Raw genomic sequence first — 56,594 nt, 5'->3', positions numbered from 1 at the left:
TCAGCTCGCCGAGGTGTTCTCCTCGCGTCCCGAGGTGCTCGCGCACAATGTCGAAACGGTGCCGCGCATCTTCAAGCGGATCCGCCCCGCGTTCCGCTACGAGCGTTCCCTGTCGGTGATCACGCAGGCCCGCGAAGCCGGTCTGGTGACGAAGTCGAACCTCATCCTCGGGATGGGTGAGACGAACGACGAGATCATCTCCGCGCTTAAGGACCTGCACGATGCCGGATGCGACCTCATCACGATCACGCAGTACCTGCGTCCCTCCCCGCGCCACCACCCCGTCACCCGGTGGGTCAAGCCCGCCGACTTCGTGATGCTGCGCGATGCGGCCGAGGAGATCGGCTTCCTCGGTGTCATGTCGGGTCCGCTCGTGCGTTCGTCCTACCGTGCCGGTCGCCTGTGGGCCACCGCCATGCGTCGCCGCGGCGAGGAGATCCCGTCGCATCTGGCGCACCTGGACAAGCACACGCCTGCCAAACAGGAGGCGCAGGCGGTTGTGGATACCTTCGGCCCCGGCGAAGAGGTAGACTTGACTGCTGAGCAATGAGCGTCGGCCTCCGCCTGATTTCCGGAGGCGACGCCGCAACGCCCCTCAAGAGCAAGTGAGAGAATGAGCGAAGAACCGCGTAAGGGACTCTTCCGGCGCAAGCCCAAAGATCCGAACAAGAAGCCCGGCCGTCTGGCGCAGATGCGTCAGGTCTACGAGCTGTCCGCCAAACACAACAAAGCGACCCCGTGGCTGTTGGCTGCGGCGATCCTCGGGTGCACGCTCATCGGTCTCATGATCGGTCTGCTCATCGGCGGCACCACCGCGATCTTCACGACGATCCTCGGCTTCATGGTCGGTCTGCTGTTGGGCATGTTCATGCTCGGGCGCTTCGCCGAGACCGCCGCATTCGCTCAGATGGACGGACAGCCGGGAGCCTTCGGGGCCGTCCTCAACACCGCTCGTCGCGGCTACCTCATGGACGAGAAGCCCATCGCCGTCGACCCGAAGAGCCGCGATCTCGTGTTCCGCTCGACCGGCCGTGCCGGCGTCGTGCTGCTGAGCGAAGGGCCGAAGGGTCGCAGTGCGAAGCTGCTGGCCAAGGAGAAGAAGCGTCACGAGCGCATCCTCCCCAACGTCCCGGTCCACACCTTCCAGGGTGGCAAGGAAGACGGCCAGCTGACGATGAAGCAGGTCGTTCCGGCCGTCCAGAAGCTGCCGCGCAAACTCAACCGCGCCGAGGTCCTGGCCGTGCGCAACCGTCTTGCCGCGCTCGGCACTCAGGGTTCGCGTCCGCCGATCCCGAAGGGAATCGACCCGAACAAGGCCCGCCCGAACCACAAGGCCATGCGCGGACGCTGATCCGCAGACACCCAGCAAAGACGAAGTAGCGGCGCCGACTCGATCCGAGTCGGCGCCGCTCTCATCCCACCACCCCTTATTGCTACCTGACGGGGGCCCAGCAACCTCGCGCGAGGTTGCTGGGCCCCCGTCAGGTAGCAACAAGGAGGTCAGCGGCGGAGGATGACGGTTCCGGCAGCGAGGTCGTGGACTCCCCGGTTGTCCCGGTTGAAGATGAGGGCGGGGATGACGAGGACGACGAGGAGGGCGCGGATGAGCGACTTGAGCAGTCCCGGCACATGGCCGTCGAGGCGGCGGACCTCGATGCCGAAGAGGCGATGCCCCACCGAGTAGCCGAGAGTTCCCACGAGCACGAAATTCTCGAGTGCGAAGATGGCTGGAGCCAGGACCGGATTCGCCGGATCGATGAGATTGGCGATCGCCAGACACATCAGCCAGTCGACGAGCAGGGCGAGGATGCGCTTCCACGCCGGGGCCAGAGAATGCGAGCCGTTGACAGGCAGACCGAGCCGCTTTCCGGGCCAGTCGTCGTCTTCCCTGTCGAACCGGGGTCCTTCGAGCCAGGAACCGAGGTCGTCACGATTGATCACTCCCCCAGCCTACGGAATCCGAGCTGAATGAATCCTCAGGAAACATGCCCGAAACATGACCGACATCACCACTTCATTCTTCGGCGACTAGAATCGACTGCGGTCAGGACAAACGGCCACCGTACACGAACTAGGAGACCTAAGTGTTCTCGTCTGCTGAAGAACTCGTCAATTTCATTTCGGACAACGACGTCAAATTCGTCGATGTCCGGTTCTGCGACCTGCCCGGTGTGGTCCAGCACTTCAACCTCCCCGCCGCCTCATACGGCACGGAGGAGATCACCGAAGGTCTGCTCTTCGACGGGTCCTCCATCACAGGCTTCCAGGGCATCCACGAGTCCGACATGAAGCTGCTCGCCGATGTCACCTCCGCCTACATCGATCCGTTCCGTGAGGCGAAGACTCTGGTCGTCACGCATTCGATCGTCGACCCCTTCACCGACGAGCCGTACTCCCGCGATCCGCGGCAGGTCGCGGCCAAAGCCGAGGCCTACCTGCAGAGCACCGGCATCGCCGACACCGCTTTCTACGGCGCTGAGGCGGAGTTCTACCTCTTCGACTCCATCCAGTACGAGAACACTCCCGGCAACAGCTTCTACCGCATCGACTCCGAGGAAGCAGCGTGGAACACCGGCGCCGATGAGGCCGGCGGCAATCTCGGCTACAAGACCCCGCACAAGAGCGGGTACTTCCCCGTCTCTCCACAGGACCACTTCGCCGATATTCGTGACGAGATGTCACTGACGCTCGAACAGATCGGCTTCGAGATGGAGCGGGCCCACCACGAGGTCGGCACCGCGGGTCAGCAGGAGATCAACTACAAGTTCAACACCCTCCAGCACGCCGCCGACCAGCTGCTCGACTTCAAGTACGTCATCAAGAACACTGCGTTCGCCAACGGCAAGTCCGCGACCTTCATGCCCAAACCGATGTTCGACGACAACGGTTCGGGAATGCACTGCCACCAGTCGCTGTGGAAGAACGGCGAGCCCCTGTTCTATGACGAGAACGGCTACGGCGGGCTCTCCGACCTCGCCCGCTGGTACATCGGCGGCCTCATCGAGCATGCCGGCGCCGTGCTCGCCTTCACGAACCCGACGATCAACTCCTACCGTCGGCTCGTGCCCGGCTACGAAGCTCCGGTCAACCTCGTCTACTCGGCACGCAACCGTTCGGCCGCGATCCGCATTCCTGTCACCGGTTCCTCGCCGAAGGCCAAGCGCCTCGAGTTCCGTGTGCCCGACCCCTCGTCGAACCCCTACCTCGCGTTCTCGGCGCAGCTCATGGCCGGACTCGACGGCATCCGCAACCGCATCGAGCCCCCGGAGCCCATCGACAAGGACCTCTACGAGCTCCCGCCGGAGGAGGCCAAGGACATCAAGCTCGTCCCCGGCACCCTCGACGAGGCTCTCATCGAGCTGGAGAAGGACCACGACTTCCTCACCGCCGGGGACGTGTTCACCCCCGACCTCATCGAGACATGGATCCGCATCAAGCGTGAGAACGAACTCGATGTCGCTCGCCTGCGTCCGACACCGACGGAGTTCGAGCTCTACTACGCACTCTGATCTCGGCCGGTCGCCGACCTCAGCCGAGCTGAGATCCCGCAGCCGAGTGGAATAGAGTGAGGGCGTCACGGGTTTTCACCCGTGGCGCCCTTTCGGCTCTGCGGCCGCCCACGCGGCCGATCGGATCACGCACCATCGGAGGGATGGACTTTGACGCATTATGACCTGCTGCTCATCGGCACCGGTTCGGGAAATATGTTCCTCGACAAGCGATTCGCGGGCCTGAAGACCGCCATCGCCGAGGAATGGCACTTCGGCGGCACCTGCCTCAACGTCGGGTGCATCCCGACGAAGATGTTCGTCTACCCCGCCACTCTGGCCGAGCAGGCCGCCCAAGCCGACCGCTACAACCTGACCTCCACCCACCCCGAAGTCGATTGGGCAGGCCTCCAGGAACGCATCTTCTCCCGCATCGACGCCATCGAGTCCGGAGGACGCGAATACCGCAGCAGCGACCGCCAACCCAACGTCACAGTCGTGCCCGAACACGTTCATTTCACCGGGGCGAAGACCGTGCGCACTGCTTCCGGCGAGGAGATCACCGCCGATCGCATCGTCATCGCCGCCGGCGCCCACCCGTTCATCCCCGACATCGCCGGGATCGACATCGCCCGCATCGACACCGACGACTACCCGGTGTTCACCTCGAACACGGTGATGCGCCGCGCCGAACAGCCGCGTCGCCTGGTCATCATCGGCTCCGGGATCGTGGCCATGGAGTTCGCCCACGTCTTCGCCGCTCTCGGCACCGAGGTGACCGTCCTGGCCCGCGGCCCCCGCCTCCTGAGCAATATCGACGAGGAGGCTGCCGACGAGTTCACCCGGATCTTCGACTCCTCCCACACCGTCCTCCACGGGGCCCAGGCGAAGCAGATCGACATCGCCGACGGCGAGGTCACGCTGACCCTCGAACCCAGCGGGCGCCTCGCCGAGGCGGACCTGCCCGAGACGATCACCGCCGACGGCGTGCTCGTGGCCACGGGACGGGTCCCCAACACCGCCGAGCTCGACGTCGAGACCGCCGGATTCGACGTCACCGACGGCAAGCGCCTCTCCGTCGATGAGTTCCAGCGAGTCCTCTCCTCAGGTCAGCCGGTACCCGGAGTGTTCGCGCTCGGCGACATCTCCTCGCCTCACCAGCTCAAACACGTCGCCAACCACGAGGCGAAGATCGTCGGACGCAACCTGGATGCAGATGTCGCGGCAGGAGCGCCGGGCAGTGCACCGACCGCTGATCTCACTGCCGTCAACCATCATGCCGTGCCCGGCGCCGTCTTCTCCTCCCCTCAGGTCGCCTTTGTGGGCATGACCGAGGACCAGGCGACGGAGGACGGGCACGAGGTCACGATCAAGGTGCAGAAGTTCTCCGACGTCGCCTACGGCTGGGCGATGGCCGATGATCCGGGAATCGTGAAGATCATCGCCGATCGCCGCACCCGGCACATCCTCGGCGCGCATATCGTCGGGCATGAAGCCTCGATTCTCATCCAACCGCTCATCCAGGCGATGGCCTTCGGTCAGAAGGCCGACGAGGTGGCCACCGGGCAGTACTGGATCCACCCGGCCCTGCCCGAGGTGGTCGAGAACGCCCTGCTCGGGCTCGAATTCGCCGACTGACCCGGCGACCGGCCTCTGACCCGTCGATCCGAAGTCTGATTCGGCGGTCTCATGCGGGGAACCCGATGGCGGCAGCCTGCCGCACGAGTCTCAGAAGTCGTAGAAGCGGTGCTCCATGACGGACCGGGCGTGCCGGGTCGTACGCAGAAAGTCGTCTTCGAGATCATGGCCCGCCCCTGCCGGATAGCCGAGCAGGCGGGCCGTGGCCTCGAGCTCGGTGTGATCGGCAGGCAGCGATTCCGCCGTGCGACCGCGGAAGAGCATGACGGCGGAACGCACATCGGTGGCCAGCTGCCAGGCCGCGGCCAGCTGTTCGGCGTCGTCGGCCGGAAGCAGACCTTCCTCAGTGGCCACGTCGAGAGCCGACAGGGTCGAGGTCGTACGCATCCCGTCCACCCGATGCCCATGCCGAAGCTGCAGGAGCTGAACGGTCCACTCGACATCGGAGAGACTGCCGCGGCCGAGCTTGAGGTGCCGGCGCTTATCGGCATTGCGCGGCAGTCGTTCGTCCTCCATCCGCGCCTTGAGCGTGCGCACCTGGGTCAATGCCTTCTGCGGCATCTCCCCCGGGTAGCGCAGGGGATCGATGAGTGCCCGGAAATCGGCGATGAGACCGTCGTCGCCGGCGATCGGACGTGCCCGCAGCAGCGCCTGCGCCTCCCACGGCTGTGACCACTTCGCGTAGTAGGCCTGGTAGGACGCGAAGCTGCGTACCAACGGCCCGTTCTTGCCTTCCGGTCGCAGGTCCGCATCGAGGTCGACCCCCTGGGCGCCTTCGCTGGCCTTGAGCCGGGAGGTGAGCTGGAGGGCCACTTTCGTCACATGCTTGCTCAGCTTTCCCCGGGCCTCGGCGTCGAGATCGTCGCTCAAGGGCCGGTAGACGAACATCGCATCGGCATCGGAGAAGTACCCGATCTCGCGTCCACCCCACCGGCCCATGGCGATGATCCCGAAATCGTAGTCCGGGGTCTCAGGACCGTCCAGATCGGTTCGGACCGCCTGCAGGGCGCCTCGCACAGCCAGGTCCATGAGGTCGGAGAGATCACCGGGTATCTCCGCCCGGTCTCCGACGTCGAGGACGTCGCGCAGGGCGATGCGCAGCAGTTCTCGACTGTAGGTCTCACGGATCGCAGTCACCGCATCTGCCCCGTGGCGTTTGAGCAGTCCGTCGACTTCGGCGTTGAGGATCGCAGGGTCACGGGCGTCGAGGTTCTCGTAGCGGTCCAGCCAGGCGACAGCAGCAGGCTGGCGTTGCAGAAGTTCCGTCGCATATCCGGACAGGGAAAGCACCTCGGCCACCGATTTGGCGGCGAGGCCGGAGTCACGAAGCATCTTGAGGAACCACCCCGACGATGCCAGCGACTCGCTCAGCCGTCGGAAGGCCAGCAGAGCTCGGTCGGGTTCGACCCCATCGGAGAACCAGTCGAGCAGGGCAGGAAGCACCTGTTTGATGACCAATGCCGTGCGCGACATGCCTGTGGTCAGGGCCTTGATGTGGCCCAATGCTCCCTGCGGGTCAACATAGCCGAACGCCTGGAGACGATCGGCGGCCGCCTGCAGACTCGTTCCTCGCTTCTGAGCGTCCACGACGGCACCGTGGACTCCCACGGCCGCCTCGAGGATGGGTCGATAGAAGATCTGCTCGTGGAGCCGGGTGACCTGTTTCGCATAGTCGCGGCGGACCTCTTCGAGGCGGTCCCCGGTCCGTGACCCGGAGCGGAAGACGGAGCGGGCCAGCATCCGCAGCTTGGTCTCGTCGTCGGGGATGAGTGCGTTGCGCATCATCCTCGGGATCTGGACTCGGTGTTCGACGACCCGCATGAATCGGTACGCGGTCGAGAAGACCGATGCGTCCTGTTGGCCGATGTATCCGTGCTCTCCGAGCTCTTCGAGGGCGACGAGGGTGTTCGGGGTGCGGATGTCCTCATCATTGCGTCCGTGGACGAGCTGGAGCATCTGTGCGGAGAATTCGACGTCTCGCAGTCCCCCGCGTCCCAGTTTGATCTGGCGTGGGGCTTCGACTGCCGGGATGAGGTCGACGACGCGCCGACGCATCGCGCGGATCCCATCGATGAAGCCTGGACGGCTGGCCGCCTGCCACACCAGGGGCAGAAGCGATGCGGAGAACGCCTCCCCCACCTCCACGTCGCCGGCCACGGGTCGGGCCTTGAGCAGGGCCTGGAATTCCCAGTTCTCGGCGATCTCGGCGTAATAGTGTTCGAACTCCGACAGCGTCCGCACGAGTGCTCCGGCTTTGCCTTCGGGGCGCAGCGCCGTGTCGACCTCCCACAGGGCAGGCTCTCCTCCGGCGTCCGAGAGGATGCTGCGCATGCGTTGGGCGAGATCGGTGGCCAGGTTCCTGGCCCCCTCGGTCTCAGCGGAATCGAGGACGAAGACGACGTCGACATCGGAGACGTAGTTGAGTTCTCGGGCCCCGGTCTTGCCCAGGGCGATGACGGCAAGACGGATGTGGGCCGCCTCATCGAGCTCGGCACGCGCAATGGCCAGGGCCGCGTCGAGTGCGGCCGCCGCCAGATCCGACAGGACGGCCATGACCTGGTCGACGATCTCGCCCGGGGACTCCGCCGACAGGTCGTCGGCGACGAGGCGAAGCACAGCATCACGGTAGTTTCGTCGCAGTGCCTTGATTCCTTCGTCTCCGGTCACCTTCGCACGCGGAGCCGGATCGTCGGGGTCAGCGCCGAGGGCCGAGAGCATCTCGGCGCGCAGGGACACCGCCGAGGCGGCAGGTGTGGAGATCAGCAGGAACGGGTCCGGGGCGAGCAGCAGCGGCAGGGAGTCGGGATGTCGGACGAGGTGATCGACCATCGCCTCCGACGTGCCGACGACCGCGAGCAGTCGAGCCAGGAGCGGACGATTGAGTTCATCCTCGGCCAGTTCCCTCGTCGTCCCCGACCTCACCGCGTCCAGCAGCGCCCCGGAATCCTCTCCTGCGGCCTCGACCACGCGCAGCAGACCGAGCGCCGCCCCGTGCGGATCCGGTGCGGCCATGAGCAGATCGACGAACCTCGAGTCAGTGGCCAGGGGCTGACCGAGCAGCTCATCGAGCTCGCGGAGGAAGCGGGCTGTGGCATCCGGGATGCTGGTGGTGCGAGATGTGACTGCGGCCATCACATCGAGGTGAAGTGCTTGGCGATTTCGTACGGAGTCACCTGCGCACGGTAGTCGGTCCATTCCTGCCGTTTGTTGCGCAGGAAGAAGTCGAACACTTCCTCGCCCAGCGTCTCTGCGACGAGGTCCGAGCCTTCCATCAGCTCCAGGGCGTGGGAGAGGCTGCGCGGCAGCGCTTCGATGCCCATCGCTCGACGTTCGGTGGACGAGAGCAGCCAGACGTTGTCCTCGGCCTCGTCAGGCAGTTCGTACCCTTCCTCGATTCCCTTGAGCCCCGCTGCGAGCATAAGCGCATAGGACAGGTATGGGTTGGCCGAGGAGTCGAGAGCACGGTATTCGACCCGTGCGGATGAGGACTTCCCTGAGTTGTACTGCGGGACTCGCACGAGCGCCGAACGGTTGCGATGGCCCCACGAGATGTAGGACGGGGCTTCGTGCCCGGTCCACAGGCGTTTGTAGGAGTTCACGTGCTGGTTGGTCACCGCGGAGATCTCAGCGGCGTGGGTGAGCAGTCCGGCGATGAACTGTCGACCGGTCTTCGACAGCTGGTACTCAGCACCCGGTTCGAAGAAGGCATTGTTCTCGCCCTCGAACAGGGAGACATGCGTGTGCATCCCGTTGCCCGGGTGCTCGGCCATCGGCTTGGGCATGAATGAGGCGTAGACACCCTGAGAGATCGCGACCTCTTTGATCACAGACCGGAACGTCATGACGTTGTCGGCCATCGTCAGCGCGTCGGCATAGCGCAGATCGATCTCGTTCTGACCGGGTCCGGCCTCATGGTGGGAGAATTCCACCGACAGGCCCATGGCTTCGAGCATGGTGACGGCTTCCCGCCGGAAGTCGTTGGCCGTTCCGCCGTTGACATGGTCGAAGTAGCCTGCCGTGTCCACGGGCTTCGGCGCGGTGCCATCGCTGATCCCGGAGACGGGATCGAGGTTGTCGGTCTTGAACAGATAGAACTCGATCTCCGGATGCACGTAGAAGGTGAAGCCGCGTTCGGCGGCTTTGGCCAAGGTGCGCTTGAGGACGTTGCGCGGGTCAGCCGGCGCCGGTTCTCCCCCGGGGACGTGGACGTCGCAGAACATCCTCCCGGTCGGCTCGATCTCCCCGCGCCAGGGCAGCAGAGAGAACGTCGAAGGATCGGGCTTGAGGACCATATCGGCTTCGAAGACCCGTGACAGTCCCTCGACTGCCGAACCGTCGAACCCGATGCCTTCGGAGAAGGCGCCTTCGAGTTCGGCGGGAACGATGGCCACGGACTTCAGCTGTCCGAGGACATCGGTGAACCAGAGTCGGATGAATCGGACTTCACGATCCTCGACTGTCCTGAGAACGAATTCCTCCTGACGCGACATCGGTTCAGCCGTTCCACTTCTCGTCGTCTTCGTCCCACTTCTGATTGCGCTCACGTGCCTTCTCCAGCGCGGCGCGGGCGACCTCCTCGGTCTCGTATGGTCCCATGCGGTGGGTCCAATCGCTGACCAGGCCCTTTTCGACGGTGTTCGTCTCGAGGTTGAAGTAGTACTTCGAGTTCGGGTCGTCGATATCTTCGTAGAGTCCCATGGCGAGCCCTCTCTCCTCGGCGGGGTTCTGCATTGACACTTTCAGCTTACCGTTTCACGAGGCGAACTGGCGGCACCTGCCGCTCAATGCCAGGAACTGCGGCTCCTGATACCTCCGGTGCACTCCATCACCGTCTGGAACCATGGTTTCCGCGGCATCTGGCACTCACACACACTGATTTCGCAATTGGGAAGACGGAAACAGACTTAAAGGTTTGCTCTCCAAACCTTCAAAGGAATAGAGTTGGCACCATCGACGGTCGACGGAGTGGTCGGCCGCCTCCGCCGTTGCGGCTCATCACCAGGAGAGAAGGACACACAATGCGCATTTCAGTGCCCACCGAGGTCAAGAACAACGAGTTCCGAGTCGCCATCACCGCTGCCGGCGTCAACGAACTCGTCGCCCACGGCCATGAGGTCACCGTCCAAGCGGGAGCCGGAGAAGGCTCCTTCATCATCGACGCCGAATACGAGGCAGCAGGAGCGACGATCGCCCCCGACGCGGCCTCCACCTGGGCCGCCGGCGATCTCGTGCTCAAGGTCAAAGAGCCGATCGCCCAGGAATACGGGTTCCTGCGCAAGGATCTCATCCTCTTCACCTACCTCCACCTCGCCGCCGATGAGGCACTCACGAAAGCTCTGATGGAGGCCGGGACCACGGCCATCGCCTACGAGACCGTCCAGCCCGACGGCGGCGGTCTTCCGCTGCTGGCGCCGATGAGTGAGATCGCCGGACGCCTGTCGACTCAGGTCGGCGCGCACAGCCTGCTCAAAGCCAATGGTGGTCGCGGCATCCTGCTCTCCGGGGTCCCCGGCGTCGAGCGGGCGAATGTCGTCGTCATCGGTGCCGGTGTGGCCGGGACGAACGCCGCCCGCATGGCCCTCGGTCTCGGAGCGAGAGTTGAAGTCATCGACATCAACATTCCGCGTCTGCGGCAGATCGATGAGACCTTCGCCGGTGCCATCGGCACGAAGGTGTCGAACAAGTACGAGATCACGAAGTCTCTGGCCTCGGCCGATCTCGTGATCGGTTCGGTGCTCATCCCGGGCAAGAAGGCGCCCAAGCTCGTCACCGATGACATGGTCTCCGGGATGAAGCCGGGCTCGGTGCTCGTCGACATCGCCATCGATCAGGGCGGCTGCTTCGAGAACTCACGACCGACGACGCACGATGATCCGACCTTCACCGTGCACAACTCGGTCTACTACTGCGTGGCGAACATGCCCGGTGCCGTGCCGAACACGGCCACGGCGGCACTGACGAATGCGACTCTGCCGTTTGCCGTGAAGATCGCCGATCAGGGGTGGCATAAGGCGCTGTCGAACGATTCGGCCTTGGCCCGCGGCCTCAACATCCACAACGGGCATGTCACCAACGACAACGTCGCCGAGGCGTTCGGCTACGAAGCCGTGTCCGTGGCCCACGCCCTGGCCAACTGATCCCCTCCCCTATTACTACCTGACGGCGGCTCAGCAACCTCGCGCGAGGTTGCTGAGCCGCCGTCAGGTAGTAAGTGGGTCAGGGGCGGGGGACGATGGTCGTGTATCTGAAGTGCTCCTCGCACAGTCGTCCGGCCTCTGCTGCGTCTCCCGCGGCGATCGCCTCGACGATCGCGGCGTGATCGTCCACGGCGTGGTCGAAGAGCTCGGCGGAGAACGGGTCGTGACGGAAACCGGCGTTGATCTTCGTATCGAGGTCGATGGCCATGCGCACGAGTTCCGGGTTGTGCCCGGCACGGGCGATGGCGAAATGGAACTGCGCGTCCGCCGTGCGGGCGGCGGCCGCCTCGGCGCGTTGGGAATAGACCTCGGCCAACTCCCGGAGTTCGCTCAGCTCGTCCTCGGTGCGCCTGCGCGCTGCGGTCGCGGCCAGGGAATTCTGGAAGACGGCGCGGGCGTCGAGGAGATTGCGACGTTCGGCATGGAATTCGTCGATCCTGTCGGCCATGGGGGCCAGCGCCTCGGGGCGGGCGGTCTTGACGAACGTCCCTCCCCCGCGGCCGCGGCGACGTTCGACGACACCGAGACGCTCTAACCGCAGCAGAGCCGCGCGCACGCTCGAGCGGGAGACCTGCAGATCCGCAGCCAAGGCCCGCTCTCCCGGCAGCAGTGTCCCTTCCGGCAGCGCTCCCACGGCGATGCCGGAGAGGATGTGGTCGGCGATCTGCTGCGGTGCGCTCGTCAGGCTCACCACTTCGCCCAGGCCCGCGAACTCGTGGCCCGCCGATGTCGTGTCGTCGCTCAATCTGCCTCCCGTCTCCTTGGCACGGCTGCTTCCGATTCTAGACTCCGCGCGCCCCTCGCACCCGCATCGACAGGCGGGCGGTCGGCGGGACAAAGCCGCGTTTCCAGCATAGGATCGACACCATCATGACTGTTCACACTCGCCTGCTCACACCCGGCACCATGTCGCCCGAACGCGGTGTGCCGAAGAACATCCCCCGCCCGGAGTACGTCGGTCGCGCCGACGCCGACGAAGGCCGGGGAAACAATTTCTACAGCCCCGAGGAGGTCGAGGTGGTCCGGGCGGCAGGTCGGATCGCGGCCAACGCCCTGGCCGCCGTCGGCGAGATGATCGCCCCCGGCATCACCACCGATGACATCGACCGGGTCGCGCACGAGTTCATGTGCGATCACGGAGCGTACCCATCGACTCTGGGCTATCGCGGGTTCCCGAAGTCCGTGTGCACCTCCGTCAACGAGGTGATCTGCCACGGCATCCCCGATTCGACCGTCATCGAAGACGGCGACATCGTCAACGTCGATATCACCGCCTACTACCGGGGCATGCACGGGGATACGAACTACACATTCACCGCCGGAGACGTCCACGAGGAGTCCCGACTGCTCATCGAACGCACCTACGAGTCGATGATGCGTGGAATCAAAGCGGTCAGACCGGGTCGGCAGATCAACGTCATCGGACGGGTGATCGAGAAGTACGCGAAGCGCTTCGACTACGGAGTCGTGCGCGACTACAGCGGTCACGGAGTCGGACGCGAATTCCACTCGGGGCTCATCATCCCGCACTACGATGCCGCACCCGCCCACGCCGAGACGATGGAACCGGGAATGATCTTCACGATCGAGCCGATGCTCAACCTCGGCACCATCGACTGGGACGTCTGGGACGATTCCTGGACCGTGGTGACGAAGGATCGCAGACGCTCCGCCCAGTTCGAGCACACGCTGGTGGTGACCGAGTCCGGCGCCGATATCCTGACCCTGCCCGACGCCGACACCGCGATTGCCGCGGGACCGGCACACGAGGAGAGATGAGATGAGCACAGAGGCCTCCCCCCGCTTTGCAATCGGCATCGACATCGGCGGGACCGGGATCAAAGCGGCCCTCGTCGACACGGTGACCGGCAAGCTGCCGTTCAAACGACTGCGCGAACTCACCCCGAAGCCGAGCACTCCGGAGGCCGTGGCGGCCACGATCACCACGCTTCTCCATGCGCTCAGTGAACGTGCCGTCGAACTCGAACTCGTCGCCGACCGTGCCGCGCTCGATTCCCTGCCGGTCGGCTGCGGATTCCCCGGCGTCATCCGCGAAGGACGTGTCGAATACACGGCGAACCTCGACCAGAGCTGGATCGGTTCGCCCATCGCCGAGATCATCGGGCAGAGCACGGGCCGCACCGTGTACTTCCTCAATGACGCCGATGCCGCCGGCCTGGCCGAGATGATCTTCGGCGCCGGACGCAAGCACCGGAAGAAGACGGTGCTGCTGACGACACTGGGCACCGGAATCGGAACGGCCCTATTCACTCAGGGCCGGATGGTTCCCTACACCGAACTCGGTCATATCGAGATGAACGGGGCCGACGCCGAAACGCAGGCCGCCGAATCAGTCCGGACCCGGCTGGGATTGACCTATCCGGAATGGGCGGCTCGACTGCAGCAGTACTATTCGATGATCGAGCTGCTGGTCGCCCCGGACGTCATCATCGTCGGCGGCGGGGTCTCGAAGTCCCATGACCAGTTCCTGCCGCTCATCACGACGCGAGCGAAGCTCAAACCGGCGAAGCTGTACAACAACGCCGGAATCGTGGGGGCTGCGATGATCGCGGTCAACGACGGTAAGGCGAAGGTCCGTCGCAGCACGTCGTGAATCGGGTGCCGCAGCTGACGATGAGGACAGGCCACCGATAAGCCGGGTTCTGTCGACGAGTCGGTCGCCCTTCTCGCCTGACGGTCATCTATCTGGGACCGATGTTGCCACCGGCCTCAAGCAATCCACCCGACGACTCGGCGAGCAGCCTCGAACGTCGTCTGTCTGATCTTGCTCCGGATGGGGTTTACCCAGCAGCGACGGTCACCCGCCGCCCTGGTGGTCTCTTACACCACCGTTTCACCCTTACCCAGTCGGAACTGGGCGGTCTGCTTTCTGTTGCACTGGCCCGCGGGTCGCCCCGGGTGGGTGTTACCCACCATCCCTGCTCTGTGGAGCCCGGACGTTCCTCAGCCCTCGTGAAGAGAGCCGCGACCGTCTGGTGACCTGTCCTCAAGCACCCCAGTGTAGTCGCTCAGCGAGGCCGCTGCGCACACAGCACCCACACGCAGCGGAGGTCGGACATCGAACGTGATCAATGTCATCGACACCCGGCCCCGACTGCGTCAGTGCGTGATCATACGATGGGGTGGTGAAGATCCTGCTGCCGCCCTCCGAGGGCAAGACACCGTCGTCAACCGGTCCCACGCTCGATCTCGACGGTCTCTCGGCTCCGGAACTCACCCCGAAACGCAAGCGTGTGCTCGCTGCGCTGAAGAAGGTGTCGAAACGTCGAGATGCCCTCGAGAAGCTCGGCGTCGGCGCGTCACTGACCGAGGACGTCGAACGCAACACAATTCTCGATGAGATACCCTGTGCCCCCGCGCTGCTCACCTATTCCGGAGTGCTCTACGAGGCGATGGGCGCGACCGAGCTGGTTGCGCAGTCGGATGACGACGAGACGCTGCGAGACCGCCTCCACGACGTCCACGTCTTCTCCGCTCTGTTCGGCCGGGTGCACGGACTCGATGAGATCCCCGCCTACCGTTTGGCGATGAAGACCGATCTGGGGACCCTGGGAAAGCTGACCTCATACTGGAAGCCGGTTCTGGCGAAGTCCTGTTCCCTCGATCCCGCCGAGGTGGCCCTTGACTGCCGCTCGAGCGACTACCGGTCCGTGTGGCCGGGTCCCACCGATCAGGTCGTCACCATGGGTGCCGTGTCCGTCAGCGGCGGGAAACGTCGAGTCGTCTCCCATTGGGCGAAGTTCTACCGAGGTGAGTTCGCCGGTCGACTACTCTCCGATGGTCGCCCCCTGCCGGAGACAGCGGACGAGCTCGTCGCTCGGGCCGAAGAGTTCTACGAAGTCGAGTACGTCCCACCGACGGCATCGAAGGCGGGGAACCTCATGATCGTCCTCCGGGGCTGACGCGTCGTTCGCAGCGAAAAGTGCGGCAGATCCGCGGTCAGCTGCGGCGCAGCAGCACCGCTTCGCACTCCTCACATTCATAGGTTTCGTTGACGTCGGTGCCGAGCATCTCATGCCAGGCTGCGCCGCCGATCTCCTGACCGCACGCCTGACAGTTGGGCCCATTCAGCAGTGCGGCTCCGGGACCGCCTTGCCGGACATTGGCATCGAACGCCGACAGCAGCTGCTGCGGCATTTCGCTTCTCGGACCGGACTCGGCGGATTCGCTCTCGGCGATGAGTTCCCGCAGCTCGGTCTTCCGGTCCTTCACCGCGGTCTGCACCTCTTTGCCGGAGGCCGTGACATCGGCGATTCGGTCATCGAGTGCCGCCAGCTCGTCTTCTGCGGCTTCGAGCTTCTCCATCTCCTCCAGCTGCGATTCTTCGAGTTCGGAGACCCGAGATTCGTGACCGGCAATCTCTTCTTGCAGATGCACCATGTCTCTGCTGGTCAGACCGGTGCCGTCGTTGAGCTCGGCGGTCTTCTTCTCGATTGTCGAGCGCTGCACCTCGATGAGACGGGTGGCTTCGGCGATGGTCTGCTGGTGACCGTCGACGACCGCGGCGGCCTCGGTCCGCTTCTCTCCGAGCTCCTTGTGGCGAGAGATAAGCTCCTGGAGTTCCTCGGCCCGTTTCGGATTGTCATATTCGAAACGCAGGGCGCGCCCGTGGGCAGTGAGTTCGATGAGGGTCTGCAGCGCTGTTCTCTGGCTGTCGGTGATGAGCATCGTCGGTCTCCTTGTCAGTACCGTTCGACCCAGGGGTCGGTGTTGACCGCTGAGTGCTGCAGCGAAACACTGAATCCGCGACGGGCGAATTCGGTCTGGAGTGCCTCGGCTGCCGCAGTCAGCCAGACCGTCTCCGAAGCCCAATGAGAAACGTCGATGAGCGAAAGTCCGTCCTCCCGACGGTTCGCCGTGTCGAGAGCCTCGGTGGCCGGATGATGGCGGAGGTCTGCGGTTACGTAGACGTCGGCGCCGCTGGCCCGGACCTCATCGAACAGCGAGTCGCCGGCGCCGCCGCAGACCGCGACGCGGGTCACCTGCGCCGCCGGGTCGCCGGCGATGCGCACACCGGTCGTGGTGCGCGGCAGCCGAGACGCGAGTCGTCTGGCAAGGTCGCGGACCGGAGTGGGTTCGTCGAGGTCCCCGACGCGGCCGATCCCCGTCGGCGATGAGTCAGCATCCGATCCGCCAGCGGTGTCGTGTGCGGCCAGGGGCTGCGCATCCTCGATGCCCATGAGTGAGATGAGCACATCGGAGACTCCGCCACGGGCCGAATCGGCATTCGTGTGCGCATTGAACAGAGCAATATCGTTGCTGATGAGGGTGTGCACCGCTCCGCCCTTGAGCGTGGCGGCATTCACCGACTTCACGGGCTTGAGCATGAGCGGATGATGGTTGAACACCAGATCCGTACCGAGGACGACGGCCTCGGCGATGACTGCGTCCATCGGATCAAGAGCCAGCAGGATCGACCGGACCTCGGAATCCGGGTCGCCGACGGCCAGTCCTACGGAGTCCCAGGGCTCGGCCAGGGCCGGCGGCCACAGCGAGTCGAAGACCTCAACGCAGTCACTCACCTTCGGATGTCTCATGCCCCCACACTATTACATCGGGGGCGGTGATCATGGCCCGGAAGGCGGCGATTGGGAACACCCCGAGGACGGCGAAGAGATCAGCGGATAAATTTCCGAGAACGTGATTCAGATCATATATTAGGGCCATGACAACTACAGGCACCACCTCCGAATCACCCGTCATCAGAAACTCGTCCACGGTCTCGGACCTCATCCGACGCAGCGCTGGTCGCTTCCCCACCGACACCGCCATCGAGTTCGGCGACCGAACCTGGACCTATGCTGAGCTCGACGCCGCCGTGACCGCGGTGGCCCGCGAACTCGTCCGTCTCGGTGCGACGAAGGGCGACCGGGTCGCCGCCTATGGGAAGAACTCCGATCTCTTCGTCCTCCTCTATCTCGGCTGCGCCCGTGCCGGGTTCATCCATGTGCCGGTCAACTATCAGCTGAAGAACGACGAACTCGACTACATCCTCAGCAATTCCGGTGCCGAGATCGTCTTCGCCGACGCCGATCTCATGTCCGCTGTCACCGCAACGCCGACCGGGGCCGAGGCGCAGGTGATCGACTTCGCCGATCTCGTTCCGGTCGCCACCGCGGAGGAGATCGCTCCTGCCGACAGTGCCGAGTTCACCGTCGACGACGCTGACGTGGCTCAGCTGCTCTACACCTCCGGTACCACCTCGGCGCCGAAAGGGGCGGTGATGACGCATCGTGCACTTCTGCACGAGTACCTGTCGTCCCTCATGTCCCTTGACTTCGCAGCGACGGATCGCGCCGTCCATGCCCTGCCGCTCTATCACTCTGCGCAGATGCACGTCTTCCTGCTGCCGCTGCTGTCGATCGGCGCGCACAACATCATCGTCCCTGCACCCGTGCCCGAGCAGCTGCTCGCCATCTTCGAGGAACGCCAGATCAATTCGTTCTTCGCCGCTCCCACCGTCTGGGTAGCGCTGGCCAACAGCCCCGACCTCGAAACCCGCAACCTCGACAGCCTCCACAAGGCCTACTACGGTGCGTCGATCATGCCCGGGCCGATCCTCGAGCGCCTGCGCCGGCGGCTTCCGCAGCTGGGCTTCTACAACTGCTTCGGCCAGTCCGAGCTCGGGCCCCTGTGCACTGTGCTGCGTCCCGAAGAGCACGACGATCATCCGGGTTCGGCCGGTCGCCCGGTCCTGTTCGTCGAGACCCGTGTCGTCGACGCCGGCGGTGACGACGTCGGCCCCGGCGAGGAGGGCGAGATCCTTTACCGGTCGCCGCAGCTGTGCGAAGGCTATTGGAACCTCCCGGAAGCCACCGCCGAGGCGTTCGACAACGGCTGGTTCCATTCTGGGGACCTCGTCAAGGTCGACGAGGAGGGTTTCGTCGAGGTCGTCGACCGAGTCAAGGACGTGATCAACACGGGCGGCGTGCTGGTCGCCAGCCGCCAGGTCGAGGACGCGATCTTCGAACTGCCCCAGGTCGCCGAGGTGGCTGTGGTCGGGATCGCCGATGAGAAGTGGATCGAGGCGGTCGCCGCCTTCGTCGTCCTCAAGGACGGCCAGCCGTCACTGTCGGCCGAGGAAGTCACTGGCCACGTCAAGTCGCGTTTGGCCGGATTCAAGGTGCCCAAGCGGGTGGAGTTCGTGGCCGAACTGCCGAAGAACTCGGCGGGGAAGATCCTCAAGCGCAGCCTGCGCCAAGCCTGAGGGCATGCGGCCCGTCAGGCGTTGGCGACTTCAGCGGTGCCTGCACCGCGCCTGCGGATGACGGGATCGGTGTGGGTGGCCGCCTCGGCGGTGGTCTGCGAATCGGAACAGCAGCCGGCTGCCCCACCACATCCTCCAGCGGATTCGTCCGTTCGGGCATCCCCTCCTTCCCCGGTCTCCTGGCCGAGGATGGTGAATCCGTTGTCGCGGATCATCGCGAGGTCATCGGCGGCGGCTTGGCCCTCGGCGGTGAGGTAGTCGCCGAGGAAGATCGAATTGGCCAGCTGCAGAGCCATCGGCTGCAGCGACCTGAGGTGGATTTCGCGGCCGCCGGCCAGACGGATCTCTCGGTCGGGGCAGACGAATCGGGCCGTCGCGACGATCTTCATGCACTGCATCGGGGTGAGGTTCCACTGCCCCTCGAGTGGGGTGCCGTCGAAGGGGACGAGGAAGTTGATCGGAATCGAGTCGGAGCCGAGGGCCTTGAGCGCGAAGAGCGCTTCGATGATCTGCTCGTCGCTTTCGCCGAGTCCGACGATGAGGCCGCTGCAGGGTGAGAGTCCGGCGGTCTTGGCCAGCTCGACGGTGTTCGCCCGGTCCTCATAGGTGTGGGTCTTGACGATGGTGTCATGGAAGGACTCGGCGGTGTTGATGTTGTGGTTGTAGGCGTCGGCTCCGGCTTCCTTGAGCGATTCGGCCTGCCCTTCTCTGAGGATGCCCAGGCAGGCGCAGACTTCGACTTCCGGATTCTCGTCCTTGAGCCGTTCGACGATCTCTCCGACTCGGTTGACGTCGCGACGGCTGGGGCCGCGACCGCTGGCGACGAGACAGACTCGGGAGGCTCCCCCGCCGATGCCCATGCTCGCCTGATCCATGGCCTCGTCGGTGCTCAGCCACGAGTACTTGAGGATCTCCGCCGTCGAGCCCAGCGACTGAGAGCAGTAGGTGCAGCTCTCAGGACACATGCCCGATTTGAGGTTGACGAGGTAGTTGAGCTTGATCGTCATGCCGAAGTGGCGTCGGCGCAGCTGCGATCCCGCGTGGACGAGTCCGAAGACGTCCTCATCCGGCGTCGACAGAAGCGCAAGTGCCTCGGCTTCGGTGATCTCTCCCCCGTTGAGGATGGACTCGGCGAGCTGGTCTGGGTTCACAAGCTGGTCGGTGCTCACAGGCGTCATCGATTGGTCCTTCGTCTCCGTGCGATTGAAGTGGATCCCTGTCAGTCCAGGTCACGTCTCCTGAACACTGTTCAATACGGTATCAGAACCGTGATCCCTGTCTCTGCATCAGGTTCCGGGGGCACCGTCCTGAAACGCGTTCAGCGGCCGTCGACTCGGCGAGACAGCAACCAGGCGCATAGACTTCTCTCGCCGGCACGGATTGCTGTCCGCCGGCCGGCCAGCGGCCAAGAAGCAGCACGATCGGAACGAGGAGCACAATGGCGGATTCGACACAGACGGACACTCGTACCGGAACACGCAGTCGCCGCGGCTGGCGTCTGCACGGTGACGGGCGGACGATCGCTCCCGGTGAGAGGGTTCTGCCCGAGGAGCGTCTGAGCTGGCCGCGGACCATCAGCATCGGCGCCCAGCACGTCGTGGCGATGTTCGGTGCGACATTCCTCGTTCCGCTGCTCACCGGCTTCCCGCCGTCGACGACGCTGTTCTTCACCGCCATCGGCACTCTGCTCTTCCTGCTCATCACGAAGGGCATGATGCCCTCCTACCTCGGGTCGTCGTTCGGACTGCTCGCCCCGATCGGTGCGGTCACGGGGTTCTCGGCGACGTCGGGAGACGACCTCGAGCCTCATGCCATGGCCTTGGCTCAGGGTGGAATCATCTCCGTCGGAGTGACTCTGGCGCTGGTCGGACTCGTCGTCCATGTCGTCGGCGTCCGGTGGATCGAGGTGACCATGCCTCCCGTGGTCACCGGCGCCATCGTCGCACTCATCGGCCTCAACCTGGCACCGGCCGCCTGGGACTGGGTCAAGGCCGCTCCCCTGACGGCTGTGATCACGATCATCGCAATTCTGCTGACCACGGTGGCATTCCGCGGCATGCTCGGACGGCTGTCCATCCTCATCGGCGTGCTCGTCGGCTACGGCGCGGCATGGCTGCAGGGCGAGCTCGACTTCTCCACCGTCACGAAAGCCGACTGGGTGGGACTGCCCGCGTTCCATGCCCCTGCCTTCGACCTGGGCCACCTGGGCCTCTTCCTGCCCGTCGTCCTCGTTCTCATCGCAGAGAACATCGGTCATGTGAAGTCGGTCGCCGCAATGACCGGCCGCGACCTCGACCGACTGACCGGTCGCACGCTCTTCGCCGATGGGTTCTCGACCATCCTCGCCGGATCCGGCGGCGGTTCGGGAACGACGACCTATGCCGAGAACATCGGAGTCATGGCCGCCACGCGCATCTACTCCACCGCCGCCTACCTGTGCGCAGCGATCATCGCCCTCGTCCTCAGCATGCTGCCGAAGTTCGGAGAGATCATCGCCACCATCCCACCCGGCGTCCTCGGCGGAGCGGCGACGGTTCTCTACGGAATGATCGGCATGCTGGGAGTGCGCATCTGGGTGGAGAACAAGGTCGATTTCTCCAATCCGATCAACCTCAACACCGCTGCGGTCTCGCTCATCGTCGCGATCGCGAATTTCACCTGGTCCCCGGGCGGACTCCAGTTCGAAGGCATCGCCTTGGGCACCGCCTCGGCGATCATCGTCTATCAGGTCATGAAGGCCATCGCCCGGTGGCGGGGCACGGATCCCGACCGCGTCGCGGAGAATTTCGCCGAGGCGGCCGGCCACTCCGACTCACCTAGCCGCACGAAGCCGATCGACTCCATCGATGCGGATGCAGGCACCGTGGACCCGCAGACTCCGCGGACATCAGACTGATCATCGAGTTCTGGACCCGTCATCGAGTTCAAACTCGAGTACCTGTTCAGAACCCGATTGAACCGGCCCCAAGTCAACGCTCGGGCCCGCCGGAGTCAGGCACTCAACGGGCCGGGAATGCAGAAGTGCCGCAACCTCGCCTGAGCGATGCTGCGGCACTTAACCATGGTCGGGATAGCGGGATTCGAACCCACGACCTCCTCGTCCCGAACGAGGCGCGCTACCAAGCTGCGCTATATCCCGTGACCAGGAACTACTATAGCGATGGGAACGCGATCTGAAAAATCGGGACGGTCCACTTCGGAAGAATGAAAGGTATGTCTCATTGGCACTGACAGCCGAAAGCATCACCACCACTGCTCTGACCATCCTGTCGCACTACGGTCTCGGCGATCTGTCCATGCGCCGACTCGCCCGTGAACTCGAGGTTCAGCCCTCGGCGCTGTACTGGCACGTCAAGGACAAGCAGTCCCTTCTCATCCTCATCTCCCGACGCCTCAAGGCCGAAGTCGATGCCCTCAGTCCCGTCGTCGCGGATCCACTCGCCGCAGCCATGTCTCTGCGCGAGGTGCTGCTGAAATACCGTGACGGAGCCGAGATCGTGCTGCTCGGCTATTCGATCGCACCGGGGGACGTCACGCCTGAAGCCTTGGCGGCCGATCGGCTGGGTGCCGAACTCTCTCACGGAATCCTCACGCTCACGCTCGGCGCCGTGGCCGTCGAGCAGAACCGCAGACTCTTCGCGATCGACCCCGCCGATGCGGCAGAGAATTTCGCCGCCAATGCCTCACTCCTGCTGCGTTCTTCACGGTGACCGCCTTGACCGGCACACTCATCGCCGTCGATCCCGTTTCGCCGCTCACCTCGGGATGTGGCATACTGATCAGGCGCCGTCGCAGTCGTCGACGACGCAGGTGGGGCCTATAGCTCAGTTGGCTAGAGCATCTCGTTTACACCGAGAGGGTCGGGGGTTCGAGTCCCTCTGGGCCCACCGTCAAGGCATCTCGTGTTCACGGGGTGCCTTTTCCGTGTTCCGACCCAACTCACCAGCCCAGATCGGCAGGTCCGATCCACGCAGGTCCGAGTCCGCCGCCCCGAAACTCGCCGAGGCGGCACCGGCGGGCGGCCCTTCCGCTGTGCGCCCCGCGTGCCTTCTCCATCAGCTCTGCGCTGAGGGTCTCGAGGTTCTGTGCGGACACCTGATCGATCATCGCGAACCCCTCCTGAGTTGCCTCCAGCCCTGAGGCTTGCTCCTCGCCTCAGGGTAGCCTCGTTTTCGATCTGTGGTGATAGCTTCGAAGAGGAATCAGCGAAGCAAGTGAGAGGTCATGCTGTGGCAGACGAACCCGTCATCGACGTCCGGAGCATACCGAAGCCGGAGCGGCATCCGCTCATCATCAAAGCGTATGAGGAACTCGAGATCGGCACCGGCCTGATCCTCATCAATGACCACCCGCCCGAGGGTCTGCGTGCGGAGTTGGCACGCGAGTTCGCCGAGGCGGTCGGATGGGAGCCGCTGGAGGGCACCGAGGATGAGGTCCGGGTGCGCATCGTCCGCCGTGCGTCCACCCCTGCGCCTCGCGTCGTCCTCAACGTCGCCGAACTCAGCGAGACTGTCGATGATTCCGGGTCCGTCTGGCAGCTGCCGACGCAGCACCGTGACCTCGATGCGAACGTCATCGTGCTGGCCCCGGGCGGTGAGATCCGCGAACACACCGGCCCGTCTCTCGACGTCCTCATCCACATCCTCGCTGGTGCCGGCACCCTCGAGACCGAAACGGGAACGATCGGCCTGTCCCCCGGTCAGATCGTATGGCTGCCCCGACGCTCCCGCCGTCGTTTCCTGGCCGACGCCGAGGCGGGGCTGCAGTACTTCTCGGTCCATCAGCGCAAACAGGGGCTGAGCATCACCTCTCGCAGCTGATGAATGGGCTGGACACCCGGATCGGTGATCAGCGTCCCGGCTCCGGATCATCCGGACGGGCCGCGGCGATCGCGATGAGCCTGCGCAGCACCGCCTCGTCGATGTTCTCCAGGCGACGCACATAGACGCACCCGGCGCCCTCGGTGTACGTTCCGAGCTGCGGGAGCAGCTTCGCCCCTTCCGGCAGGTCCTTGAGCCCGTACAGCGAGAGCTGGCTCTTGCGCGGGGAGAAACCCGTCGCCGGCCACTCACCGTGACTGCGCGGGTTCACAGGTGATCGGTAGTGGTACCGGCCGTAGCCGACGATCGATGGTCCCCACATGACGGGCTCTTCGCCGGTGACATCGCGGAAGATCGCGTCGAGGGCGATTCCGTCCTCCCTGCGCTTCTCCGGAGTCACGGCATCGAGGTACGCGGCGACATCGACATCGGTCGGCTGGGTCTTGTTCTCTGCCATGAGGACAGTATGGCATTTCAGGACTCCTCGGGGATCCATGCCGAGCCGTCCTCGACCCGATAGATGAGGTTCGTGCGCGTATGCGCGACAGCGGGATACCGGGTGAGATAGTCGAGCACGAAGGACTGCACAGCGGCAGCATCGGTGGCGACGATATGCAGCAGATAGTCGTCAGCTCCGGCCATATGGTACATCCGCACCACCCCCGGAAACTTCGGGGCGGCCGCAGTGAACGCATCGATCTCAGCGCGATCATGCTTGGCCAGGCGAATCGATACGAGCGCCTGCAGGCCCACGCCCAGTGCTGTCGGATCGACATCGATATGGAATCCGCGGATGACGCCGAGAGATCTCAGTCGTTTGAGGCGCAGGGAGACCGTCGATTCGGAGATCCCGACGGCCGCGGCCAGGACTGCGCCCGAGGCCCGAGCATCGGCGTTGAGCTCCTGCAGGAGGCGACGATCGGTGGCATCGAGTGAGACATTCTGCGACATGAGTCACAGTCTTCCATATCTCTTCGCAGACTCTCCTGCCAGATTCCCGGATCCTCGCAGGAGATTGCAGGATCATTGCGTCTGCCGGGAGAAGTGTATTGAATGCGGTTATGACATCGATGCACCCTGAGACCCGCATGGTCCACGGCGGAATGGACGGCCTCGCAGCGTCAGGCGTTCATGTCCCCGCGATCGACCTCTCCACCACCAACCCGGTCAACGACGTCCGCACGGGCGGAGATTCCTACGAGAGCCTTGCCGGCGGACATCCCTTGAAAGAGGGAGATTCCCCTGTCTACCAACGTCTGTGGCAGCCCGGTGTGGCACGGTTCGAATCCGCGCTCGCCGAATTGGAGAACGCCGAATCAGCCGTGGCCTTCGCCACGGGAATGGCTGCCATGACTGCCGCACTCCTCGCCGCAGTCGACGCCGGGACACCCCATATCGTCGCCGTCCGTCCCCTCTATGGGGGCAGTGACCACCTGCTCGAGTCCGGCCTGCTCGGCACCTCAGTGACCTGGGCGGAAGAGGACCAGATCGCCGAGTCGATCCGTGAAGACACCGGGCTCGTCATCGTCGAGACACCGGCGAACCCCAGCCTCGACCTCGTCGACATAAGCTCGGTCGTCGCTGCAGCGGGAGACGTGCCGGTACTGGTCGACAACACCTTCTGCACCCCTGTGCTCCAACGGCCGATCGATCACGGGGCCGCTCTCGTGCTCCACAGCGCCACGAAATACCTCGGCGGTCACGGAGACGCGATGGGCGGAATCATTGCGACGAATACAGACTGGGCCATGCGACTGCGCCGGGTGCGCGCCATCACCGGAGCCCTCCTGCACCCGATGGGCGCCTATCTCCTCCACCGAGGGCTGCGGACTCTCGCCGTGCGGATGCGTGCGGCCCAGGACACCGCAGGCGAACTCGCGCGCCGACTCCAGACGCGCCCGGAGATCGCCCGCGTCCACTACCCCGGCTTCGCCGACTCCGATCCGCGCGGGCTTGTCGGCTCGCAGATGCGCGGCGGCGGGGCGATGATCGCCATCGAACTGGCCGGCGGATTCGACGCGGCCCGGACCTTCGTCGAACACTGCGACCTCATCGTCCACGCGGTCTCGCTCGGCGGTGCCGACACGCTCATCCAGCACCCGGCCTCACTCACCCACCGGCCCGTAGCGGCCACCGCGAAGCCCGGGGACGGCCTCGTCCGCCTGTCGGTCGGGCTCGAACACGTCGACGACCTCGCACGAGACCTCTTCTCGGCCCTCGACGCCATCCGCGAAGCGGCCTGACAGAGCTCACTCCGCGAACGTCTCAATCGGCTCTTGACCTTGACGTTGCGTCAACTTCTAGGCTGTCAGACATGGACTGGTCCATTCAGGAAATCGCACGGCTGACGGGAACGACGAGCCGAACCCTGCGTCACTATGACAACATCGGTCTGCTGCCGCCGACCTCCATCGCCGCCAATGGCTATCGCTGCTACGACGAAGCGGCTCTGGTGCGTCTCCAGCGCATCTTGCTGCTCAAGGAGCTGGGTCTGCCGTTGACGACGATCGCCGAGGTCCTCGACCGGAGAGACGATCCGGTCGAGGCGCTGTCGCAGCATCTGGTCTCACTCGGACGCGAGAGAGACCGGCTCGACCGACAGCTCGCCGCCGTCACCGTCACCATCACCCGACTGAAAGCAGGTGAGCCGCTCATGGCTGAAGAGATGTTCGATGGCTTCGACCATCGCGAATACAAGGAGGAAGTGACCAGGCGCTGGGGTGCCGATGCCTATCGACGGGGAGACGAATGGTGGTCCCGTAAGTCCCCGGAGGAGCAGCAGGAGTGGAAGGCCCGCGTCTCGGCTCTGTCCGAGGATTGGATCGCCGCCGCCGAGGCGGGGGCCGGGCCCGAATCGGACCGCTGCCAGGACCTCGCTCGACGTCATGTCGAATGGCTGCGCGCAGTTCCGGGCACACCCGCGAACGATCCCGACGGAGACCTCGCAGGGTATGTGCGCGGCCTCGGGCAGATGTACGTCGACGACCCCCGGTTCGCAGCGAACTACGGCGGCACCGGCGGAGCCCAACTCGTCAGGGACGCACTCGAGCGCTACCTCGTGACTCGCGGCCTCTGACACCCACGGAGTCGGCTCTCGTCGACTCAGGGCAGCTCGGAGAGTGCCTGCCGGATCTTCTCGGCGGGTGCCTCCAGCTGCTCCGGAGTCTGCATCGGGGCGCGGTCGGAGATGTCGAAGTCATCCATCGAATTCGTCGGCAGGACGTGGATGTGCAGGTGGGGCACTTCGTAGCCGACGATGAGAAGACCGATGCGCTCGCAGTCGAAAGCCTGCTTCTGGGCTTCGCCGATCCTCTTCGCCACCGCGGTGAGGTGAGAGAGAAGTTCCCCATCGGCGTCGATCCAGTGGGAGATCTCCTCCCGCGGAACGACCATGACGTGACCTTCCGTCATCGGAGCGACGTCGAGGAGTGCGACGCACGTGTCATCCTGATGGACGAACGTGCCGGGGATCTCTCCGTTGATGATCTTCGTGAACAGCGTGGCCATAAGGTGTCCTTTTCAGCAGTCGCCGAAAGTGCCGTCGATCGGCACTTCGGTGGTGGCGCGATTCTCACAGGCTGGAAAGCGCCGCGGCGAAATCCTCGGAGAAGTCCCGAGTCTCGGTGCGGGCAACTTGCCTGCCACTGACGATCGTACCCGCAGGTGAGATGACGAAGACTCCTCGTTCGGCGACTCCGTGGAACTCATCGAAGACGCCGAACGCACGCGCCGCATCACCATGAGGCCAGAAATCCGAGGCCAAGGTGACGTCGGTTGCAGCCTGACGGGCCCACGCCGCCAAAGTGTATTTGGAGTCCGCAGACACGACGACGACGTCAACGGCGAGGGAGTCCTGCCGCATCCTGTCCTGCCACCGGTCGAGGGCGGCGAGTTCGTCTCCGCAGATCGGAGAGAAGGCGAACGGAACGAATGCAAGCACGACCGCGGAACGCGGGTCCGCCTCGGTGAGGGTGACGACCGATCCGAGGTGATCGGGGAGGGTGAGATCCGGGGCCCGATCACCGGGCCTCAGGATCATGAATAGTTCTTCTTGCCCACGAGCCGGAATCCGGCCCAGTCATCGGCGGCACTGACCGTGGAAGTCACGTGCATTCCGGCGGTGGGCGCCGCTTCGGAGATCTCGGCGGGGCTGATGTGTCCCGGACGGTTCGCCTTCGGGCTGAGCAGCCACACGACTCCGCCCTCCTTCAATGTGGTCTGGGCGTCGACGAGGCCGTCGATGAGATCATCGTCGTCCGACCGCCACCACATGAGGATCACGTCGTAGACGTCATCCTCTTCGCCATCGGCGATCTTGTCTCCGATGATGTTCTCGATCGCCTCGCAGAGCGCCTGATCGACGTCGTCGTCATAGCCGACCTCTTGCACGTAGTCGCCCTTGTTCAAACCGAGGTTGTGGCCCAGCTCGTTTGCGAGGGTCGAAGTGGAGGATGTCCTTTCAGAAGCGGAGTTGCTCATGCCTGTATTCTTCCGCCAACAGTGGTCAAGGTGCAAATATCGGCGCGCCCGCGCGCGGCAAGCGCACCCAAACAGCACTCAATCAGCACACCGGACGGTGACCATGTCTGCCGGGCGGGCAGATGCGTCAGAGAGATCACAACATCGCGGGAGCGCGAAGTTCGGCTCGGAGTACTAGGCTGACAGATGTATTGGGTGGCCCCTGGGCTCGGACAACCTGCGGAGCACACACCATCCGATGGACATGATCTCTACACCAAAGAAGATCGTGGAGCTGAAGAGAGGACCACATCGTGGACAATCGGAATCAGGGCGGACCCATCCTCAACGGGCTGCCCAGCCAGGTGCCCGACATCGACCCGGAGGAGACCGCCGAATGGCTGGCCTCCCTCGACGGCCTCATCGACGAGGGCGGTCGGACGCGAGCTCGCTATGTCATGCTGCGCATGCTCGAGCGCTCGCGCCAGAAGCAGATCGGCGTGCCCAGCCTCACCGCCACCGACTACGTCAATACCATCGGCCCGGAGAACGAACCCTGGTTCCCCGGTGATGAAGAGGTCGAGCGCCGCTACCGTCGCTGGAACCGCTGGAATGCCGCCATGCTCGTCCACCGCGCCCAGCGCCCCGGCGTCGAGGTCGGCGGACACATCTCCACCTACGCCTCGTCGGCGACCCTCTACGAGGTCGGCCTCAACCACTTCTTCCGGGGCAAGGACCATCCCGGCGGCGGCGACCACATCTTCTACCAGGGGCACGCCTCCCCCGGCATGTACGCCCGCGCCTACCTCGAAGGCCGGATGAGCGCCGAGCAGCTAGACGGGTTCCGTCAGCAGCAGTCGCACTTCATCGACGGCAAGCCGCAGGGGCTGCCGTCCTACCCGCACCCGCACCAGCTGCCGGACTTCTGGGAGCACCCGACGGTGTCGATGGGGCTGGGACCGATGAACGCGATCGCGCAGGCACAGTTCGACAAGTACCTGCACAACCGCGGGATCAAGGACACGTCGCAGCAGCAGACCTGGGCCTTCCTCGGCGACGGCGAGCTCGACGAGCCCGAGAGCCGCGGCATGCTGCACGTCGCCGCCTTCGAAGAGCTCGACAACCTCAACTTCGTCATCAACTGCAACCTGCAGCGCCTCGACGGACCCGTCCGCGGCAACGGCAAGATCATGCAGGAGCTCGAGTCGTACTTCCGCGGTGCCGGCTGGAACGTCATCAAGGTCGTCTGGGGACGCGAATGGGACGCACTGCTGGCCAAGGACCGCGACGGTGCCCTCGTCAACCTGATGAACGCCACCCCCGACGGCGACTACCAGACCTACAAGGGTGAGTCCGGCGGGTTCGTGCGCGACAACTTCTTCGGCCGGGACCCGCGGACGAAGGCGATGGTCGAGGACTACAGCGATGAGCAGATCTGGAACCTCAAGCGCGGCGGCCACGACTACCGCAAGGTCTTCGCCGCCTACAAAGCCGCGATGGAGCACACCGGCCAGCCCACCGTCATCCTCGTCAAGACGGTCAAGGGCTACTCGCTCGGACCTCACTTCGAGGCCCGCAACGCCACACACCAGATGAAGAAGCTCACGGTCGACGATCTCAAGCTCGCCCGTGACCACTTCCAGATCCCGATCTCGGACAAAGAGCTCGAGGACAACCCGAAGCTGCCCCCGTACTACCACCCGGGAGCCGACGCTCCCGAGATCAAGTACATGCAGGAGCGTCGTACAGAACTCGGCGGCTACTCGCCCGAGCGGCGCTCGACCCGTATCGATCTCAAGCTGCCCTCCGACAAGGCCTACCAGGCCGGTCGCCGCGGTTCCGGCAAGCAGGAGATCGCCACCACGATGGGCTTCGTGCGTGTGCTCAAGGATCTCATGCGGGAGAAGGAATTCGGTCACCGCATCGTCCCGATCATCCCTGACGAGGCTCGCACCTTCGGCATGGACTCGTTCTTCCCGACGGCCAAGATCTACAACCCGCACGGGCAGAACTACATCTCCGTCGACCGCGACCTGTTCCTCGCCTACAAGGAGGCCACGGACGGTCAGCTGCTCCACGTCGGCATCAACGAAGCCGGAGCGACCGCGGCGCTGACCGCCGTCGGCACCTCGTACGCCACGCACGGCGAGCCGATGATCCCGTTCTACATCTTCTACTCGATGTTCGGCTTCCAGCGCACCGGTGACTTCTTCTGGGCCGCCGGTGACCAGATGGCCCGCGGCTTCGTCCTCGGTGCCACCGCGGGACGCACCACCCTCGTGGCAGAAGGCCTGCAGCACGGCGACGGGCACTCCCATGTGCTCGCCTCGACGTACCCGTCCGTGGTCTCCTACGACCCGGCCTACAGCTACGAGATCGCCCATATCGTCAAGGACGGCATCCACCGGATGTACGATCCCGCCGACGAGCGCGACCCCGACGTGCTCTACTACATCACGATGTACAACGAGCCGATGGTCCAGCCGGCTGAACCGGAGGACCTCGACGTCGACGGCGTGCTCAAGGGCCTCTACCTGCTGAAGAAGGGACCCGACAACGGCGGACCGAAGGTTCAGCTCATGGCCTCCGGCGTCGGTGTGCCGTGGGTGCTCGAGGCGCAGGAGCTGCTCGATCAGGACTGGGGCGTCTCGGCCGATGTGTGGTCGGTCACCTCGTGGACGGAGCTGCGCCGCGACGGACTCGACGCCGAGAACGAGCGTCTGAAGAACCCGCAGTCCGAACCGCGCATCCCGTACGTGACCGAAAAGATGGCCGAGACCGAAGGCCCGGTCATCGCCACCTCGGACTATATGCGCGCGGTTCCCGACCAGATCCGTCAGTACGTGCCCAGCCACTTCACCTCGCTGGGCACCGACGGATACGGAATCTCGGACACCCGTCCCGCGGCACGTCGCTACTACCTCGTCGACGGCCCGTCCGTGGTCACGCAGGCGCTCATCTCGCTGGCCGACACCGGAAAGATCTCGATCGACAAGGCCGCCGAGGCGGCTGAGAAGTACCAGCTCCACGATGTCCGTGCCGGCAGCTCGGGTTCGACAGAGGGGGCTGGCGCCTGATCTCCCCCGTCACCTGAAAGCTGATATGGCCGGAGTCTCCAAGACTCCGGCCATATTTGTCTCCTTCTTCGAAAGTTTGTATGTCGCTGACAACCCGGTTGTTCTTATTCGTCTAAACTCGTGCTCATGATGTCTGATGCCGAGACCCTGCGCCGTCGCGCCGAAACCGCCCGCAGGCTGCGTGCCGGAGTGGGTGTCCTGTCATCGGTGACTCTGCAGCGACTGGAGGCGCAGCTGCCCTGGTACCGCTCGATGTCGTCGTCCGACCGTTCCTGGGTGGGCCTGCTGGCCCAGTCCGGCATCTCCTCGTTCGTCGACTGGTACCGCAAACCCGACACGAACCTGCGCGTGGTCTCCGACATCTTCAAGACAGCACCACGCGATCTCATCCGTGCCATCAGCCTGCAGCAGACCCTGCAGCTGCTCAAGATCGTCGTCGAGGTCGTCGAGGAGCGCGTCCCGGACATCGCTCGCCCGGTCGAACAGCCGGCCCTGCGCGAAGCCGTGCTCGTCTATTCCCGTGAGATCGCGTTCGCCGCCGCCGACGTCTATGCCCGTGCCGCCGAGGCTCGCGGCAGCTGGGATGCCCGCCTCGAAGCGATGGTCGTCGACGCTCTCGTCCGCGGAGACTCCGTCGATGAGCTCGCCAGCCGCACCGCGGCCTTCGGCTGGCAGTCCGAAGGACCCGTGTGCGTCATCGTCGGCCGCGCCCCGCAGCGCTCGGCGAAGAAGGGACTGGACGGCATCCGCCGCAAGGCCAGTCGGTGGGCCGATGATGCCCTCGTCGGCATCCACGACAACCGGCTGCTCATCGTCCTGGGCGGAGTCACAGAACTCGACGATGCCGTCGAGGACCTCTCTGACTGCTTCGGACCCTCCGAGGTCATCGTCGGGCCCGCAGTGCCGGGCCTCGCCGAGGCTGCCACCTCGGCGAAGGCGGCGATCCGGGCACTCAAAGCCGCGACCGCCCGCCCGGATTCCCCACGCCCCGTCAAAGCCGATGACCTTCTGCCCGAACGTGCACTGTCCGGGGACCGGATGGCCTTGAACGAACTCATCGAACGCTATTACGAACCGCTGACCTCGGGCACCGGACAGCTGCTGAAGACCGTGAGCGCCTATGTCGAATTCGGGTCATCACTCGAGGCCACGGCCAAGGCACTGTCAGTGCACCCGAACACCGTGCGCTACCGGCTGCGCAAGATCACCGACGCCATCGGACTCGACCCGACGACTTCACGTGATGCCTTCGTCATCCACATCGCCTTGGTGTATGGGCGACTGTCCGAGGACGGCGTATTGTCGACCAGCAACAAATCGCAGTGATCTCTGCCCCGAGTCCATTAGATTGATCAACGGAACCCAACGAAAAGAGAACTGAGTGCTTGCAATCACCTGTCCGGGCCAGGGAGCCCAGAAGACCGGTTTCCTGAGTTCGTTCCTCGAACTCGACGCCTTCTCGGCACAGATCGACGAACTCTCGACCGCCTCGGGGATCGACCTGCGTCTGCACGGAACCGAATCCGATGACGAGACGATCAAGGACACCGCGGTGGCACAGCCTCTGCTCGTCGCTTCCGCCATCGCCTGCGCTGCCGAGCTCGGTGTCAGTCCTGCCGTCGTCGCCGGACACTCCGTGGGAGAGATCGCCGCCGCGCAGATCGCCGGCATCTTCTCCGCTGCCGATGCCATGCGCTTCGTCAAGGTTCGTGCCGATGGAATGGCCGCAGCTGCCGCCGCCACTCCGACCGGGATGTCCGCGGTGGTCGGCGGCCAGCCCGACGACGTCCTCGCCGCGATCGAGGCCGCCGGGGCGAGCCCCGCCAATGTCAACGGCGGAGGTCAGACCGTGGCCGCCGGATCTCTCGAAGCGCTCGAGGCACTGGCAGAGAATCCGCCCGAGCGCGCTCGAGTCATTCCGCTGGCCGTGGCCGGTGCCTTCCATACCGAGTTCATGGCTGCCGCCACCGCAGAACTCGCTGCCGCCGCCTCGGCGATGGAGGTCTCCGATCCCGCTGCATCGATCCTCAGCAACTCCGACGGAACTGCCGTCGAAACCGGGCGCGAGTACGTCGACCGTCTGGTCAGGCAGGTCACGCACCCCGTGCGCTGGGATCTGTGCCAGGAGACGCTGCTGAACTCCGGAGTCACCGGAATGATCGAACTCGTCCCCGGTGGCACCCTGACCGGAATCGCTCGACGCGCCATGAAGGGCGTCGAGACCTTCGCAATCAAATCGGCCGCCGACCTCGACGGCGCGCGTGAGTTCGCGGCAGCCCACGCCTGAGAATCGAAAGAAGACGCCATGCCTACACTCAAGACTGCCGAACTCGGCACCTTCTCCCGCATTGCCGGAATCGGTGCCTACCGCGCGGAGAACCTCGTCAGCAATGACGATATCGCCGGCCCCATCAACTCGTCCGACGAATGGATCCGTCAGCGCACCGGCATCGTCACCCGCCGTCGTGCCAGCAAGGATGTCGGCGTCCTCGACATGTCCGAGGAGGCCGCGCTCGAGGCCATCGCCTCCGCCGGACTCAAGCCCGAGGAGATCGGGGCGATCATCATCTCCACGGTCACCTTCGAGTACTTCACGCCCTCAGCGGCCGCGGCACTGACCGCGCGCTTGGGCACCGGGCCGATCCCGGCGTGGGACATCAGCGCTGCCTGCGCCGGCTACTGCTACGGCATCTCCCAGGCCGACGCTCTGGTGCGGGCAGGCACACTCGACAATGTCCTCGTCATCGGAGCCGAGAAGCTCTCCGAGGTCATCGACCCCGAAGACCGCTCAATCTCGTTCATCCTCGGCGATGGCGCCGGTGCAGTCGTCGTGTCCTCCTCCGACGAACCCGGCATCTCGAAGACGGTGTGGGGCTCGAAGGGCGAGAACTGGTCGACCATCCGGATGACGGATTCCCTCTACGACATCCGCGACGACCGCGAACTGCCCTTCCCGACCCTGCGTCAGGACGGGCCGACAGTCTTCCGCTGGGCCGTGTGGGACGGCGCCGAGGTGGCCAAGGAGGCTCTCGCCGCTTCCGGGATCGAAGCCGAGGATCTCGCTGCCTTCATCCCGCACCAGGCGAATATGCGCATCATCGATGAACTCGCCAAGCAGCTGAAGCTTCCCGAGTCCGTCGTGATCGCACGTGATATCGCCGACAACGGGAACACCTCAGCGGCGTCGATCCCGCTGGCCACCGAGCGGCTCCTGCGCGAACAGCCCGAGCTCAGCGGCGGTCTCGCCCTGCAGATGGGCTTCGGCGCCGGACTCGTCTACGGTGCTCAGGTCGTGCGCCTGCCCTGAGACACACCCATTCACGGAAAACTCTCCGTGAATGTCCTAAGATATTCGGCGGGACACTCGTCGAAAAGTTCCTCACACGGTCGACAAACCCTCGACCGAAATCAGAAAGTAGGAAAGAAATGGCATTCACCGAAGCTGAAGTCCTCGCTGGGCTGGCAGAGATCGTCAACGAAGAGACCGGCCTGGCTGTCGAAGCAGTCGAAGCCGACAAGTCGTTCACCGATGACCTCGACATCGACTCCATCTCGATGATGACCATCGTCGTCAACGCTGAGAAGAAGTTCGGCGTGAAGATCCCGGATGACGACGTCAAGGATCTCGTCACCGTTCAGGACGCTGTCGACTACATCAACAAGGCTCAGGAAGCCTGAGACACAGCAGCCGAACACGGCCCGTCCACAGACGGGCCGTGTCCACACTATCGACGAGGTTTGTACCATGACATCTAAAGTTGTCGTCACCGGAATCGGTGCGGTAACCCCCTTGGGCGCGACTGTCGATGCCACTTGGGAAGCCATTCTGGCCGGTCAGTCCGGCGTCCACACAATGGACAACGATTGGTCGGAGAAGTACGGCCTCGCCGTGGACTTCGCCGCGCAGGTCGACCCACAGGTCGTGCCCGACAATCTCAAAAGGGTCCAGGCCAAACGCCTCGATCCGTCGAGCCAGTTCGCCCTCATCTCTGCTCGTGAAGCCATGGCTGACGCCGGCCTCGAGGAGACCGACCCGGAACGCACCGCCGTCTCCTGGGCGACCGGGATCGGCGGAGTGTGGACTCTGCTCGACGCCTGGGACACTCTGCAGGAGGAGGGCCCGCGTCGGGTCATGCCCCTGACCGTGCCCATGCTCATGCCCAACGGCCCCGCGGCCGCCATCGGGATGGAGTTCAAGGCTCGCGCCGGAGTGCAGACGCTGGTCTCCGCCTGCGCCTCATCGACCGAGAGCCTCGGTCACGCCTATGACGTCCTCGCTTCGGGCAAGGCCGACATCATCATCGCCGGTGGTTCCGAAGCCGCAATCCATCCGATCACGCTCGCCTCCTTCAATTCGATGCAGGCGCTGTCACGTCGCACCGATTCTCCCGAGACCGCTTCGCGTCCCTACGACGTCGACCGTGACGGATTCGTCATGGGCGAAGGTGCGGGCACGCTCATCCTCGAGACCGAGGAGCATGCGAAGGCTCGTGGTGCGAAGATCTACGCCGAGGTGGCCAGCTGGGGAATCTCGAACGATGCCTATCACATCACCGGCGGAGAGCCCGAGGGCAAGCACGCCCTGGCCGCCATGCAGCAGGCGCTTGACGCCGGTGGGCTGACCGCTTCCGAGATCAAGCATGTCAACGCACACGCCACGTCGACCCCGGTCGGAGACATCCCCGAATCGCTGGCCATCAGCGAACTCCTCGGCGACAACGTCCCCGACGCCCTCGTCTCGGCCACGAAGTCGATGACCGGCCACCTGCTCGGCGGTACCGGTGCCGTCGAGGCGATCCTCACTGTCAAGGCGCTGCAGACTCGCACCGCTCCCCCGACCATCAACATCGATGAGGTCGACCCGAAGGTCAAGGGGATCAACATCGTCCGTGACACTCCTGCGGATCTGCCTTCCGGCGATATCGCGGCGATCACGAACTCGTTCGGCTTCGGCGGTCACAACGCCGTCGTCGCATTCCGCTCCGTCTGAGGTTCTGCGCGAACTCAGACAGCGCTACGGCCCACTCTGAGTCGGAGAGCACGGTTTTGAAACTGTGCTTTCCGACTCAGAGTGGGCCGTTTCCATTAGGGCGCAGATCGCGGCCTGTACTTGGGAAGGTGGTTTGTGCGGAGCAATCTGCTTAAGGCAACCAGGAAGGTGGTCTGTGCAGAGCCTCCTGCATAAGGCGCGCAGGCACGAGGGCTTGCGAAATGGGCACACCCGAGGTAGGAGGGTGTGCCCATTGAGCAGAATCGAGCGACAGAATCAGGCGAACGGAATCAGCGCGTGTGCCGGCAGTCCCGGCGCGGTGAAGAGAGGCTCAGCCGACCTTGGTCAGCCAGCGCACCGGTGCGCCCTCTCCTGCGTGGCGGAATGCGTCGAGTTCTTCGTCCCACGCTTCGCCGAGGGCGATCGCCATCTCCGAGGAGAACTTCGCGGGATCGCCTGCCGCGCGTTCCATCACGGAGCGGATGCGGTCTTCAGGGACGAGGATGTTTCCGGCCGTGTCGGTGACAGCGTGGTAGATTCCCAGATCGGGTGTGTGGCTCCACCGACCGCCGTCGACTCCGGCCGAGGGCTCCTCGGTGACTTCGTACCGGAGCGAGTCCCAGCCGCGCAGTGCGGATGCGATACGGGCTCCCGAGCCTGCGGGCGCGCGCCAGCAGACTTCTGCGCGCACGAGACCGGGCGCTGCCGGCTGGGGAGTCCAGTCGAAGCGTGCCTGTGCGCCGATTGCCCCGCCCGCTGCCCATTCGATGTGAGGGCACAGCGCACGAGGTGCTGAGTGGACGAAGAGTACGCCCTGTGTCATATCCATTTCTGCCTCCTACCTCGGATACGTCTTCCCCTACGATCCGAAAGGAGGTGCTGACCACATGATAGTCGATGTCCGACCCATAGCCAAGCATCAAATGTGCTGGTGGCGTCGGGTGTCTGCAGGTGGCCGACAATCGGCGTTACGGTGGGAACATGACCGACGTTCACAGTGCCGAGGATGCATCGCTCCGGACCATCCGCATGTTCCCCGACTATGCAGATACGGTGCTGTGGGTCAGTATGCCGATCGACTACGAGGACACGGGACTGTCCGAGTGGCTGGTCGCGGAGCTGGAGGCATGGGAACAGTCCTACTATGACTCGCTCGATTCCGATTTCGAATGGGTGACGGCGACAGCTGAACGCACGTACGCCGAGGAAGGCGTCCGGCTCGCCCGATTTGTCGCTGCCGAAGTCGGCCCGCAGTTCGTCGTGGAGTTCTCTTCATATGAGGTCAGCGCGGAGACTGTGCATATGCGGTCGGAGCATTCCGCCGAGAACCCGAAGGCGGAAGCAGCCTTCACACGGCTGTTCGACGAGGATGAGGCCGAAAAGCGCGAGGCCGAAGAGCGCAGGAGGAACAATCCCGGCGGAAGTTGGATCGCCTACGCTCCCCTGTCCGGGACAGTCTTCGACCCGAATCAAGGCCTGGGGGACCAGCAAGAGCACGAAGAGGATAGGTCCTGAGCGCGATGACAACTGAGGGTTCGACCCCAGTGCTTAGACGACTGTCGAGTCCTGCATGGTGCCCCCGGTCGGACTTGAACCGACGGCCAAGGAATTATGAGTTCCCTGCTCTAACCAGCTGAGCTACGGGGGCCAGCCGAGACAACATTAGCACCATCGGAGTCCGCCTCCCCATTCGGATCACACGTGCGTTCTGCAAAGCCGGGACACCCGGACTCGCGCTGCTCAGGCCCGCAGCCTCGCCGTTGCAGTGAGAGGTGCGACGCGAGTGAGAACGCTGCGTGCGGCGTCGACGCATGTGTACCGGTCGGTCGTGATGTAGACATCGAAGACGGTCTGCCCGTCGCTGCCCGGATCACTGCGTTTCGACGCCGCAACCATGCCCGACCAGTCCGGTCCGACGACCACGACACCGTGTTCGTTGCGAATGGGATCTGACGCATCGACGAGCCCGGTGCGCACTCCGGGAATCGGTGGACCGTCGAACCCGCCGGAGAACATCGCGGTCAGCCCCACGGTGTCACGGATCTTCTCGTACCGCAGCCGTGTCGCCTCGGAGAACTCGGCGTCCTCCCCGAACACGCCGAGAGTGATGGTCGCAGTTCCCGACGCCAGAGCGCGCTCTTCCAGGGCGGCGATCTGGGCGACGAGGAGCTCGCGGTTCATCACCAGCGGCTCACGCCGGAGCCCCTGAGAGATCGAATACGGTGTGCCCAATGCCGGAAGGTTGCGTGAGTAGTGGGAGACGAGAGCGTCCTCGTTCGGTTCGGAGAACGGCTGCGGCTGTTTCGTGGCCTCACCGAAATAGCGCCCCGACATGAATCGTGCCCCCAGGGCACGCACCCGGTCGAGATCGTCTTCGGTCTCGACGCCGTCGGCGAGGATGACCGCGCCGGTGCGTTCGAGATGGGCGTGGAGGAGGCGGTTGAGTTCAGCCAGATGGGAGTCGCAGGCGATGCGCAGGACGTCCGGGTGGAGTCCGACGACGGAGGGATTGACCAGCGGGACGAAGGAGGTGCTGCGCAGGTCGGCACCGACCGATGACATGCCCACGCCCCATCCCATGGCGCGTGCCGAGCGCACCGAACGCAGCACCGAGGCCGGGGACGAGGCAACGCGGTTGGCGTCGAGCTGGAGGATCACCGACCGGTCGGGTTCCCCGGCACGGTCCTCGAGGGTGGCGAAGGATTCGGCTTCGGCGTGGAGGAACAGGCGGTTGGACTTCGGCAGTCCTGCGCCTTCGGCCGTGCGCAGCGCCGAATCCCGCAGGGAGGCGTCGATATCACCGGTGATCGTCGAGGCGCGCATGGCGTGGCGCAGGTTCTCCGATTCGGCACGTCCCAGTTCAGGATCACCCGTGGGGGCCTGCAGAATCTGATGGCCGACCCGTTGGAAAGTCAATACATCGACGACGGGGGCGAAATAGGTTTCGATCCCGCCCGAGCGCACGAGCTCTTCGAGCGCTAGCTCGTCTTCGGGTGCGGCCTCGACCACTGTGTTTCCTTCCATGGGCTGATGTGCGTTCACAGTCTTCCACATTCGGACACAGCGGATTGTCTAAAATCCGTAACATTATTGCGCTGACAGCTGATGCTGGCCGTACCGACCGGGTGTGCCGCGAACGGTTCCTCACGCTCGGCGGGGGCCGCCTCGGCGAACTTCGATAAGGCCGACGACTCCGGCGAGGATGACGATGACGGCGATCGCGACGAACGCTCCCATCATTGCCCAATGCCAATTGCTCACCGCAGTGATCGAGAAGGCCAGAGCGGTCATGATCGCCAGCCCCATCGAGGTGCCGATGCGCTGCCCTGTCTGCAGCACACCCCCGGAGGATCCGGCGTATCGCAGGGGAACCTCCTGCAGAGTCAGAGTCTGATTGGGGCTGATGACCATGCCCTGAGCGGTGCCGATGAAAGCCAGGGTGAGCAGCATCCACCATTCGCTGCCGATGCCACGGGACAGCAGCGCGACGACCCCGATGGTGGCCAGGAGACCGAGGAGGCACAGCGCGATCCCCCAGACGACGAGGCGGCGCCCGATCTGGAAGACGTACCGTCCGGACACATCCGCCGAGACCGCCGAACACAGCGCGGCCGGCAGACCGATCATTCCCGCAGCCAGGGCCGTATGCCCCAGCCCCTGCTGCATGTAGATGGCGACGAGGACCCAGACGCTGGTCACGCCGAGGAAGTAGAGGGCGATGATGATCGCCCCGTTGCTGAAGCTGCGGATGCGGAAGAGATCGAGGTCGACCATCGGAGGGCGACCCTGACGCGCATAGCGACGTTCCCACCATGCCCACAGCCAGATCACGCCGATTCCTGCCGGCAGGGACAGCCAGATGAACCAGCCCAGCGATGATTCGACGAAGGGCAGGAGGATGAGCAGGACGCCGACACCGAGGAGGATGACTCCCACGGGGTCGAGATCCCTGCCGCCTTCGACGCTCTTCGCGTCCTCATCGACGGCAGGTCGCCATGCTCCGGCAGGCAGCCAGACCCGGGCGAGGACGAGAGAGGCGATCGCGAAGGGCACATTGACCAGGAAGGTCGCCCTCCACCCGAGTTCGCTGCCGAACAGTGCGATGAGGGCGCCGCCGAGCACCGGGCCGATGGCCACCGACAGGCCCACGGTGGTGCCCATCAGCCCGAAGGCACGACCGCGCGGCGGACCCTGGAAATACTGCTGCAGCAGGCCCACGACCTGCGGGTTGAGGAACCCCGAGCCCAGCCCCATGGTCACGCGGGAGATATTGAGCGTCAGCGGATCCGGGGCGCTTCCTGCGACCAGCGAGGACAGCCCGAAGAGACCGACGCCGATGACGAACAGCTGGCCGCGCCCGAAGACATCGCCGGCCCGTCCGGCAGCGACGAGGACGACGCCGAAGGACAGCGCATACCCGGTGAGCACCCATTGCAGGGCCGAGGTGGAGGCATCGATGCCGGCGGCGATGGAGGGCAGGACGACATTGATGCTCGAGACCGACAGCAGGGACATGAAGAGGGGGACGAGGCCGATGATGAGGATGCGCTTCTGCGTCTGCGTCATCGTCGTGCGCTCGCTCACTCAGTCTCCCCTGATGGTGAAATGTCCCTTATGGTGATTCATCTCCGATTGGTCTCATCATACGTTCGGAGATGGTCCTACGACGGTACCCTTCAGTGCGCACCGGCAGGCACCCATCCGAGAGCCGGTGCGACATTCTCTGCGAAGGACTCGAGGAGGTGCAGGTTGTAGTCGACGCCGAGCTGGCTGGGGATCGTGAGCATGAGGGTGTCGGCGGCTTGGATGGCCGCATCGGACTGGAGCTCCTCGATCAGCTTGTCCGGTTCACTTGCGTAGGTACGGCCGAACGTCGAGCGCGTGTCGTCGATGATGCCGATCTGATCACCCTGGCCGGTCCCACGCCGACCGAAATAGAGGTCGTCGAGATCGGTGGTGATCGGGAAGATGCTGCGGCTGACGGACACTCTCGGAGTCCATTCGTGCCCCGCGGCGGTCCATGCCTGACGGTACCTGGCGATCTGCTCGGCCTGCAGGTCCCCGAATGCGGCACCGGTCGCCTCGGTGAGCAGAGTCGAACTCATCAGGTTCACACCCTGCTGTGCCGCCCATTCGGCGGTGGAGGCAGATCCAGCACCCCACCAGATGCGGCGTTCAAGGCCAGGGGAATGCGGTTCGATGCGCAGACGCTTCCCCGGACCGAACTGCTGCGGATCGGCCGGGGCAAGTTCCTCGCCGCGGATGGCGCGGAGGAACCGATCGAACTTCTCCCTGGCCAAGTTCGCGGCTTTGGGTTCGGTGTGATCCTCGTAGCCGAAGGCTTCCCATCCGCGCAGGGCCGGCTCCGGAGATCCGCGACTGATGCCCAACGCCACTCGCTGGTCGGAGAGCAGGTCGAGGGCGGCGGCCTCCTCGGCGAGGTGAAGCGGGTTCTCATAGCGCATCTCGCGGTTGTGACGTTGGCAGGCGAGACGTTGACCTGTAGGCACGGAGCGTACGCGCAACGTCGTCGCCGATGCTCGAGCGGCCGACAGTGCGGAGCTTGAAATCATTGATACGCTCGCGACCGACGATGCCGACGTACAGCGACGCTGCTCGGCCGAATATACGGTGCCATGTCAGTCCACGACATGAAACAATGGTTTGTCTATGCTGCTTATAGTTTCTGGCGCATCCGGAGTGGGTAAGACCACGGCCCGAATGAACGCCGCTCCGCTGCTCCGCCCGCAGTTCGAACCGGTCGAGCTGGGGAGCTTCGGTCCCGTCCCAGCCACTCCTACCGTGGCATGGCGACAGAAGACAGTGGAACGAATCGCCCAGCATGCGATCGAGCTGGACGCAGACGACCGGCACGTTCTCCTCGCGGGCGATCCAATCCCTGCGGGAGAAGCTCTCGCAGTTCCCTCCGCCGACAGGGTCGATATCGCTGTCTGCCTCCTCGACCTGTCAGAGGCCGAGCAGAACGCTCGGCTCGATGCGCGTCGAGACCCGCCCGAGATGCGGCACCTCCACCTCGCGTTCGCGGCGTGGATGCGTCGACACGCGGTCGACCCGACGCACGTCACCGAGGCGGTCACGAACGACTCATGGGACCGAATGCAGTGGGATCGGTGGATCGGCGCAGACGTGTCCGACAGGTGGGCCATGACGATCATCGACGGATCCGGTCTGTCTCCGGAAAAGACTGGCGCGGCCATCGCACAGTGGGCCCACGCCGCTACCTCAGGCCGGGCTCCCGTCTTCCGCGCCGGCTGGTTCCGTTAGCGCATGCCCGGGTTGTAGCACCCGTTGTCAGCGTCGGCGCGCTTTACAGCAGAACGCTGACGGCAATCCTGGCTGGTTTTCGATGAAGGCGGCTCTTCCTGCGCTGAGCGTCGGTGCGATGATCGCGCAACCCGGCGGTGCTCCACCCTCATAGGGGCGCATCAAGTACTTCGCGCAGCTGATCGACGGTGGGCGAACCAGCCAGCCCGGCAGGAGTGCGGAACACTCGACAGGCGAGCCCCACCGGCGTGTGCTCGTCGGCGAAGGGGTCGGAACCGTCAATGAGGACGGTCGGGGACCCGTGGAACCCGAGGCGGGCGGCGTCCTCGGCAGTCTCGACTCGCTGATGCACGACGCGGACGTCCGATCGGCCGTCGAGGGCCTCGGTGAGCCGCCGGTCGAGCACCTCCCAGTTCGGGCACCCGTCGAAGTACTGCAACGTGATCTCCATGATCCACTCCTCTCAGGCTCTGTCCGCGCGGACCGCGGCCGGTGACGCCGTCTCAGGCGACGCGGCCGCCGCTTGGCTCTTGCGGGCACGCGCGGCGCGCAGCCCGTTGGCGATGTCCACGACCTCGGCGACCTCGTGGACGAGCACGACTGCGGCCAGGCCGAGCACGCCGGTGATGGCCAGCGGCAGCAGCACGGTGATGATCGCCAGGGACAACACGATGTTCTGGTTCATGATCGCCCGGCCGCGGCGGGCGTGCCGCAGCGCCTGCGGGATCAGGCCGAGGTCGTGTCCGGTGAAGGCGACGTCGGCGGACTCTATCGCGGCGTCGGAGCCGGTCGCGCCCATCGCGATGCCCACTGTCGCCCCGGCCAGGGCGGGGGCGTCGTTGATGCCGTCGCCGATCATCGCGGTGGGTGACTGCTCGGAGAGCTGGGCCACGATGCGGGCCTTGCCCTCCGGCCGCAGCTCGGCGTGCACGTCGCCGATCCCGGCGATCTGCGCCAGGGCGTGGGCGGTGCGGGCGTTGTCTCCGGTGAGCATGCTCACCTCGACGCCCTGGCTCTTCAGCGTGCGCACGACGTCGGGGACCTCGGGGCGCAGCTCGTCGCGGACCCCGATCGCCCCGGCCAGGCGGCCGTCGACGGTGACGAGCACGCAGGTCTGGCCCTCGGCCTCCAGGTCCTCGACCCGGGCCTTGAGCGGTCCGGCGTCGATCCAGCGGGGGCTGCCCACGCTCACCCGGAGGCCGTCGACGGTGCCGCCGATGCCGTGGCCGGCCTCCTCCGTCACCTCTTGCGCGGCGGGGGCTCCCTGGCCCGCGGCGGCGATGGCGGCGGCGAGAGGGTGCGTCGAGTGCTGCTCCACCGCCGCGGCCCAGGCGAGCACCTGCGCGTCGTCGAAGCAGTCGGCGGCGACGACGGCGGTGACCTCGGGCCGGTTGCGGGTCAGGGTGCCGGTCTTGTCCACGGCGAGGTGGCGGATGCCGCCGAGGCGTTCGAAGGCGGCACCGCTCTTGATGACGACGCCGAACTTCGTCGCAGCCCCGATCGCGGACACCACCGTGACGGGCACCGCGATCGCCAGCGCGCACGGGCTGGCCGCGACGAGCACGACCAGGGCGCGGGTGATCCAGGTCTCCGGGTCGCCGAGCAGCGAGCCGAGCACGCCGACCAGGACGGCGAGGACCATCACGCCGGGCACCAGCGGACGGGCGATCCGGTCGGCGATGCGCGCGCGTTCGCCCTTCTCGGTCTGGGCCTGCTCGACCAGCTCCACGATGGTGGTCAGCGAGTTGTCGGTGCCCGCCGCGGTCGCCTCGACCTCCAGGACCCCGGCGGTGTTGATTGCGCCCGCCGACACTGCGCCATCGGGGGCGACCTCGACCGGGATCGACTCGCCGGTGATCGCCGAGGTGTCTAAGCTGGAGCGACCGGACCGGACAGTCCCGTCGGTCGCGACCCGCTCGCCGGGGCGGACCAGCAGCACGTCGCCGACGGCGATCTCCTTGGCCGGGACTTCGACCGAGGCATCGTCGCGCAGCACGGTCGCGGTCTCCGGCACAAGCTTCAGCAGCGCGCGCAGGCCCCCGCGGGCGCGGTCCATTGCCTTGTCCTCCAGGGCCTCGGCGATCGAGTAGAGGAACGCCAGTGCGGCGGCCTCCTCGGCGTAGCCGAGGAGCACTGCGCCGACGGCGCTGATCGTCATCAGCAGCGCGATCCCCAGCTTCCGCTTGACGAACAGGTTCCGCAGAGCGCCGGGCACGAACGTGTACGCGCCCAGCAGCAGGCCCGCCCAGAACGCGACCAGCGCCGCGACGTGCAGCCCCGACCACTCCAGCACCAGGCCGGTGCCGAACGCGACGCCGGAGAGGATCGGCACCACCAGTCCCGGATCGCGCCACCACGGGCGCTCGGCCTCCTCGGCCTCTTCGGCGGCACTGGTGGTCGGCTCGTCGCAGCCGCAGGCGGCGCTCACGAGGCGTCCCCTGAACCGGTCGCGGCGCAGCAGCCGGGCACCGAGCAGTGCGGGTCGATGCACGGCGCGCTCTCGTCCACCGCGAGCGTGACGTCCACCAGCGCCGTCAGCGCCCCGGCCAGGTGCGGGTCGGCGATCTCGTAGCGGGTCTGGCGGCCCTCGGGCTCGGCGACCACGATCCCGCAGTCGCGCAGGCACGTCAGGTGGTTGGACACGTTCGAGCGCGTCAGCCCCAGCTCGCGCGACAGCACGGCAGGGTGGCTCGGGCCCTCGAGCAGGGACATCAGGATCTTGGAGCGCGTCGGGTCGGCCATGGCCCGGCCAAGCCGGTTCATGACGTCGAGGCGCGAAGCAATAGTCAGCATGCACTGAACTATACAGTGCACGCTGACCAATCGTTCAGATGCAGGGGGCTGCCGCACGCGCTCCGCGCGCTTGCCCTCGGGAATCGCGGTCACCTCTTGCGCCAGCTCGGCCACGTCGGCATCCCGCGGCCCTTCCACGTCTCCACCAAGCCGGCGACCCAACGCACGGACGCGAAGAGGGCGTAACCGGCCCCGGCGAGGCCAGCGCCGACCACGAGCCAGCGCCCGATCCCGAGCCACACGCTCCCGTCCACGTCCACCGCCCACTGAGCGCCCGTAATGAGCCCGGCGATGCCCATCCAGAGCCCGGCGACGACCACGACCACCGGCAGGAGGGCGAGGCGCATCGCCGCGGCGACCGACCATAGCTGACGGGCCCCCAGCGTCGCCGTGGCGGCGATGATCCGCTCGGCGCGCTCGTTCGACGCGTCGATGTTCGCCGTCATCGTGGCCGAGGCCTCCCCGGCGACCTGCTCGACCGCCTTCTCGACCCGCTCCTCGGTGCGCTTCTCGATCCGCTGCACGGCACCGCCGACCTGGCTCACGAGCTTCTGGTTGTCCTCGGCCAGGGACTGGAGCTTCTCAGTCGCCGAGGCCGTAACTGCTCGATTCATTTGCGCTTCGGCGATCAAGCTCTGCGAGGCGCTCTGCAGCTGCTTCCCGTCGAGACTCTCCCCGAACTCTCTGAGCGTGCTCTCGATCTGCGGCGACTTGTTGACGGACGGCTGCAAGGTCGACGGCAGGCCCTTCAGCTCCTCCTTGACGGTTTCCTCGATCGCGATCCGCAGATACGACTTCAGTCCGTTCACGGCCTTCGTCTGCCTGTTGACCGCTGCGATGACGTCGGCGTTCGCAGGCTCCGACAGATTCGACGCCGTCGAGCTCGGTTCGGTCTCCTGCTGCTCGTTCCTCATCTCGTCGAGAATGCTCATTGCTCTGCTCCTTCGGTCGGTTGTTCTCGTGGAACTCGAAGATTTGCTGTGCGCCCTCGGCGGTGAACTCGGGCGTCAGCCCGGATGCTTTCTTCCGGCCGAGCTTGCCGTTGTCGGCCCGGCGCATCTTGTACGTCCAGCCGTCACGCTGGGTCTCTGCGAGGGCGACGCCATGCTCGTCGAGTACCTCGGTGAATCCCGCCCGGTCCACTGACCGCTTGTCCCGCAGCGAGGCGGCGACCTTGTCCCCGAGGATGCGCTCGAATCCGCCTGACGCGAAGTCCTCCCGGCGCTGCGACCAGTCCGGCTTTGCTTGCTCCGGCGACGGGAGGACCTGGCACCCCTCGTCTTGCATCAGTTCGTCGTTGGCCCGGCGCAGGCCGTTCTTCCACGACGTGTTCCGCTGCAGCGACTTCCCGGTGAGGCTGTCGTGGTTGATGACGTAGAAGTGGTTGTGCAGGTGCCCGCCGGCCGAGTCGGCGTGGGTCACCACGAGGTGATCGGCCGAGTGCATCCGCTCCGCGAGCTTCACGCCCAGCTCATTGACCCGCTGCACGTGCCCCCGGTCGTTCTTGCCGAACTCGTCCGGCGAGAAATTCTGCGTGTACGAGTACAGCTCGTTCTTCCGCCCGTGGGCCCTCGCCAGAGCCTCTGCGCGGGCGACGAAGGCCCACGGCGACTCCACCGAGCACGACATCGCTGCGGCACGATCGGTGCCGGTCTGGACGTGCTCTGTGCGCTTGTCCTTGTCGTTGCCGTACAGCGCGTACCCGACCGAGTCGCTGGCGGACCGCGATGGCTTCACGTTGACCGTACTCATAGCGCCGTCCGATCCCCGAGCTGTGCCCGCACGGCATCCATCGATTCCATGACCTCGCGCAGCAGATCGTCGTCGAGGGCACCACCGCGACGCACCGCCTGGTTCAGGTTGATCCCGATTCGGCGCACCTGCTCGACCGCCTGACCCAGCTCCGGCGACGGCGTGGAGGCCGCCGCGACCTCTAGACGTCCCGGCGGGAGTCCAGGGCGTCGAGAATGACCGTGCGTACCCATTTGCTCGGCTGCACGCCGAGCCTGCGAGCACGTCGCCGAACCGCTTCGCGCTCCGCCTTCGTGACCCGCACGTCGATGCTCACGTCGCGATTCGCCTGGGGCTCATCGACTCCATGACCATCATTGGTGTTGGGAGCCGTACGGTCAGGGCCAGCAGGGTACTTGTACCTCATATCGATGATGTCCTGTCTCAACACATCGTGGACACACGATCTCATGACATCGGAGACACCATGTCTCATGACATTGTGAACACACTCGATGCGGCAGTCGGTGATATTCGTGTCATGACGAATTCTCTGACACCGCGGGTGCGCGCGGACATCATCAACTACGACCCGACCCAGCCCGGAGCCCTTTCCGTAACTGAGTTCTGCCGGTCACTTAAGATTTCCCGCAGTGTGTTCTACAAGATCCGCACCCGGTCCCAACATGAGTCGAAAGCAGCTTTACACCCGCGATCCCGAGCACCGAAGCAACCGGCCCGCCGATACGGTCCCGACGTGGTCAACGAGCTCGTCCGCATCCGCAAACAGCTCAAATTCGACGGCTGGGACTACGGACCCAGAACCATCCACTACGAAGCCCTTATCGCCGACACTTTCCCCGGTGGGAAGGTTCCCTCGCCGGCAACGATCGCGCGGCTCTTGGCCAGTGTCGGCCATGTCGAAGCCTCCCCGAAGAAGAGACCCAAGTCCTCTTACATTCCCTTCTCGAGATCTACCGCCATGGCCCTGTGGCAACTCGACGCCTTCGAATACACACTGACGACCGGGACGATCATCACGATCTATCAGCTCCTCGATGACGCCACCCGCTTCGACGTCGGCACGACAGCACATTCCCGAGCCGAGAACAGTGCCGACGCACATCAGATGCTTGCTGCTGCGATCGCCGAATACGGTGCGCCAAAGGAAGTGCTGTCGGATAATTCCTCGGCGTTCAATCAGCTGCGACAAGGACGGATCGGAGCGGTGGAGACATTCCTCGCGTCGAAAGGAGCCATGCCGATCAGCGGGCTGCCGGGTAAGCCGACAACGCTGGGTAAGAACGAACGCTCCCACCAGACCCTGATCAGGTTCCTCGACGCGAACACCCCCGCCAACCTGGAAGCCGTACGGGCACTCCTGCGTCGCTTCCGCGACCATTACAACAAACGACGACCCCACCAGTCAGTCGGTGGTGCCACTCCAGCCACGGCCTGGAACCTGCTGGAACACACGCCGGCGACAGATCCGATTCCCATGGCCGTGTTGGAGGCGAAAGCTGCGGAATATCTGAGCAAACGCATCCGCTTACGGAACAACCTCGACCAGGTGGGACTGGCGATATCGAAAACCGGTAACATTCTCCCCGACCCCACCAGCGAGCAGGCACCGGGACAGTCGGTCGTCGAGGTTACTCGGGCCAACCATCAGGTCTACTATCAAGGGTTACAGGTGTCGCTGCCGATGACCTTTGCTGGTCGTCAGTTCTATCGGGCGATCACCGATGAGGCATTCTTTCTCTCGGACATGGTCACCGGTGAGATCGTGTTCTCGTTCCCCCTGCCGATGGTCGCGATTAAGGAACGGAAGAGAACAGTCGCGTCGTATGCGATCAAGGGAGTCCAGATCGTGAATCCGACGAAGCAGTGGGTACGAAAGCACGCTGAGTACGAAGCAGAGTTCGAGACTCGTCAGATGGTGTTGCCGGAGGTGTTCTCCTGACGCTGTTGGGCAGCCGCGCCAGCGATGGTAGGTGTGTACAAAGCTCTGAGGTCGAGTGTCCCCGAAGGGGTGAGATTCAGTGTCCACGAAGTCGCGAGGTTACACACCTCATATCGATGACTCCGGTACCGACCTCGATCCTGCTGGTCTTCCCGGCAATCGTCGACAGCAGCGGAATGGGCGAGGCTGCCTGGGTCGCGAAATGATGGACCCGGAAGGAGGCGCCGTTGACGCCGAGTTCGTCGGCGCCCACTGAGATCTCAACAGCATCGCGCAGCATCTGCCCGGCGTCGAGGTCGCCGCCGTTGTCATAGTGACCGAAACTGAGGAATCCGAAAGATTTCATGCCAGATGAACTTGCCGTGCGCGGAGCCTATTCCCCAGCCGCGTCGACGGCACCGAGGGCAATGTCGGGCAACGACGAAGGCCCCGTCCGTGATGGACGAGGCCTTTGCTGCTCCCCCGGCTGGGCTCGAACCAGCGACCCTTCGATTAACAGTCGAATGCTCTGCCAACTGAGCTACGGAGGAATACCGCAGTTTCCTGCGGACGTGTGTTCCAGCTTAGCAAACCTCCCGGCCGACGAACAAAACCAAGACAAGTGCTTTAGCTCACAGCGTGGAGGGTGCTTCGGCCACAGCATTGAGGGTTTCCCCACCCGTTGCCGCAGGGTTGCCTTACAGTCAGGACAAACACAGTCCGCGGCCATCTTCACCGCCGTCCTGCGCGATAGACTCAAAGCGATCCCCACCCCAGAACCGCACCGTCGAAACCGGAAGACTCATCGTGACCATAGCGGCAATCGCCCTCGCCGTCCTCGCGGCCGTGGCACTGGCCTATGGCGCCTTGTATCAGCATGAAGCCGTTGCCGGACAGGATGACTCCCACAACGGACTGAGCTGGGCACATTTCACCGACCTGCTCCGCAACCGCCGTTGGCTGCTCGGGCTGACCATCCTCGGCGTGGGAACGGCGGGCAATTTCGTCGCCCTGGCCCTGGCCCCGGTGATGGTCGTCCAGCCGATCGGGGCATTCTCACTCATCGTCTCCGTGCTGCTCGGCGTCCGTCACCGCGGCCTCAAGGTCAACAGACGACTCGTCCAGTCCGTCGTCTGGTGCACCGCCGGGGTGACGGCCTTCGTCGCGCTCTCGGCCACGACCGCACAGTCGGAGGTCCACCTCGGCGCCGATGCGATGCCCCTGTTCTGGATCACCGCCATCGCCGTCGCGATCGGCCTGGTGATCGTCCTCGTCTTCCGTTATGCCCCGCAGCTGGTTCTCATCATCGCGGCCGGACTGCTCTTCGCCTGTGTGGCGACGAACGCCCACCTGGTCAGCGTCCAGTTCCTCCGGGCCGGCATCGACCAGGTCACCTGGATCAACGTCGCCGCACTGGTGGCGGCGGTTGCCCTCGGTTCCCTGTTCGTCCAGAACTCCTATGCGGCGGGCCCTCCGGAGATGGTCATCGCCGGGCTGACAGTCATCGACCCGATCGGTGCCGTCATCCTGGGCACCATCGTCCTCGGCGAGGCGGCCCACTCCCCCATCTGGCTGATCCTGACCATCACGCTCACCGGATTGGTCGCCTGCGCAGCCGTCGTTGTATTGTCGCGGTATCATCCCGATGTCAGAGATCGAGAAGCTCAGCGCAGGAACGCCCGCCGTTCCGACACCATGACCGACACCGAGGAGAGCTGAATCCTGTCTGCGCACCGTCCCACTCCGAAACGCCGGATCCTCATTCCGGCAGAGACGTACGCCCCCGAAGTCAACGGTGCCGCGAAGTTCGCCGAACGGCTCGCCGCAGGCCTCGCCGGCCGCGGCAACGATGTCCATGTCGCCTGCCCTTCGGCGACGGGCAAACCCTCGGTCAGCGTCGAGAACGGGGTCACCGTTCACCGACTCACCGCTCACCGCTGGCCGTTGCACCCGACGTGGATGATCTGCATGCCGTGGGAGACGAAGCCCGAACTTTCCCGACTCCTCGACAGCATCCGTCCCGATGTCGTGCATACACAGGCTCACTTCGTCATCGGCCGCTTTGCCTTCTCCGAATCGATCAGGCGGGCCATCCCCGTCGTGGCCACGAACCATTTCATGCCCGACAACGTCCGTCCCTACCTCAGAGCTCCGAAGCCCGTTCTCGACGGCGGCACCGCCATCGCCTGGTGGGATCTGCGCCGGAAGTTCCAGTCCGCTGACTTCATCACGGTGCCCACACAGTTGGCGGCCGATCTGCTCACCGAGAACGGCTTCTCCTCTCCCATCCGAGCGGTCTCGTGCGGGATCGATCTGGAACGCTTCGCTCATCTGCGCGAACTCGACTGCGCCCAGTCACGGGCCGTTCCCCCGCGCGTCCTCTTCGTCGGTCGCCTCTCCTCGGAGAAGCATGCCGCAGACATCGTCGAGGCAGTGGCGAAGACCGATCCGGAGTTGGGGCTCGAAGCCGATATCGTCGGCGGCGGTGACCAGGAGGAACCGCTGAAGCACCTGGCGGAGGAACTCGGCATCGCCGACCGAGTGCATGTGCTCGGAAAGATCAGCGACAAGGCGCTCATGGACGCCTACCAGCGCTGCACCTTCTTCTGTATGCCCTCGACCGCTGAGCTGCAGTCCATCGCCACGCTGGAGGCGCTGGCCTCGCGCAAACCCGTGGTCGTTGCCGATGCGGTGGCCCTGCCGCACCTCGTCCGCGACGGAGTCAACGGGTATCTGTTCCCGCCGCGCGACACCGACGCCCTGGCCGATCGCTTCACCCGCATCTGCCGGATGCCCGAAGCCGATCTCGATGACATGTCGAAAGCGTCGCTCGACGTCGTGGCCAAACACGATATCGAATACACGCTCGACACCTTCGAATCCATCTACGACGGAGTCATCCGAGACGCCGCCGACTCGTCCGCGGCCTGACGGCCACGCGAGCTGACGAACAGGCGGCCTGACGAACGCGGGCCTAACCACCCACAGGTGGGACGAAGACCGTCGGTGCGGTCGGCATCCCGGTGAAGTCGACACTCCTGATCATGTCATCGACGGACCTCCACCGGGAGCCGGTACCGTCGAACCCGAGTGACTGCTGCATCCAGGCGAAGACGTCCTCGACGCTCCACCCGAGGCTGCGCAGCTGCTGATAGGTCACCGCGCCGTCGCGTTTGGCCAGCCGCTGGCCGCTGTCGTTGAGCACCAGGGGCACATGGACCCAGCCCGGTGCGGGCAGACCCAACAGCTGTGCCAGATATGCCTGCCGCGGTGCAGAGGAGGCCAGATCGTCCCCGCGCAGGATCTCGTCGATTCCGCTCTCTGCGTCATCGACGACGACGGTGAGGTTGTAGGCGTAGACGCCGTCGCCTCGCCGCAGCACGAGATCGTCGACAAGGGCCTCCACTCGGCCCAGCAGCACATCGGTGATGCTGTGCTCTCGGTTGTCCGTGTGCAGACGCAGCGCCGGCTGCCGGTTGTTCGCCTCGAGTCTCCGTCGGGCCGATTCCCGCTCTCCCTCGCCGAGACTGCGACAGGTCCCGGGATACGCCCCGGGTGGTGCATGGGGTGCGCTCGGGGCCTGGGCGATGTCCTTGCGTGAGCAATAGCATTCGTAGACGAGACCGTCGGCTGCCAGCCTCGCAATCGCGTCCGAGTACTCTGCGGTGCGTGCGGACTGGACAAGGGGACGCTCGTCGGGAACGACTCCGAGGTCGGCGAAGACCTCGAGCTGCGAGTCGGCCGCGCCGGTCTTCACCCGATCGAGGTCTTCGACCCGCCACAGGAACCGGCGGCCCGTCTGCCGGGCACGCACATAGCTGAGCAGTCCGGTGCGGATATTGCCGATGTGGAGGTCACCGCTCGGGCTCGGAGCGAAACGCCCGGCTCCGCCGACTGAGTGTGTGCCGGTCACTGATGGGCTGCGAGGTCGCCGTACTGCGGGAACCGTTCCAGGTAGTCCTGCACATAGGAACAGGTGGGCACGATGGACGTCCCATCCGCACGGAGGAGGTCGAGCACCCGGGTGACGAGAGTGCGGGCGAAACCGCGGCGGGAGTAGCCTTCGGAGATGATCGTGTGCTGCAGCTCCAGGGTGTGCTCATCGATGACCTGGTAGGCGAGGAACCCGATGAACTCCCCCGGGGTCTCTTCGGAGAAGAGTTCGAACCGTTCGCGATCGACGTTCTTCACGACTCGGACCGGTGTGGGGCTGAGTTGAGGCTGTGGCATTGGTGCGCTCCTTCATGGCCGTCTCCTCTGTGAACGATACATGGTCGCGGCAGGGTCTGTTCGCGACCCCAGCCCCTGCCGGGACCGCGCCCGTTGCCCTTAGGCTCCGGCCGAGTGAGTGAGCTCTTCGCCTTCTCGGCGCAGCTCGACCTTGCGGATCTTGCCCGACACCGTCATCGGGAACGATTCACGAACCTCGACATAGCGTGGGATCTTGAAGTGGGCGAGCTTGCCGGAGCAGAACTCACGGACCTCGTCGGCGGTGAGCGAGTCGAAGCCGTCCTTGAGGATCACCCACGCCATGAGCTCTTCGCCGTACTTCTCGTCGGAGATGCCGACGACCTGGACGTCGCGGATCGCTGGATGGTGGTAGAGGAACTCCTCGACCTCGCGCGGATAGATGTTCTCACCTCCGCGGATGACCATGTCCTTGATCCGTCCGGAGATGTCGACGTAGCCGTCATCGTCCATGATGGCCAGGTCGCCGGTGTGGATCCACCGGGCAGCGTCGATCGTCTCGGCCGTCTTGTCCGGCTGATTCCAGTAGCCGAGCATCACCGCGTAGCCGCGAGTGCAGAATTCGCCCTTCTGGCCGCGCGGAACGGTCTGCCCGGTGACGGGGTCCGCGATCTTGATCTCCAGGTGCGGCATGACCCGGCCGACGGTCTCGGTGCGCTTCTGCAGGGAGTCGTCGACACGCGTCATCATCGACACCGGCGAGGTCTCGGTCATGCCGTAGCAGATGGCGACCTCGGACATGTTCATATCGTCGATGACTCGGCGCATCGTGTTCACCGGGCACGGCGATCCTGCCATCACGCCGGTGCGCAGAGTCGAGAAGTCGAATTCTGCGAACTGCGGGTGCTCGAGTTCGGCGATGAACATCGTCGGCACACCATAGAGCGATGTGGCTTTCTCCTCGGTGACCGCCGACATCGTCGCCACCGGGTCGAAGGCCGGTGACGGCAGCACGACCGCCGAGCCGTGGCTCAGCGCGGCGAGGTTGCCGATGACCATACCGAAGCAGTGGTAGTACGGCACGGGAACGACCACGGTGTCGGCGGGGGTGTACGAGAGCATCTCGCCGATGAAGAAGCCGTTGTTGAGGATGTTGTGGTGACTAAGGGTCACACCCTTGGGGAACCCGGTCGTGCCGGAGGTGTACTGGATGTTGATCGGATCATCGGCCGAGAGGTCGTCGATGACCTGCTGCAGCCGCACCGCGTACTTCGCCCGTTCGTCGTCGAGCATCTCGCGGCCCTGCCCGATGAGGTGAGCGAAGGATTCGCGCTCGCCGACCGTGACACCGCCGACGAGGTCTGCGGAGACCGTGTCGAGGAAGACGAGATCGAGGCTGGGGACCTTGGCGGCCACCTCGGTGGCGATGGCGTGGAAGTCCGAGTGCGGTGGTGCGACGATCTGCGAGATCATCAGGCTCATTCCGGACTGTTCGACGACGAACTCGAGTTCGTGGCTGCGGTAGGCGGGGTTGACGTTGACGAGGATCGCTCCGATCTTCGCCGTGGCATACTGCACGAGCGCCCATTCGCCGACGTTCTGCGCCCAGATGCCGACCCTGTCGCCCTTCTTCACTCCACGTTCGAGAAGGCCGATGGCCAGTGCGTCGGTGTCACGATCGAAGTCGGAGTACGTCCACCTCCGATTCGAATGCCGGTCGACCAATGCCAGCGCTTCAGGATTCCTCGCGGCGGTGCGTTTGATGTGCTCGGCGATGGTGATCCCGAGCAGCGGTTCCGTCGATGTTCCCGACGAGTAGGACAATTCGGACACTGCGGTGTGCTCCCTTGCATGCCAATTTTCACTGTGACTGATTGCACACTATTCCGTCACGGTCCCGCATGCAAAAGCTGGCGAGGAATTCGGCGCCCTCACCTGCGGATTCGGGGTCGACCTGTCCGACGGGAGCCGAGTGGACGACGGTGCCGCTCTCCACCAGGACCAGCGACTCGGCCAGAGCGGTGACGTCATCGACGTCGTGGGTGACCAGCAGTGCGCTGCGCCCGCTCAGCAGCCGGGACAGCACCCGACGGGTCTCGACAGCGACATCCACGTCGAGTGCGGCCAGCGGTTCGTCGAGCAGCAGCAGCTTCGGTTCGACGACGAGCGCACGGGCAAGCGCGATGCGGGCGGCCTGTCCCCCGGAGACGGCGTCGGGTCTGCGGTGCGCGCACTGTCCCACGCCGAGGCGGTCGAGCATCGCCTGCGCCTGTTCACGTGCGACGTGGCGAGTCGCACCGTGAGCCCGCAGACCGAATCCGACGTTGTCGATGACGCTCAGGTGGGGGAACAGGAGGGGGCTCTGTGCGAGATGGACGATTCCGCGGTCGTGGACCGGCGGCCACAGTCCGGCAGCGATGTCGAAGACCGTGTCGTCCCCGAGACGCAGCCGTCCCGAATCAGGCACCAGGGCGCCGGTGAGCACCTGGAACAGGGTGGATTTTCCGGCCCCGTTGCGGCCGATGATCGCAGTGGTCCCCGGCAGCGCGGAAGTCAGATCCAGATCGATTCCGCGGGCAGTCAGCTGGACTTCGGCCCTGATGCTCTGTGCAGGTCTCGCAGGTCCCACGGACCGCGGCTTCGGTTCGGTCGCTCCCCCGCGTTTCGGGGCGTCGTCGAGGGCGGATGGGACCGCCTCGGCGGGGTTGGGGGTCGGGGCGGTGTTAGGGGATCTCAGCCGGGGAGCGTGCGGGGACCGGTAGGCGACGATGATGATGAGCACGGCGATGACGATGAGCAGGAGCGAGAGGCCGATGGCCGCCTGCGGGTCGGATTCGCGGACGAGGTAGATCCGCAGGGGCATCGTCCGGGTGACGCCGGACAGCGATCCGGCGAAGGTCAGTGTGGCCCCGAACTCGCCGAGTGAGCGGGCGAAGCACAGCACGGCGCCCGTGACGATTCCGTGTCGGAGCAGCGGCAGAGTGACCGTGAAGAACACACGATTGGGTTTCGCACCGAGCTCGGCCGCGGTGAGTTCATAGCGGCGTCCGAGGCCCGCGGTGGCGGTCTCGACGGACATGACCATGAACGGCAGGGACACGAAGACCTGGGCCATGATCACCGCCGAGGTGGTGTAGGCGAGACTGAGGCCCGCCGCTTCGAGCCCTCCGCCGAGGATGGCCGACCGACCCCAGGTGTAGAGCAGCGCGAGACCGCTGACCACCGGCGGCAGCACGAGAGGCAGCAGGATGAGGGTGCGCACGATGCGCTGGCCGGGGAACCGCCGAGTCGCGAGCAGGTACCCGAGGGGGAAGCCGATGAGGACGCTGATGAGGGCCGAGGTCACCGAGGTCAGCAGGGACAGCCTCATCGCCAGGCGGGATTCCTCGGCCGTGATCACGGCGAGCAGACTCTGGGCATCGACCCGAGTGAGCATGCCGATGATCGGCAGGAGCAGGAAGACGATTCCGATGACGGCGGGCACCCACAGCCAGCCGGGGACGAGCGATTCCGATCTGGGCCGCCGCGGGGGTCGAACCGGGGACGTCTCGCGACGCATCAGAGCAGGCGCAGGCATGGTCAGCCCGCAGCGAATCCGGCGTCGCGCAACAGCTTCTGGGCCCTGTCGAAACCGAGGAACTTCACGAAGTCATCGGCTTGGTCCTGGTTCTCGCTGGCTCTGACAGTGGCGGCCGGGTACTTGTTGATGACCTTGTCGGCGCCGTCGAGATCGACCTGTTCGACCTTGCCGCCTCCACG

The 56,594-nt window shown here is 65.0% G+C and carries 56 protein-coding genes, 4 tRNA genes and 1 other RNA gene (2 of these 61 cut by a window edge); 26 read left to right on the top strand and 35 right to left on the bottom strand.

From position 1 onward, the window contains the following. On the top strand, positions 1-550 hold the 3' portion of the coding sequence (gene lipA / locus HF684_RS09080) for a lipoyl synthase (protein WP_101555239.1). 503 nt of this gene lie to the left of the window's left edge; the window shows 550 of its 1,053 coding nt (coding positions 504-1,053); its start codon lies beyond the left edge, outside the window; it ends in the stop codon at positions 548-550. A 63-nt stretch (positions 551-613) separates the two neighbouring features. Beyond that, on the top strand, positions 614-1,351 hold the full coding sequence (locus HF684_RS09075) for a DUF4191 domain-containing protein (RefSeq protein ID WP_025778306.1): 738 nt from the start codon (positions 614-616) through the stop codon (positions 1,349-1,351). A gap of 149 nt (positions 1,352-1,500) precedes the next feature. Here the strand turns inward: HF684_RS09075 and HF684_RS09070 are convergent, their stop codons facing one another. Further along, positions 1,501-1,941, bottom strand: coding sequence for an RDD family protein (locus HF684_RS09070; protein ID WP_025778305.1), 441 nt, complete (start codon positions 1,939-1,941; stop codon positions 1,501-1,503). A 143-nt stretch (positions 1,942-2,084) separates the two neighbouring features. Here HF684_RS09070 and glnA (HF684_RS09065) point away from each other — a divergent pair, with 143 nt between their 5' ends. Beyond that, positions 2,085-3,509, top strand: coding sequence for a type I glutamate--ammonia ligase (gene glnA, locus HF684_RS09065; RefSeq protein WP_169252217.1), 1,425 nt, complete (start codon positions 2,085-2,087; stop codon positions 3,507-3,509). Between the two features lie 150 nt (positions 3,510-3,659). Further along, a complete protein-coding gene (locus HF684_RS09060; protein ID WP_169252216.1) occupies positions 3,660-5,126 on the top strand; it encodes a mycothione reductase in 1,467 nt (488 codons plus the stop codon). A 90-nt stretch (positions 5,127-5,216) separates the two neighbouring features. Here the strand turns inward: HF684_RS09060 and HF684_RS09055 are convergent, their stop codons facing one another. From HF684_RS09055 to HF684_RS09045, 3 genes are read right to left on the bottom strand one after another with little or no spacing between them, the layout of a single operon-like run. Further along, on the bottom strand, positions 5,217-8,258 hold the full coding sequence (locus HF684_RS09055; protein ID WP_169252215.1) for a bifunctional [glutamine synthetase] adenylyltransferase/[glutamine synthetase]-adenylyl-L-tyrosine phosphorylase: 3,042 nt from the start codon (positions 8,256-8,258) through the stop codon (positions 5,217-5,219). Next, a complete protein-coding gene (gene glnA / locus HF684_RS09050; RefSeq protein ID WP_025778301.1) occupies positions 8,258-9,616 on the bottom strand; it encodes a type I glutamate--ammonia ligase in 1,359 nt (452 codons plus the stop codon). Before glnA (HF684_RS09050) ends, HF684_RS09055 begins: the two co-directional genes overlap by 1 nt. 4 nt (positions 9,617-9,620) lie before the next feature. After that, entirely contained in the window at positions 9,621-9,857 is a 237-nt protein-coding gene (locus HF684_RS09045; RefSeq protein WP_348981449.1) for a hypothetical protein, read from the bottom strand. A gap of 287 nt (positions 9,858-10,144) precedes the next feature. Here HF684_RS09045 and ald point away from each other — a divergent pair, with 287 nt between their 5' ends. After that, entirely contained in the window at positions 10,145-11,263 is a 1,119-nt protein-coding gene (gene ald, locus HF684_RS09040) for an alanine dehydrogenase (protein ID WP_169252214.1), read from the top strand. 79 nt (positions 11,264-11,342) lie between these two features. Here ald and HF684_RS09035 read toward each other — a convergent pair whose 3' ends face one another. Beyond that, complete coding sequence (locus HF684_RS09035) at positions 11,343-12,068, bottom strand: FCD domain-containing protein (protein WP_169252213.1); 726 nt, start codon at positions 12,066-12,068, stop codon at positions 11,343-11,345. A gap of 125 nt (positions 12,069-12,193) precedes the next feature. Here HF684_RS09035 and map point away from each other — a divergent pair, with 125 nt between their 5' ends. Continuing rightward, positions 12,194-13,102 carry a type I methionyl aminopeptidase gene (gene map, locus HF684_RS09030; RefSeq protein WP_169252212.1) on the top strand — a complete coding sequence of 303 codons (909 nt, stop codon included), beginning with the start codon at positions 12,194-12,196 and terminating at the stop codon, positions 13,100-13,102. Between the two features lies 1 nt (position 13,103). After that, on the top strand, positions 13,104-13,937 hold the full coding sequence (gene ppgK / locus HF684_RS09025; protein ID WP_169252211.1) for a polyphosphate--glucose phosphotransferase: 834 nt from the start codon (positions 13,104-13,106) through the stop codon (positions 13,935-13,937). Between the two features lie 22 nt (positions 13,938-13,959). Here the strand turns inward: ppgK and rnpB are convergent. Then, positions 13,960-14,328, bottom strand: an RNA gene (gene rnpB / locus HF684_RS09020) — RNase P RNA component class A. Between the two features lie 141 nt (positions 14,329-14,469). Between rnpB and yaaA the strand changes: the two genes are divergently transcribed. Next, positions 14,470-15,246 carry a peroxide stress protein YaaA gene (yaaA, locus tag HF684_RS09015; protein WP_169252210.1) on the top strand — a complete coding sequence of 259 codons (777 nt, stop codon included), beginning with the start codon at positions 14,470-14,472 and terminating at the stop codon, positions 15,244-15,246. Between the two features lie 37 nt (positions 15,247-15,283). Here the strand turns inward: yaaA and HF684_RS09010 are convergent, their stop codons facing one another. Both HF684_RS09010 and HF684_RS09005 read right to left on the bottom strand, forming a co-directional pair. Beyond that, positions 15,284-16,012 (bottom strand): hypothetical protein, encoded by a 729-nt coding sequence (locus HF684_RS09010; protein ID WP_169252209.1) that lies wholly within the window; start codon positions 16,010-16,012, stop codon positions 15,284-15,286. A 14-nt stretch (positions 16,013-16,026) separates the two neighbouring features. Beyond that, entirely contained in the window at positions 16,027-16,881 is an 855-nt protein-coding gene (locus tag HF684_RS09005; RefSeq protein ID WP_169252208.1) for a Nif3-like dinuclear metal center hexameric protein, read from the bottom strand. Between the two features lie 128 nt (positions 16,882-17,009). On the opposite strand from HF684_RS09005, the gene HF684_RS09000 reads away from it, so the two are divergent. Further along, positions 17,010-18,551, top strand: a complete 1,542-nt coding sequence (locus HF684_RS09000) for a fatty acyl-CoA synthetase (RefSeq protein WP_169252207.1) — start codon at positions 17,010-17,012, stop codon at positions 18,549-18,551. A 14-nt stretch (positions 18,552-18,565) separates the two neighbouring features. Here HF684_RS09000 and bioB read toward each other — a convergent pair whose 3' ends face one another. Further along, positions 18,566-19,729: a biotin synthase BioB gene (gene bioB / locus HF684_RS08995; protein ID WP_169252206.1), complete on the bottom strand. Its 1,164-nt coding sequence runs from the start codon at positions 19,727-19,729 to the stop codon at positions 18,566-18,568. Positions 19,730-19,989: 260 nt separating this feature from the next. Here bioB and HF684_RS08990 point away from each other — a divergent pair, with 260 nt between their 5' ends. After that, positions 19,990-21,447, top strand: coding sequence for a solute carrier family 23 protein (locus HF684_RS08990; protein WP_169252205.1), 1,458 nt, complete (start codon positions 19,990-19,992; stop codon positions 21,445-21,447). A gap of 166 nt (positions 21,448-21,613) precedes the next feature. On the opposite strand, the gene HF684_RS08985 is transcribed toward HF684_RS08990, so the two are convergent. After that, positions 21,614-21,690: transfer RNA gene (locus tag HF684_RS08985), tRNA-Pro, on the bottom strand. An 82-nt stretch (positions 21,691-21,772) separates the two neighbouring features. Between HF684_RS08985 and HF684_RS08980 the strand changes: the two genes are divergently transcribed. After that, a complete protein-coding gene (locus HF684_RS08980) occupies positions 21,773-22,261 on the top strand; it encodes a TetR family transcriptional regulator (RefSeq protein WP_169252204.1) in 489 nt (162 codons plus the stop codon). 103 nt (positions 22,262-22,364) lie between these two features. Then, positions 22,365-22,438 (top strand) — tRNA-Val (locus HF684_RS08975). Between the two features lie 52 nt (positions 22,439-22,490). On the opposite strand, the gene HF684_RS08970 is transcribed toward HF684_RS08975, so the two are convergent. Next, the gene (locus tag HF684_RS08970; protein ID WP_169252203.1) at positions 22,491-22,658 is read right to left on the bottom strand and encodes a hypothetical protein; all 168 of its coding nucleotides are present in this window, start codon (positions 22,656-22,658) and stop codon (positions 22,491-22,493) included. A 122-nt stretch (positions 22,659-22,780) separates the two neighbouring features. On the opposite strand from HF684_RS08970, the gene HF684_RS08965 reads away from it, so the two are divergent. Further along, positions 22,781-23,371, top strand: a complete 591-nt coding sequence (locus tag HF684_RS08965; protein WP_248279186.1) for a DUF2249 domain-containing protein — start codon at positions 22,781-22,783, stop codon at positions 23,369-23,371. 28 nt (positions 23,372-23,399) lie between these two features. On the opposite strand, the gene HF684_RS08960 is transcribed toward HF684_RS08965, so the two are convergent. Together HF684_RS08960 and HF684_RS08955 are read right to left on the bottom strand one after the other, a co-directional pair. Continuing rightward, positions 23,400-23,828 carry a DUF1801 domain-containing protein gene (locus tag HF684_RS08960; RefSeq protein ID WP_169252201.1) on the bottom strand — a complete coding sequence of 143 codons (429 nt, stop codon included), beginning with the start codon at positions 23,826-23,828 and terminating at the stop codon, positions 23,400-23,402. A 17-nt stretch (positions 23,829-23,845) separates the two neighbouring features. Further along, the gene (locus tag HF684_RS08955) at positions 23,846-24,322 is read right to left on the bottom strand and encodes an Lrp/AsnC family transcriptional regulator (RefSeq protein WP_169252200.1); all 477 of its coding nucleotides are present in this window, start codon (positions 24,320-24,322) and stop codon (positions 23,846-23,848) included. 110 nt (positions 24,323-24,432) lie between these two features. Between HF684_RS08955 and HF684_RS08950 the strand changes: the two genes are divergently transcribed. Next, complete coding sequence (locus tag HF684_RS08950) at positions 24,433-25,614, top strand: PLP-dependent aspartate aminotransferase family protein (RefSeq protein ID WP_169252199.1); 1,182 nt, start codon at positions 24,433-24,435, stop codon at positions 25,612-25,614. A gap of 71 nt (positions 25,615-25,685) precedes the next feature. Continuing rightward, positions 25,686-26,447, top strand: coding sequence for a MerR family transcriptional regulator (locus HF684_RS08945; RefSeq protein WP_169252198.1), 762 nt, complete (start codon positions 25,686-25,688; stop codon positions 26,445-26,447). Between the two features lie 26 nt (positions 26,448-26,473). On the opposite strand, the gene HF684_RS08940 is transcribed toward HF684_RS08945, so the two are convergent. The 3 genes from HF684_RS08940 to HF684_RS08930 all read right to left on the bottom strand — a co-directional run bounded on the left by HF684_RS08940 (position 26,474) and on the right by HF684_RS08930 (position 27,850). Further along, a complete protein-coding gene (locus HF684_RS08940; protein ID WP_169252197.1) occupies positions 26,474-26,878 on the bottom strand; it encodes an HIT family protein in 405 nt (134 codons plus the stop codon). A gap of 64 nt (positions 26,879-26,942) precedes the next feature. After that, a complete protein-coding gene (locus HF684_RS08935) occupies positions 26,943-27,410 on the bottom strand; it encodes a redoxin domain-containing protein (RefSeq protein ID WP_169252196.1) in 468 nt (155 codons plus the stop codon). Continuing rightward, positions 27,407-27,850: a DUF3052 domain-containing protein gene (locus HF684_RS08930; protein ID WP_169252195.1), complete on the bottom strand. Its 444-nt coding sequence runs from the start codon at positions 27,848-27,850 to the stop codon at positions 27,407-27,409. The genes HF684_RS08935 and HF684_RS08930 overlap by 4 nt, the downstream gene beginning before the upstream one ends. A gap of 293 nt (positions 27,851-28,143) precedes the next feature. On the opposite strand from HF684_RS08930, the gene aceE reads away from it, so the two are divergent. The 6 genes from aceE (at position 28,144) to HF684_RS08900 (ending at position 35,896) form a co-directional block, all read left to right on the top strand. Next, positions 28,144-30,906, top strand: coding sequence for a pyruvate dehydrogenase (acetyl-transferring), homodimeric type (gene aceE / locus HF684_RS08925; RefSeq protein ID WP_169252194.1), 2,763 nt, complete (start codon positions 28,144-28,146; stop codon positions 30,904-30,906). Between the two features lie 126 nt (positions 30,907-31,032). Next, positions 31,033-32,232: a helix-turn-helix domain-containing protein gene (locus HF684_RS08920; protein ID WP_169252193.1), complete on the top strand. Its 1,200-nt coding sequence runs from the start codon at positions 31,033-31,035 to the stop codon at positions 32,230-32,232. A gap of 55 nt (positions 32,233-32,287) precedes the next feature. Beyond that, positions 32,288-33,193, top strand: coding sequence for an ACP S-malonyltransferase (locus HF684_RS08915; protein WP_169252192.1), 906 nt, complete (start codon positions 32,288-32,290; stop codon positions 33,191-33,193). Positions 33,194-33,211: 18 nt separating this feature from the next. After that, positions 33,212-34,213, top strand: coding sequence for a beta-ketoacyl-ACP synthase III (locus tag HF684_RS08910; protein ID WP_169252191.1), 1,002 nt, complete (start codon positions 33,212-33,214; stop codon positions 34,211-34,213). Between the two features lie 119 nt (positions 34,214-34,332). After that, positions 34,333-34,584, top strand: a complete 252-nt coding sequence (locus HF684_RS08905) for an acyl carrier protein (RefSeq protein WP_025776743.1) — start codon at positions 34,333-34,335, stop codon at positions 34,582-34,584. Between the two features lie 67 nt (positions 34,585-34,651). Continuing rightward, positions 34,652-35,896 carry a beta-ketoacyl-[acyl-carrier-protein] synthase family protein gene (locus HF684_RS08900; RefSeq protein WP_169252190.1) on the top strand — a complete coding sequence of 415 codons (1,245 nt, stop codon included), beginning with the start codon at positions 34,652-34,654 and terminating at the stop codon, positions 35,894-35,896. A gap of 331 nt (positions 35,897-36,227) precedes the next feature. Here HF684_RS08900 and HF684_RS08895 read toward each other — a convergent pair whose 3' ends face one another. Further along, positions 36,228-36,719: a DUF3145 domain-containing protein gene (locus HF684_RS08895; protein ID WP_039211244.1), complete on the bottom strand. Its 492-nt coding sequence runs from the start codon at positions 36,717-36,719 to the stop codon at positions 36,228-36,230. A gap of 158 nt (positions 36,720-36,877) precedes the next feature. Here HF684_RS08895 and HF684_RS08890 point away from each other — a divergent pair, with 158 nt between their 5' ends. Further along, a complete protein-coding gene (locus tag HF684_RS08890; RefSeq protein WP_169252189.1) occupies positions 36,878-37,411 on the top strand; it encodes a hypothetical protein in 534 nt (177 codons plus the stop codon). Positions 37,412-37,467: 56 nt separating this feature from the next. Here HF684_RS08890 and HF684_RS08885 read toward each other — a convergent pair. The 4 genes from HF684_RS08885 to HF684_RS08870 all read right to left on the bottom strand — a co-directional run bounded on the left by HF684_RS08885 (position 37,468) and on the right by HF684_RS08870 (position 41,361). Then, positions 37,468-37,544 (bottom strand) — tRNA-Ile (locus HF684_RS08885). 92 nt (positions 37,545-37,636) lie between these two features. Further along, positions 37,637-38,920, bottom strand: coding sequence for an EAL domain-containing protein (locus HF684_RS08880; protein WP_169252188.1), 1,284 nt, complete (start codon positions 38,918-38,920; stop codon positions 37,637-37,639). Positions 38,921-39,040: 120 nt separating this feature from the next. Beyond that, positions 39,041-40,480 carry an MFS transporter gene (locus HF684_RS08875; RefSeq protein WP_248279185.1) on the bottom strand — a complete coding sequence of 480 codons (1,440 nt, stop codon included), beginning with the start codon at positions 40,478-40,480 and terminating at the stop codon, positions 39,041-39,043. A gap of 92 nt (positions 40,481-40,572) precedes the next feature. Continuing rightward, positions 40,573-41,361 carry an LLM class flavin-dependent oxidoreductase gene (locus tag HF684_RS08870; protein ID WP_169252187.1) on the bottom strand — a complete coding sequence of 263 codons (789 nt, stop codon included), beginning with the start codon at positions 41,359-41,361 and terminating at the stop codon, positions 40,573-40,575. A 358-nt stretch (positions 41,362-41,719) separates the two neighbouring features. On the opposite strand from HF684_RS08870, the gene HF684_RS08865 reads away from it, so the two are divergent. Then, a complete protein-coding gene (locus HF684_RS08865; protein ID WP_169252186.1) occupies positions 41,720-42,181 on the top strand; it encodes a hypothetical protein in 462 nt (153 codons plus the stop codon). 148 nt (positions 42,182-42,329) lie between these two features. On the opposite strand, the gene HF684_RS08860 is transcribed toward HF684_RS08865, so the two are convergent. The 7 genes from HF684_RS08860 to HF684_RS18930 all read right to left on the bottom strand — a co-directional run bounded on the left by HF684_RS08860 (position 42,330) and on the right by HF684_RS18930 (position 47,042). Further along, positions 42,330-42,632, bottom strand: coding sequence for a hypothetical protein (locus HF684_RS08860; RefSeq protein ID WP_007321360.1), 303 nt, complete (start codon positions 42,630-42,632; stop codon positions 42,330-42,332). A 12-nt stretch (positions 42,633-42,644) separates the two neighbouring features. After that, on the bottom strand, positions 42,645-44,609 hold the full coding sequence (locus tag HF684_RS08855) for a cation-translocating P-type ATPase (protein WP_169252185.1): 1,965 nt from the start codon (positions 44,607-44,609) through the stop codon (positions 42,645-42,647). Next, a complete protein-coding gene (locus HF684_RS08850) occupies positions 44,606-44,974 on the bottom strand; it encodes a metalloregulator ArsR/SmtB family transcription factor (protein WP_169253847.1) in 369 nt (122 codons plus the stop codon). Before HF684_RS08850 ends, HF684_RS08855 begins: the two co-directional genes overlap by 4 nt. Before the next feature lie 89 nt (positions 44,975-45,063). Further along, complete coding sequence (locus tag HF684_RS08845) at positions 45,064-45,606, bottom strand: hypothetical protein (protein ID WP_211168098.1); 543 nt, start codon at positions 45,604-45,606, stop codon at positions 45,064-45,066. Continuing rightward, a complete protein-coding gene (locus HF684_RS08840; RefSeq protein ID WP_169252184.1) occupies positions 45,557-46,726 on the bottom strand; it encodes a relaxase/mobilization nuclease domain-containing protein in 1,170 nt (389 codons plus the stop codon). Before HF684_RS08840 ends, HF684_RS08845 begins: the two co-directional genes overlap by 50 nt. After that, positions 46,723-46,854, bottom strand: a complete 132-nt coding sequence (locus tag HF684_RS18935) for a hypothetical protein (RefSeq protein WP_282433929.1) — start codon at positions 46,852-46,854, stop codon at positions 46,723-46,725. Before HF684_RS18935 ends, HF684_RS08840 begins: the two co-directional genes overlap by 4 nt. Before the next feature lie 53 nt (positions 46,855-46,907). Next, positions 46,908-47,042 (bottom strand): hypothetical protein, encoded by a 135-nt coding sequence (locus HF684_RS18930; protein WP_282433928.1) that lies wholly within the window; start codon positions 47,040-47,042, stop codon positions 46,908-46,910. A 204-nt stretch (positions 47,043-47,246) separates the two neighbouring features. On the opposite strand from HF684_RS18930, the gene HF684_RS08830 reads away from it, so the two are divergent. Then, positions 47,247-48,668 (top strand): integrase core domain-containing protein, encoded by a 1,422-nt coding sequence (locus HF684_RS08830; protein ID WP_169253845.1) that lies wholly within the window; start codon positions 47,247-47,249, stop codon positions 48,666-48,668. A 76-nt stretch (positions 48,669-48,744) separates the two neighbouring features. On the opposite strand, the gene HF684_RS08825 is transcribed toward HF684_RS08830, so the two are convergent. Both HF684_RS08825 and HF684_RS08820 read right to left on the bottom strand, forming a co-directional pair. Next, positions 48,745-49,014, bottom strand: a complete 270-nt coding sequence (locus HF684_RS08825; RefSeq protein ID WP_169252183.1) for an LLM class flavin-dependent oxidoreductase — start codon at positions 49,012-49,014, stop codon at positions 48,745-48,747. Between the two features lie 111 nt (positions 49,015-49,125). Then, a tRNA-Asn gene (locus HF684_RS08820) sits at positions 49,126-49,198 on the bottom strand. A gap of 256 nt (positions 49,199-49,454) precedes the next feature. On the opposite strand from HF684_RS08820, the gene HF684_RS08815 reads away from it, so the two are divergent. Together HF684_RS08815 and HF684_RS08810 are read left to right on the top strand one after the other, a co-directional pair. After that, positions 49,455-50,366 carry a DMT family transporter gene (locus tag HF684_RS08815; RefSeq protein ID WP_248279183.1) on the top strand — a complete coding sequence of 304 codons (912 nt, stop codon included), beginning with the start codon at positions 49,455-49,457 and terminating at the stop codon, positions 50,364-50,366. Continuing rightward, positions 50,367-51,578 (top strand): glycosyltransferase, encoded by a 1,212-nt coding sequence (locus tag HF684_RS08810; RefSeq protein WP_348981448.1) that lies wholly within the window; start codon positions 50,367-50,369, stop codon positions 51,576-51,578. Positions 51,579-51,621: 43 nt separating this feature from the next. Here HF684_RS08810 and gluQRS read toward each other — a convergent pair whose 3' ends face one another. The 5 genes from gluQRS to modA form a co-directional block, all read right to left on the bottom strand. Then, entirely contained in the window at positions 51,622-52,560 is a 939-nt protein-coding gene (gene gluQRS / locus HF684_RS08805; RefSeq protein WP_169252182.1) for a tRNA glutamyl-Q(34) synthetase GluQRS, read from the bottom strand. Continuing rightward, positions 52,557-52,877 carry a GNAT family N-acetyltransferase gene (locus HF684_RS08800; protein WP_025780808.1) on the bottom strand — a complete coding sequence of 107 codons (321 nt, stop codon included), beginning with the start codon at positions 52,875-52,877 and terminating at the stop codon, positions 52,557-52,559. Before HF684_RS08800 ends, gluQRS begins: the two co-directional genes overlap by 4 nt. Before the next feature lie 99 nt (positions 52,878-52,976). Then, a complete protein-coding gene (locus HF684_RS08795; protein WP_127364310.1) occupies positions 52,977-54,668 on the bottom strand; it encodes an AMP-binding protein in 1,692 nt (563 codons plus the stop codon). A gap of 28 nt (positions 54,669-54,696) precedes the next feature. Then, a complete protein-coding gene (locus HF684_RS08790; RefSeq protein WP_169252181.1) occupies positions 54,697-56,394 on the bottom strand; it encodes an ABC transporter permease in 1,698 nt (565 codons plus the stop codon). Positions 56,395-56,414: 20 nt separating this feature from the next. After that, positions 56,415-56,594, bottom strand: the 3' end of a protein-coding gene (gene modA / locus HF684_RS08785; protein WP_211168097.1) for a molybdate ABC transporter substrate-binding protein. The gene runs 585 nt beyond the window's last position; only the last 180 of its 765 coding nucleotides appear in the window; its start codon lies off the right edge, out of view — the gene reads right to left on this strand; it ends in the stop codon at positions 56,415-56,417.

It is taken from the genome of Brevibacterium sp. 'Marine' (assembly GCF_012844365.1).
GTDB lineage: Bacteria > Actinomycetota > Actinomycetes > Actinomycetales > Brevibacteriaceae > Brevibacterium.
The sequence above is the reverse complement of the archived record's forward strand: the minus strand, read 5'-3'. Positions and strand labels throughout refer to the sequence as shown.

Excerpts from the sequence above, each read along its gene's own strand:
- HF684_RS08900 (WP_169252190.1), top strand. The coding sequence starts at position 34,652 with ATGACATCTAAAGTTGTCGTCACCGGAATCGGTGCGGTAACCCCCTTG.
- map (WP_169252212.1), top strand. The coding sequence starts at position 12,194 with ATGACTGTTCACACTCGCCTGCTCACACCCGGCACCATGTCGCCCGAA.
- HF684_RS08905 (WP_025776743.1), top strand. The coding sequence starts at position 34,333 with ATGGCATTCACCGAAGCTGAAGTCCTCGCTGGGCTGGCAGAGATCGTC.
- HF684_RS09000 (WP_169252207.1), top strand. The coding sequence starts at position 17,010 with ATGACAACTACAGGCACCACCTCCGAATCACCCGTCATCAGAAACTCG.
- ppgK (WP_169252211.1), top strand. The coding sequence starts at position 13,104 with ATGAGCACAGAGGCCTCCCCCCGCTTTGCAATCGGCATCGACATCGGC.
- HF684_RS08950 (WP_169252199.1), top strand. The coding sequence starts at position 24,433 with ATGACATCGATGCACCCTGAGACCCGCATGGTCCACGGCGGAATGGAC.
- HF684_RS09005 (WP_169252208.1), bottom strand. The coding sequence starts at position 16,881 with ATGAGACATCCGAAGGTGAGTGACTGCGTTGAGGTCTTCGACTCGCTG.
- HF684_RS09045 (WP_348981449.1), bottom strand. The coding sequence starts at position 9,857 with ATGCAGAACCCCGCCGAGGAGAGAGGGCTCGCCATGGGACTCTACGAA.
- HF684_RS08990 (WP_169252205.1), top strand. The coding sequence starts at position 19,990 with ATGGCGGATTCGACACAGACGGACACTCGTACCGGAACACGCAGTCGC.
- HF684_RS08945 (WP_169252198.1), top strand. The coding sequence starts at position 25,686 with ATGGACTGGTCCATTCAGGAAATCGCACGGCTGACGGGAACGACGAGC.
- HF684_RS08960 (WP_169252201.1), bottom strand. The coding sequence starts at position 23,828 with ATGGCAGAGAACAAGACCCAGCCGACCGATGTCGATGTCGCCGCGTAC.
- HF684_RS08790 (WP_169252181.1), bottom strand. The coding sequence starts at position 56,394 with ATGCGTCGCGAGACGTCCCCGGTTCGACCCCCGCGGCGGCCCAGATCG.
- HF684_RS08890 (WP_169252189.1), top strand. The coding sequence starts at position 36,878 with ATGACCGACGTTCACAGTGCCGAGGATGCATCGCTCCGGACCATCCGC.
- HF684_RS08880 (WP_169252188.1), bottom strand. The coding sequence starts at position 38,920 with ATGGAAGGAAACACAGTGGTCGAGGCCGCACCCGAAGACGAGCTAGCG.
- HF684_RS08840 (WP_169252184.1), bottom strand. The coding sequence starts at position 46,726 with ATGAGTACGGTCAACGTGAAGCCATCGCGGTCCGCCAGCGACTCGGTC.
- bioB (WP_169252206.1), bottom strand. The coding sequence starts at position 19,729 with ATGACGCCTGTGAGCACCGACCAGCTTGTGAACCCAGACCAGCTCGCC.
- HF684_RS08930 (WP_169252195.1), bottom strand. The coding sequence starts at position 27,850 with ATGAGCAACTCCGCTTCTGAAAGGACATCCTCCACTTCGACCCTCGCA.
- HF684_RS08850 (WP_169253847.1), bottom strand. The coding sequence starts at position 44,974 with ATGCTGACTATTGCTTCGCGCCTCGACGTCATGAACCGGCTTGGCCGG.
- HF684_RS08920 (WP_169252193.1), top strand. The coding sequence starts at position 31,033 with ATGATGTCTGATGCCGAGACCCTGCGCCGTCGCGCCGAAACCGCCCGC.
- HF684_RS08940 (WP_169252197.1), bottom strand. The coding sequence starts at position 26,878 with ATGGCCACGCTGTTCACGAAGATCATCAACGGAGAGATCCCCGGCACG.
- HF684_RS08860 (WP_007321360.1), bottom strand. The coding sequence starts at position 42,632 with ATGGAGATCACGTTGCAGTACTTCGACGGGTGCCCGAACTGGGAGGTG.
- HF684_RS08970 (WP_169252203.1), bottom strand. The coding sequence starts at position 22,658 with ATGATCGATCAGGTGTCCGCACAGAACCTCGAGACCCTCAGCGCAGAG.
- glnA (WP_025778301.1), bottom strand. The coding sequence starts at position 9,616 with ATGTCGCGTCAGGAGGAATTCGTTCTCAGGACAGTCGAGGATCGTGAA.
- HF684_RS08830 (WP_169253845.1), top strand. The coding sequence starts at position 47,247 with ATGACGAATTCTCTGACACCGCGGGTGCGCGCGGACATCATCAACTAC.
- HF684_RS08870 (WP_169252187.1), bottom strand. The coding sequence starts at position 41,361 with ATGCGCTATGAGAACCCGCTTCACCTCGCCGAGGAGGCCGCCGCCCTC.
- HF684_RS09055 (WP_169252215.1), bottom strand. The coding sequence starts at position 8,258 with ATGGCCGCAGTCACATCTCGCACCACCAGCATCCCGGATGCCACAGCC.
- HF684_RS08895 (WP_039211244.1), bottom strand. The coding sequence starts at position 36,719 with ATGACACAGGGCGTACTCTTCGTCCACTCAGCACCTCGTGCGCTGTGC.
- HF684_RS08910 (WP_169252191.1), top strand. The coding sequence starts at position 33,212 with ATGCCTACACTCAAGACTGCCGAACTCGGCACCTTCTCCCGCATTGCC.
- HF684_RS09010 (WP_169252209.1), bottom strand. The coding sequence starts at position 16,012 with ATGCTCATCACCGACAGCCAGAGAACAGCGCTGCAGACCCTCATCGAA.
- HF684_RS08800 (WP_025780808.1), bottom strand. The coding sequence starts at position 52,877 with ATGCCACAGCCTCAACTCAGCCCCACACCGGTCCGAGTCGTGAAGAAC.
- HF684_RS09075 (WP_025778306.1), top strand. The coding sequence starts at position 614 with ATGAGCGAAGAACCGCGTAAGGGACTCTTCCGGCGCAAGCCCAAAGAT.
- HF684_RS08935 (WP_169252196.1), bottom strand. The coding sequence starts at position 27,410 with ATGATCCTGAGGCCCGGTGATCGGGCCCCGGATCTCACCCTCCCCGAT.
- HF684_RS08825 (WP_169252183.1), bottom strand. The coding sequence starts at position 49,014 with ATGAAATCTTTCGGATTCCTCAGTTTCGGTCACTATGACAACGGCGGC.
- ald (WP_169252214.1), top strand. The coding sequence starts at position 10,145 with ATGCGCATTTCAGTGCCCACCGAGGTCAAGAACAACGAGTTCCGAGTC.
- HF684_RS08955 (WP_169252200.1), bottom strand. The coding sequence starts at position 24,322 with ATGTCGCAGAATGTCTCACTCGATGCCACCGATCGTCGCCTCCTGCAG.